51 protein-coding genes and 1 pseudogene are annotated in these 55,618 nt (G+C 66.5%); 25 read left to right on the forward strand and 27 right to left on the reverse strand.

The window, feature by feature from the left end:
- Positions 1-128 (forward strand): annotated as a pseudogene (locus HMPREF2914_RS32365) (TerC family protein); the annotation flags it as partial.
- A gap of 5 nt (positions 129-133) precedes the next feature.
- Here HMPREF2914_RS32365 and prfH read toward each other — a convergent pair.
- The 3 genes from prfH to HMPREF2914_RS12600 all read right to left on the reverse strand — a co-directional run bounded on the left by prfH (position 134) and on the right by HMPREF2914_RS12600 (position 3,053).
- Entirely contained in the window at positions 134-748 is a 615-nt protein-coding gene (gene prfH, locus HMPREF2914_RS12590) for a peptide chain release factor H (protein ID WP_023092794.1), read from the reverse strand.
- The gene (locus HMPREF2914_RS12595) at positions 745-1,884 is read right to left on the reverse strand and encodes an RNA ligase RtcB family protein (protein WP_023092795.1); all 1,140 of its coding nucleotides are present in this window, start codon (positions 1,882-1,884) and stop codon (positions 745-747) included. The genes prfH and HMPREF2914_RS12595 overlap by 4 nt, the downstream gene beginning before the upstream one ends.
- Before the next feature lie 368 nt (positions 1,885-2,252).
- A complete protein-coding gene (locus HMPREF2914_RS12600; RefSeq protein WP_073668206.1) occupies positions 2,253-3,053 on the reverse strand; it encodes a type 2 periplasmic-binding domain-containing protein in 801 nt (266 codons plus the stop codon).
- Between the two features lie 353 nt (positions 3,054-3,406).
- Between HMPREF2914_RS12600 and HMPREF2914_RS12605 the strand changes: the two genes are divergently transcribed.
- A complete protein-coding gene (locus tag HMPREF2914_RS12605; RefSeq protein WP_023092797.1) occupies positions 3,407-5,155 on the forward strand; it encodes a Na/Pi cotransporter family protein in 1,749 nt (582 codons plus the stop codon).
- 68 nt (positions 5,156-5,223) lie between these two features.
- A complete protein-coding gene (locus tag HMPREF2914_RS12610; protein ID WP_003161976.1) occupies positions 5,224-6,597 on the forward strand; it encodes a M16 family metallopeptidase in 1,374 nt (457 codons plus the stop codon).
- A 5-nt stretch (positions 6,598-6,602) separates the two neighbouring features.
- Here HMPREF2914_RS12610 and HMPREF2914_RS12615 read toward each other — a convergent pair whose 3' ends face one another.
- Complete coding sequence (locus HMPREF2914_RS12615; RefSeq protein WP_003096934.1) at positions 6,603-7,163, reverse strand: GNAT family N-acetyltransferase; 561 nt, start codon at positions 7,161-7,163, stop codon at positions 6,603-6,605.
- Between the two features lie 142 nt (positions 7,164-7,305).
- Positions 7,306-8,595, reverse strand: coding sequence for an MFS transporter (locus HMPREF2914_RS12620; RefSeq protein WP_003096941.1), 1,290 nt, complete (start codon positions 8,593-8,595; stop codon positions 7,306-7,308).
- Between the two features lie 374 nt (positions 8,596-8,969).
- Between HMPREF2914_RS12620 and HMPREF2914_RS12625 the strand changes: the two genes are divergently transcribed.
- On the forward strand, positions 8,970-10,010 hold the full coding sequence (locus HMPREF2914_RS12625) for a DUF5924 family protein (protein ID WP_023092798.1): 1,041 nt from the start codon (positions 8,970-8,972) through the stop codon (positions 10,008-10,010).
- An 18-nt stretch (positions 10,011-10,028) separates the two neighbouring features.
- Here HMPREF2914_RS12625 and HMPREF2914_RS12630 read toward each other — a convergent pair whose 3' ends face one another.
- The 4 genes from HMPREF2914_RS12630 to HMPREF2914_RS12650 form a co-directional block, all read right to left on the reverse strand.
- Positions 10,029-11,258: a nucleoside recognition domain-containing protein gene (locus tag HMPREF2914_RS12630; RefSeq protein ID WP_023092799.1), complete on the reverse strand. Its 1,230-nt coding sequence runs from the start codon at positions 11,256-11,258 to the stop codon at positions 10,029-10,031.
- A gap of 104 nt (positions 11,259-11,362) precedes the next feature.
- Entirely contained in the window at positions 11,363-12,697 is a 1,335-nt protein-coding gene (gene gltP, locus HMPREF2914_RS12635) for a glutamate/aspartate:proton symporter GltP (RefSeq protein WP_003096956.1), read from the reverse strand.
- 712 nt (positions 12,698-13,409) lie between these two features.
- Positions 13,410-13,877, reverse strand: coding sequence for an inhibitor of vertebrate lysozyme family protein (locus HMPREF2914_RS12645; RefSeq protein WP_023092800.1), 468 nt, complete (start codon positions 13,875-13,877; stop codon positions 13,410-13,412).
- 21 nt (positions 13,878-13,898) lie between these two features.
- Positions 13,899-14,060, reverse strand: a complete 162-nt coding sequence (locus HMPREF2914_RS12650; protein ID WP_003096961.1) for a DUF1328 domain-containing protein — start codon at positions 14,058-14,060, stop codon at positions 13,899-13,901.
- A gap of 468 nt (positions 14,061-14,528) precedes the next feature.
- Here HMPREF2914_RS12650 and algB point away from each other — a divergent pair, with 468 nt between their 5' ends.
- Together algB and HMPREF2914_RS12660 are read left to right on the forward strand one after the other, a co-directional pair.
- Positions 14,529-15,878 (forward strand): sigma-54-dependent response regulator transcription factor AlgB, encoded by a 1,350-nt coding sequence (gene algB, locus HMPREF2914_RS12655; RefSeq protein WP_003096964.1) that lies wholly within the window; start codon positions 14,529-14,531, stop codon positions 15,876-15,878.
- Positions 15,875-17,662 carry a KinB sensor domain-containing domain gene (locus HMPREF2914_RS12660; protein ID WP_003096967.1) on the forward strand — a complete coding sequence of 596 codons (1,788 nt, stop codon included), beginning with the start codon at positions 15,875-15,877 and terminating at the stop codon, positions 17,660-17,662. Before algB ends, HMPREF2914_RS12660 begins: the two co-directional genes overlap by 4 nt.
- 33 nt (positions 17,663-17,695) lie before the next feature.
- Here the strand turns inward: HMPREF2914_RS12660 and ampDh2 are convergent, their stop codons facing one another.
- The 7 genes from ampDh2 to HMPREF2914_RS12695 all read right to left on the reverse strand — a co-directional run bounded on the left by ampDh2 (position 17,696) and on the right by HMPREF2914_RS12695 (position 23,869).
- Complete coding sequence (gene ampDh2, locus HMPREF2914_RS12665; RefSeq protein WP_023092801.1) at positions 17,696-18,475, reverse strand: N-acetylmuramoyl-L-alanine amidase AmpDh2; 780 nt, start codon at positions 18,473-18,475, stop codon at positions 17,696-17,698.
- A 29-nt stretch (positions 18,476-18,504) separates the two neighbouring features.
- Positions 18,505-19,098 carry a MarC family protein gene (locus HMPREF2914_RS12670; protein ID WP_003102836.1) on the reverse strand — a complete coding sequence of 198 codons (594 nt, stop codon included), beginning with the start codon at positions 19,096-19,098 and terminating at the stop codon, positions 18,505-18,507.
- Positions 19,099-19,215: 117 nt separating this feature from the next.
- A complete protein-coding gene (gene dgcP, locus HMPREF2914_RS12675) occupies positions 19,216-21,231 on the reverse strand; it encodes a diguanylate cyclase DgcP (RefSeq protein WP_023092802.1) in 2,016 nt (671 codons plus the stop codon).
- The gene (locus HMPREF2914_RS12680) at positions 21,228-22,106 is read right to left on the reverse strand and encodes an endonuclease/exonuclease/phosphatase family protein (protein ID WP_003096975.1); all 879 of its coding nucleotides are present in this window, start codon (positions 22,104-22,106) and stop codon (positions 21,228-21,230) included. The genes dgcP and HMPREF2914_RS12680 overlap by 4 nt, the downstream gene beginning before the upstream one ends.
- 15 nt (positions 22,107-22,121) lie before the next feature.
- Positions 22,122-22,757 (reverse strand): thiol:disulfide interchange protein DsbA, encoded by a 636-nt coding sequence (dsbA, locus tag HMPREF2914_RS12685; RefSeq protein WP_003096976.1) that lies wholly within the window; start codon positions 22,755-22,757, stop codon positions 22,122-22,124.
- A gap of 167 nt (positions 22,758-22,924) precedes the next feature.
- Complete coding sequence (locus HMPREF2914_RS12690) at positions 22,925-23,530, reverse strand: c-type cytochrome (protein WP_003102831.1); 606 nt, start codon at positions 23,528-23,530, stop codon at positions 22,925-22,927.
- Positions 23,531-23,575: 45 nt separating this feature from the next.
- Entirely contained in the window at positions 23,576-23,869 is a 294-nt protein-coding gene (locus tag HMPREF2914_RS12695; RefSeq protein ID WP_003096979.1) for a c-type cytochrome, read from the reverse strand.
- A gap of 183 nt (positions 23,870-24,052) precedes the next feature.
- Here HMPREF2914_RS12695 and yihA point away from each other — a divergent pair, with 183 nt between their 5' ends.
- Positions 24,053-24,700 carry a ribosome biogenesis GTP-binding protein YihA/YsxC gene (gene yihA, locus HMPREF2914_RS12700; protein ID WP_003110563.1) on the forward strand — a complete coding sequence of 216 codons (648 nt, stop codon included), beginning with the start codon at positions 24,053-24,055 and terminating at the stop codon, positions 24,698-24,700.
- A 263-nt stretch (positions 24,701-24,963) separates the two neighbouring features.
- Here yihA and polA read toward each other — a convergent pair whose 3' ends face one another.
- The gene (polA, locus tag HMPREF2914_RS12705) at positions 24,964-27,705 is read right to left on the reverse strand and encodes a DNA polymerase I (protein WP_019485144.1); all 2,742 of its coding nucleotides are present in this window, start codon (positions 27,703-27,705) and stop codon (positions 24,964-24,966) included.
- Positions 27,706-27,782: 77 nt separating this feature from the next.
- Between polA and HMPREF2914_RS12710 the strand changes: the two genes are divergently transcribed.
- Together HMPREF2914_RS12710 and HMPREF2914_RS12715 are read left to right on the forward strand one after the other, a co-directional pair.
- Entirely contained in the window at positions 27,783-28,073 is a 291-nt protein-coding gene (locus HMPREF2914_RS12710) for a DUF2782 domain-containing protein (RefSeq protein WP_003096984.1), read from the forward strand.
- Between the two features lie 33 nt (positions 28,074-28,106).
- Positions 28,107-29,057 (forward strand): homoserine kinase, encoded by a 951-nt coding sequence (locus HMPREF2914_RS12715; RefSeq protein WP_003110565.1) that lies wholly within the window; start codon positions 28,107-28,109, stop codon positions 29,055-29,057.
- 251 nt (positions 29,058-29,308) lie between these two features.
- Here the strand turns inward: HMPREF2914_RS12715 and HMPREF2914_RS12720 are convergent, their stop codons facing one another.
- From HMPREF2914_RS12720 to HMPREF2914_RS12730, 3 genes are all read right to left on the reverse strand, one after another.
- On the reverse strand, positions 29,309-29,998 hold the full coding sequence (locus tag HMPREF2914_RS12720; RefSeq protein ID WP_003096987.1) for a TSCPD domain-containing protein: 690 nt from the start codon (positions 29,996-29,998) through the stop codon (positions 29,309-29,311).
- Positions 29,999-30,014: 16 nt separating this feature from the next.
- A complete protein-coding gene (locus tag HMPREF2914_RS12725; RefSeq protein WP_003136457.1) occupies positions 30,015-32,219 on the reverse strand; it encodes an adenosylcobalamin-dependent ribonucleoside-diphosphate reductase in 2,205 nt (734 codons plus the stop codon).
- 109 nt (positions 32,220-32,328) lie between these two features.
- Positions 32,329-33,252, reverse strand: a complete 924-nt coding sequence (locus tag HMPREF2914_RS12730; protein WP_003096990.1) for a zinc ABC transporter substrate-binding protein — start codon at positions 33,250-33,252, stop codon at positions 32,329-32,331.
- A gap of 69 nt (positions 33,253-33,321) precedes the next feature.
- Here HMPREF2914_RS12730 and zur point away from each other — a divergent pair, with 69 nt between their 5' ends.
- The 12 genes from zur to HMPREF2914_RS12790 all read left to right on the forward strand — a co-directional run bounded on the left by zur (position 33,322) and on the right by HMPREF2914_RS12790 (position 44,228).
- On the forward strand, positions 33,322-33,825 hold the full coding sequence (gene zur / locus HMPREF2914_RS12735; protein WP_003096992.1) for a zinc uptake transcriptional repressor Zur: 504 nt from the start codon (positions 33,322-33,324) through the stop codon (positions 33,823-33,825).
- A complete protein-coding gene (znuC, locus tag HMPREF2914_RS12740) occupies positions 33,825-34,634 on the forward strand; it encodes a zinc ABC transporter ATP-binding protein ZnuC (protein ID WP_003099732.1) in 810 nt (269 codons plus the stop codon). Before zur ends, znuC begins: the two co-directional genes overlap by 1 nt.
- The gene (gene znuB, locus HMPREF2914_RS12745) at positions 34,627-35,415 is read left to right on the forward strand and encodes a zinc ABC transporter permease subunit ZnuB (protein WP_003096998.1); all 789 of its coding nucleotides are present in this window, start codon (positions 34,627-34,629) and stop codon (positions 35,413-35,415) included. Before znuC ends, znuB begins: the two co-directional genes overlap by 8 nt.
- 41 nt (positions 35,416-35,456) lie before the next feature.
- The gene (locus HMPREF2914_RS12750; RefSeq protein WP_073668207.1) at positions 35,457-36,245 is read left to right on the forward strand and encodes a PA5502 family lipoprotein; all 789 of its coding nucleotides are present in this window, start codon (positions 35,457-35,459) and stop codon (positions 36,243-36,245) included.
- A 206-nt stretch (positions 36,246-36,451) separates the two neighbouring features.
- Complete coding sequence (locus HMPREF2914_RS12755) at positions 36,452-37,459, forward strand: methionine ABC transporter ATP-binding protein (RefSeq protein ID WP_003097002.1); 1,008 nt, start codon at positions 36,452-36,454, stop codon at positions 37,457-37,459.
- Positions 37,459-38,136, forward strand: coding sequence for a methionine ABC transporter permease (locus HMPREF2914_RS12760; RefSeq protein WP_003097004.1), 678 nt, complete (start codon positions 37,459-37,461; stop codon positions 38,134-38,136). Before HMPREF2914_RS12755 ends, HMPREF2914_RS12760 begins: the two co-directional genes overlap by 1 nt.
- Before the next feature lie 76 nt (positions 38,137-38,212).
- On the forward strand, positions 38,213-38,995 hold the full coding sequence (locus HMPREF2914_RS12765; RefSeq protein WP_023092804.1) for a MetQ/NlpA family ABC transporter substrate-binding protein: 783 nt from the start codon (positions 38,213-38,215) through the stop codon (positions 38,993-38,995).
- A gap of 202 nt (positions 38,996-39,197) precedes the next feature.
- On the forward strand, positions 39,198-40,055 hold the full coding sequence (gene qapR, locus HMPREF2914_RS12770; protein WP_003097009.1) for a transcriptional repressor QapR: 858 nt from the start codon (positions 39,198-39,200) through the stop codon (positions 40,053-40,055).
- Between the two features lie 4 nt (positions 40,056-40,059).
- A complete protein-coding gene (locus tag HMPREF2914_RS12775; RefSeq protein ID WP_003097010.1) occupies positions 40,060-40,713 on the forward strand; it encodes a cysteine hydrolase family protein in 654 nt (217 codons plus the stop codon).
- The gene (locus HMPREF2914_RS12780) at positions 40,710-42,041 is read left to right on the forward strand and encodes a glutamine synthetase family protein (protein ID WP_003097012.1); all 1,332 of its coding nucleotides are present in this window, start codon (positions 40,710-40,712) and stop codon (positions 42,039-42,041) included. The genes HMPREF2914_RS12775 and HMPREF2914_RS12780 overlap by 4 nt, the downstream gene beginning before the upstream one ends.
- A 67-nt stretch (positions 42,042-42,108) precedes the next feature.
- Positions 42,109-42,777, forward strand: coding sequence for an N-formylglutamate amidohydrolase (locus HMPREF2914_RS12785; RefSeq protein WP_003136463.1), 669 nt, complete (start codon positions 42,109-42,111; stop codon positions 42,775-42,777).
- 101 nt (positions 42,778-42,878) lie between these two features.
- Positions 42,879-44,228: an APC family permease gene (locus HMPREF2914_RS12790; RefSeq protein ID WP_023092805.1), complete on the forward strand. Its 1,350-nt coding sequence runs from the start codon at positions 42,879-42,881 to the stop codon at positions 44,226-44,228.
- Between the two features lie 18 nt (positions 44,229-44,246).
- Here the strand turns inward: HMPREF2914_RS12790 and HMPREF2914_RS12795 are convergent, their stop codons facing one another.
- Both HMPREF2914_RS12795 and HMPREF2914_RS12800 read right to left on the reverse strand, forming a co-directional pair.
- Positions 44,247-45,590, reverse strand: coding sequence for a sigma-54-dependent transcriptional regulator (locus tag HMPREF2914_RS12795; RefSeq protein WP_003136465.1), 1,344 nt, complete (start codon positions 45,588-45,590; stop codon positions 44,247-44,249).
- The gene (locus HMPREF2914_RS12800; RefSeq protein ID WP_003097020.1) at positions 45,587-47,353 is read right to left on the reverse strand and encodes a sensor histidine kinase; all 1,767 of its coding nucleotides are present in this window, start codon (positions 47,351-47,353) and stop codon (positions 45,587-45,589) included. Before HMPREF2914_RS12800 ends, HMPREF2914_RS12795 begins: the two co-directional genes overlap by 4 nt.
- An 81-nt stretch (positions 47,354-47,434) precedes the next feature.
- Here HMPREF2914_RS12800 and poxA point away from each other — a divergent pair, with 81 nt between their 5' ends.
- Positions 47,435-48,313 carry an alpha/beta hydrolase PoxA gene (gene poxA / locus HMPREF2914_RS12805; RefSeq protein ID WP_003097022.1) on the forward strand — a complete coding sequence of 293 codons (879 nt, stop codon included), beginning with the start codon at positions 47,435-47,437 and terminating at the stop codon, positions 48,311-48,313.
- A 71-nt stretch (positions 48,314-48,384) separates the two neighbouring features.
- Positions 48,385-49,173: an OXA-50 family oxacillin-hydrolyzing class D beta-lactamase OXA-913 gene (locus HMPREF2914_RS12810; protein ID WP_031691948.1), complete on the forward strand. Its 789-nt coding sequence runs from the start codon at positions 48,385-48,387 to the stop codon at positions 49,171-49,173.
- Positions 49,174-49,185: 12 nt separating this feature from the next.
- Here the strand turns inward: HMPREF2914_RS12810 and HMPREF2914_RS12815 are convergent, their stop codons facing one another.
- Positions 49,186-49,686, reverse strand: coding sequence for a DUF3301 domain-containing protein (locus tag HMPREF2914_RS12815; protein WP_003121391.1), 501 nt, complete (start codon positions 49,684-49,686; stop codon positions 49,186-49,188).
- A 32-nt stretch (positions 49,687-49,718) separates the two neighbouring features.
- Between HMPREF2914_RS12815 and pdxY the strand changes: the two genes are divergently transcribed.
- The gene (gene pdxY / locus HMPREF2914_RS12820; RefSeq protein WP_003142148.1) at positions 49,719-50,585 is read left to right on the forward strand and encodes a pyridoxal kinase PdxY; all 867 of its coding nucleotides are present in this window, start codon (positions 49,719-49,721) and stop codon (positions 50,583-50,585) included.
- Positions 50,586-50,622: 37 nt separating this feature from the next.
- On the opposite strand, the gene HMPREF2914_RS12825 is transcribed toward pdxY, so the two are convergent.
- From HMPREF2914_RS12825 to HMPREF2914_RS12835, 3 genes are all read right to left on the reverse strand, one after another.
- On the reverse strand, positions 50,623-51,207 hold the full coding sequence (locus HMPREF2914_RS12825; protein WP_003097034.1) for a YqaA family protein: 585 nt from the start codon (positions 51,205-51,207) through the stop codon (positions 50,623-50,625).
- Position 51,208: 1 nt separating this feature from the next.
- Positions 51,209-52,912, reverse strand: coding sequence for a YbaL family putative K(+) efflux transporter (gene ybaL, locus HMPREF2914_RS12830; RefSeq protein ID WP_003099695.1), 1,704 nt, complete (start codon positions 52,910-52,912; stop codon positions 51,209-51,211).
- 378 nt (positions 52,913-53,290) lie between these two features.
- On the reverse strand, positions 53,291-53,773 hold the full coding sequence (locus tag HMPREF2914_RS12835) for an acyl-CoA thioesterase (protein WP_003097040.1): 483 nt from the start codon (positions 53,771-53,773) through the stop codon (positions 53,291-53,293).
- A gap of 160 nt (positions 53,774-53,933) precedes the next feature.
- Here HMPREF2914_RS12835 and HMPREF2914_RS12840 point away from each other — a divergent pair, with 160 nt between their 5' ends.
- Positions 53,934-54,668: a tetratricopeptide repeat protein gene (locus HMPREF2914_RS12840; protein WP_023092806.1), complete on the forward strand. Its 735-nt coding sequence runs from the start codon at positions 53,934-53,936 to the stop codon at positions 54,666-54,668.
- A 47-nt stretch (positions 54,669-54,715) separates the two neighbouring features.
- Here the strand turns inward: HMPREF2914_RS12840 and HMPREF2914_RS12845 are convergent, their stop codons facing one another.
- Positions 54,716-55,474: an SDR family NAD(P)-dependent oxidoreductase gene (locus HMPREF2914_RS12845; RefSeq protein ID WP_003097046.1), complete on the reverse strand. Its 759-nt coding sequence runs from the start codon at positions 55,472-55,474 to the stop codon at positions 54,716-54,718.
- Between the last annotated feature and the right edge of the window lie 144 nt (positions 55,475-55,618).

Below are 55,618 nucleotides of genomic sequence, written 5' to 3' on the forward strand. Positions count from 1 at the left end.
GCTACGTCTACTTCGCCATGGCCTTCTCCCTGGCCGTGGAGGCGCTGAACATCCGCATGCGCGGCGCCGCCGCGCGCAAACGGGGCGAAGAGCCGGTGAAGCTGCGCAAGGAAGTGCTCGGCGACTGAGCCGCTCAGGCCGGCTCGAAACGCTCGCCGCGGAATACCCGGCGAGCCGCGCCGCGACTGATCCGGCCGTGGGCCTGGCGGCGCTCCGCGCGCAGCGCGTCGGCCGCGCTGCTCGCCTGATCCGCGAGGCGCCGGGCGATCAGCAGGATCGCCAGGCGTTTGTTGGCGTGCTGGCTACGCTGGCTCTGCACCCTGACGCTGATGCCGCTGGCCAGGTGGGTGGCGCGCACCGCCGAGTCGGTGGTGTTGACATGCTGGCCGCCGGGGCCGGAAGAGCGCAGGGTCTCGAAACGGATCTCGCCCTCCAGACTGGCCGGCGGCGCGGCGAAGCGCTCCGCGCCGATGAACCAGTTCTTGCGCGCATGCATTGCCCGGTAGGGGCTGGGGCAGATCCACTGGATACCGCCGCACCAGCGCTCGGCGAGCGCTTCGGCGGCAGTGCCGCGCAGCCCCAGGAGCAGCGAACGCCAGGTGCGCGGACGCTCGCCGGCCACCTCCTCGATTACCTCGACCTCGACGCCGGCTTGCGCCGCCTCGAGGCACAGCCGCTCGAACGCCTTCGCCACCGCCAGGCAGCATTCCGCCGGCCCCTGGGCCGCGGAGAGTTGCAGCAGGATCATCGGCAGCACTCCCCACGGGTCTTGTAGGTCAGCACCGGCTTCAGGCGGGCGACCAGGCGCAGCAGGCCGGCTTCGAGCAGCGCACCGACCACCGAGTCGATACCCTTGTAGGCTTCCGGCGCTTCCTCGTAGATCAGCTGGCGGTCGCCGCAGATCACCCGGCTACCAAGGCGCGTGCGGCCCAGCTGGTCGACGCTGAAGCGCGCCGCCAGGCGTTCCCGACACTCGCCGCGCTGCCATTTGCGACCGGCGCCGTGGGCCAGGGAGAACAGGCTCTGCGCGCTCGGCACAGGCTCCACCAGGTAGCTGTAGTCGCCGCGCGAGCCGGGGATCACCAGCACACCCTGGTCGGCCGGGGTGGCGCCCTTGCGGTGCAGCCAGCCGTCGACGCCATCGACCTGTGCCGGCGCCACCAGGTTGTGGTTGACGTCGAGCAGTTCCAGGCCGTCGCAGCGCAAGCGTTCGAGAATGCGCCGGGCGATGAGCTGGCGGTTACCCTCGGCGAAGCGCAACGCATTGGCGTGGCGCGCCAGGTAGGCGGAAGCTTCCAGGCTGCCGTCGAGCAGGCCGGCGTGGCCGTGCAGGCTGACATGCTCTTGCAGGATCGCCTGGCCGAGCCCGCGCGAGCCGCTGTGCACCAGCAGTTGCAGGCGATCGGCATCGAGGCCGAGGGCGTGCAGGGCAGCCTGGTCGAACACGGTCTCGACCTGCTGTAGTTCGGCGAAGTGATTGCCGCCACCGATCGTGCCGAGCGCGCGCCAGTGCTCGCGGGCCGGCAGCTCCAGGGCTTCGATGCAATCGTTCCAGGTCTCGTCCAGCGGCAGGTCGAGATTGCCCAGGCGCTTTTCCAGTTTGTCCGCCGACAGCTTGCCGGGGGCCAGGCCGGTTTCCCACAGGGCCATGCCACAGCCGATGTCGTTGCCGACCAGCGCCGGGTAGAAGCGGCCGACGGAGAAGAACGCCGCGCCGACCGGATAGCCGCGACCGGGATGCAGGTCCGGGAGACCGACGACGCGGCGCATGCCGTCCAGCTCGGCGGTGGTTTGCAGTTGCTGGATCGCCTTGCCTTCGATCCAGGTGCTGTCCGAGGCGATCAGTGCGACGCCCGCGGACAAAGGCTTGATGTAGTTGCCCATAATCCAATCCATGTGATTGAAACGGTAGATCCGGGGGGGCAGACCGAAGCCGAGCGGGCACTCGCGGAAGGGCGAAGGGCGTCTAACGGAGAAGTGAAAACCTGGGGAGCGGTGACCACGGCAGCCGATGACCTCTCGCCGGAAGCTTGCGCGGACGCAAGGGCGGGAATCGTTCAGCGGTGCAGGGGGTCGAGCGGTAGGTTTCGGTGGCCGTTAGGCCAGGCGCAGCCTGCAAAGGGTAGAGAACTGAATCATCGATGTAACCTCCTTTGCGGTGCGTGAGTGGGGGAAATGAAGGGCGAATCCTAGGCGTTTCATTCCCGCCGCGCAAGCCCCGGAAAGGCTCCGCGGTGGAAATGAGCGGCGCATCACTGCGCCGAAAGGGCCTGCACGGCGTCGGGCACCTCGCTGTTCCAGCGCTGGTAGAGCGCCCGCAGCTCGCCGGACGCCGCCATCTGCCGTACCCGCGCGTCATAGACCTCGCGCAGGAGCCGGCCGCTGGCGCTGTCGGCGAAGGTCATGAAGGACTCCTTGCCGGGCGGCAGTTGCGCGATCGGATAGGCATCGGCCGCCAGGTGCGCTTCGCTGCGCTGCTTTTTCAGTTCGTCCGGCTCGTCGAGGAAGAAATCCAGCTCGCCGTTCTGGACCTGCTCGGTGCAACGCTCGGGGCGTATGCACTCGACCAGGGTGAAGTCGCGCTGCTCCGCGGGGATCAGGTTGTAGCTATGGCGCCAGCCGACGCGCTTGCCGGTGAGGCTGGCGCGGCCGGAAAAGGGCGTCTTCGCCGCATGCATCACGCCGTGGTACTCGATGTCGATCGGCAACTGGGCGTACAGCTTGCCCTCAACGCCGGGGATCTCGCCCGGCACGCCATCGACCATGGAGCCCGCGGTCATCAGCTTGTTGGCGCGGTTCCAGGGCATGCTGATGAATTTCACGTCGAGCCCGTAGGGCGCATAGACCTGCTTCAGCAGGTCCCAGTACAGACCGCTGCCGTCGGCGTTGGTATAGCCTTCCCAGGCCGGCGCGGCGAAGGTCGCCTTGCGGATGTGCGCCTGCTCCAGGCTATCGCCCAGCGCATCGGCCCGAACCACCGGCGCTCCCCCTACCCCGAGCGCCAACACCGCTGCCGAGAGGCAGCCACTGATCCCCGCAAATCGCATCCGCACCACTCCTCTGTATCCCTCTAGACCGGGGCTTTTTAAAAGGTGCAAAGGATACCCTTCCTGTCGGCTAATTCCATGGCCTGTGGCGCAAACGCATGCATCGAACGGAAGGCGAAAAAATCCTCGCCGTTTCGCGGCGCGCACGCTTGAATGAAGGGTAGGCGCCCTGCCGCTCGGGCTGCCGGGACGAACTCCCGCGGGGGGCGCCTGTCCAAATATGACGTTCGTGTTACAACTCGCCTGAACGCTGCCTTTCCATCGTGGCCGTTGGCGCCGTTGTCCGGGCTCTGCGGCGCAACGCACGCGGAACCTGGCGCGAGGTTGGCCATTCGTCGTAGTGCCAGGGGGGCCACGCCATGCTGAAACTGCTCGACCTGCTCTCTGCCGTCGCCCTGCTGGTGTGGGGCACGCATATCGTCCGCACCGGAATTCTCCGGGTCTACGGCGCCGACCTGCGGCGCATCCTCAGTCGCAGCGTGGAAAAACGCCCGCTGGCGTTCGCCGCCGGCATCGGCGTCACCGCCCTGGTGCAAAGCAGCAACGCCACCGCCCTGCTGGCCACCTCCTTCGTCGCCCAGGGCCTGATGGCACTGGCGCCGGCACTGGCGATCATGCTCGGCGCCGATGTCGGCACCGCGCTGATGGCGCGGGTGCTGACCCTCGACCTGTCGTGGCTTTCGCCATTGCTGATCTTCTTCGGCGTGATTTTCTTCCTCAGCCGCAAACAGACCCGCCTCGGCCAGCTCGGCCGGGTATTCATCGGCCTCGGCCTGATCATCCTGGCGCTCCAGCTGATCGTCGCCGCCGCCGAGCCGATGACCCAGGCCAAGGGCGTCAAGGTACTGTTCTCCAGCCTGACCGGCGACATCATGCTCGACGCCCTGACCGGCGCGTTGTTCGCCATGATTTCCTATTCCAGCCTGGCCGCCGTGCTGCTTACCGCGACCCTCGCCGCGTCCAAGGTGATCTCGCTGAAGGTCGCGCTGTGCCTGGTGGTCGGCGCCAACCTCGGCAGCGGCATCCTGGCCATGCTCAGCGCCACCGCGCAAAACGCCGCCGGTCGCCGGGTGGCCCTCGGCAGCCTGTTGTTCAAGGTCGCCGGCTGCCTGCTGGTGCTGCCCCTGGTGGGACCGCTGGCGGACTGGCTGGATCACTGGCAGTTCAGCACCGCCGAACTGGTGATCGCCTTCCACGTGCTCTACAACGCCGCGCGCTGCCTCGCCTGCCTGCCGCTGACCAACGCCATGGCCAGCTTCTGCACCCGGGTGATGCCCGACCGTGCCCTTCCCGACGACGTCGCCCGGCCGCGCCATCTCGACCCCGCCGCCCTCGACACGCCGAGCCTGGCGCTGGCCAACGCGGTGCGCGAGACCCTGCGCATGGGCGACACCGTCGAGCAGATGCTGAACAATCTGATGCAGATCATCCGCGGCGGCGATCCGCTGCTCGGCAAGGACATCCGCAAGCTCGACGACGACGTCGACGCCCTCTACACCGCGATCAAGCTGTATCTGGCAAGGATGCCGCGCGAGGACCTGTCCGAACGCGACAGCCGGCGCTGGGCGGAGATCATCGAGCTGGCGATCAACCTGGAGCAGGCCGGCGACATCATCGAGCACATGCTCGCCGCCGTGCAGGACAAGAAGACCTCGCGCAGCCGCTCGTTCTCCGACACCGGCCTGGAAGAGATCGGCACCCTGTACCAGCAGTTGGTCTCCAACCTGCGCCTGGGTCTCTCGGTGTTCCTCAACGGCGACCTCGACAGCGCCAAGCGCCTGCGCCGGGCCAAGCAGCGCTTCCGCCTGCAGGAACGGCGCTACGCCCATGCCCATGTCGACCGCCTGCACCAGCAGGTGGTACAGAGCATCGAGACCAGCTCGCTGCACCTGGACCTGATCAGCGACATGAAGCGTCTCAACTCGCTGTTCTGCGCCATCGCCTACGCCGTGCTGGACAACCCTGACGCGCCGAGCAGCGCGGCCGACGAGGGCGTTCGCCAGGACGAGGACGACTGGGCCGACGAGGTCGACGACATGACCTCGGCGCCGCTGGCCGAGCCAGCGCTCGTCGAGGAGCGTGCGGAAACACGCCGTTCGCGACATTAGCCGTTCTGCGGGTAGGTTCGTCATGAAGCATCCGCTATTCTCGGTATTTTCAGTTCCAGGCTCGGCCCATGCGTTCGTTGTCCACCCTGCTGCTGTTCTGCCTGCTCTGCCCCTGGTCGTACGCCGACCAGCGCAGCGAGGTCGAAGCCTTCCAGCTGGAAAACGGCATGGGCGTGCTGCTCAAGCCCACCGAGCAGCGCCGGCACGTCTCGATCCGGCTGGTGGTGGGGGTCGGTTTCGCCGACTTCTCGTGCCGTGAAAAGCAGCTGCCGCACCTGCTCGAGCACCTGTTCTTCAGCGGCCTGGACGGCGGCGACGAGGCCGACCTAGAAGCCCGCATGCAGGCCCTCGGCGGGCAATGGAACGCCTATACCAGCGAAGGCGACACCACCTTCGTCATCGAGGCGCCTGCCGCCACCCAGCGGCAGGTCCTCGACCTGTTGCTGGACACCATCACCCGCACCGAACTGGACGAGCCGCGCATCGCCGCCGCCAAGCGGGTGATCGAGCGCGAAGGCGGTGGCCATTACTCGCACCTGCAGCGCTGGCTCGACCGCGAGAACCTGGGCCGTGGCGCCATGGACCAACTGGCGGTGGAACTGGGCCTGGCCTGCTCCCAGCGCGCGCCGCTGGCGCCGCTTGGCGCGGAGCAGCTGGAGCGGCTGCGCAGCGACTGGTACGTACCGGGCAACATGACCCTGATCCTGGTCGGTGACCTCGACCCGCGCCTGCCGGCCTATCTGACCCGGACCTTCGGCACCCTGGAAGACCACGAGCTCCCCGAGCGCCGCGAGCTGCCGGCGGCCAACGGGCATGCCGAGGCCAGGCGCACCCTGATCACCCGGCCATTCGGCGAGGGTGCGATGCTGCACTGGATCTATCCGGAGCCGGACGACGCCGACCCGGACGCCATGGTCCTGCTCCAGGCCTATATGAACGACGCGCTGTACGCCGACCTGCGTGTGCGTCGCGGACTCACCTACGGGCCATCGACCGATCGCCAGGTGTTCGCCAACCAGGGCTTCTTCAGCCTCGACGCGGATGTCGAGCGCAGCGACCTGCCCGCCACCGAGGCCGCCCTGCGCGAGTTGCTCGACGGCATCCGCCAGCATGGCCTGGACCCGGGACGTTTCAAGCGGGTGCAATTCGCCGAGCGCGCCAGGCTGGCCTGGAGCACTCAGGGCAACGCGGCGCTGGCGGACTATTACTGGGGCTCGCTGGCCGACTACGAGGACGGCCATTTCCCCAATGAGGAGCGCCGCCTGGCGAAGGTCAGCCTGCAACAGGCGAACGCGCTGGCGAAGCGGCTGTTCGACGGCGAAGGCTACCTGCGCATCGAAAAGCCGCTGTTCGACGACGACATGCTCTACCCGTTGCTGCTCGCCGCCGGTCTCCTGGCCAGCGGCCTGCTCTGGTTCGGCCTGCGCCGCCGGCGCGCCTGAGCGGGCTACAGGGCCAGGCGGTGGATGACCTGGGTCGAGTCGTCCGGGTCGCGCTGGCCGACGAAGCCCAGTGCGCAACACAGGTCGCGCATCGCCCGGTTGGCCGCCGAGTCCACCGAATACATCTGGCGGAAGCCGTTGCGCCGCGCCACGTCGATCAGATGGCGCATCAGCACGGCGTCGAGGCCCAGCCCCTGGTAGTCGTCGGCGATGGTTACCGCGCATTCGCACTGCCCTTCCTCGCAACAGGCGGCGTAGCGGCTGATACCGACCTCGCGCAGCTCACCGTCCTCGTGCACCAGGGCAACGAAGGCCATGCTCTGCTGGTAGTCGATGTCCATCAGTTGGTCGAGCAGCGCCGGGCTGGCTTCCTTGATCTCACCGAGGAAGCGGAAGTGGCGGGTCGCCGGGGACAGCCGGTTGATGAACTGGCGTTCGCGCTCCCGGTCCTCCTCGCGCAGGGGACGGATCAGCACGTGGCGGCCATCGTCGAGGGACTCGACCCAATGGTCGCCCTCCACCGCCGCGAACGCGGAAGACCGGCTGGCATTTTGTACATTGGACATGATGCGATCTCCAGGAAGGGAAGGAAGTCGGTACAACCACTTCCTTCCTGTCTACGCGGTTTGGCGCAGCTCCGGTTGATCGACATCAACGCCGCCGCCGCAGCCCCGGCGAGAGCCGACGCACGGCATGCGGCGAAACGCCTCAGGCGTTGGCCAGCTCGGCCTCGGCGATCTCCTTGCCGCGCCGGCGGAACAGCACCAGGGTGGCGAGCAGCCCCAGCAGCGCCGCGCCACTGAGCCAGATGCCCGGAGCCGCGCGGTTGTCCAGGGTGTGGATCAGCCAGGTGCAGACCGCCGGGGTGAAACCACCGAAGGTCGCCGTAGCCAGGCTGTAGGCGAGGGAGAAACCGGTGGTGCGCACGTCCGCCGGCATCACCTCGGTCAACGCCACCACCATCGCGCCGTTGTAGCTGCTGTAGAGGAACGACAGCCACAACTCGACGCCGAGCAGGCCGGCGAAACTCGGCTCGCGGACCAGCCAGGACAGCGCCGGGTAGGCGGTCAGCAGTGCCAGCGCGGAGGCACCCAGCAACAATGGCTTGCGCCCGATGCGGTCGGAGAACGCGCCCATCACCGGCAGCCAGATGAAGTTGGACAGGCCGATGCACATGGTCACCAGCAGGCTGTCGAGGTCCGACAGTTGCAACTCATTCTTGCCGAAGGTCGGCGTGTAGGCGGTGATCAGGTAGAACGATACGGTGGTCATCACCACCATCGCGGTACCGGCCAGCACTACGCCGAAGTTCTGCCCGATGGAGCGCAGCACCTGCGACAGCGACGGGCGGTGGGTGCGCGCCTCGAACTCCGGCGTTTCCTCCAGCGAGCGACGGATGACGAACAGCGCCGGAACGATCAGGCAGCCGATGAAGAACGGTACGCGCCAGCCCCATTCGCCCATGTCCTGCGGGCTCAGCCACTGGTTGAGGAGCACGCCGAGCAGGCCGGCGAAGACCACCGCGACCTGCTGGCTGGCCGACTGCCAACTGACGAAGAAGCCTTTGCGTCCTGGCGTGGCGATCTCCGACAGGTAGACCGAAACCCCTCCCAGCTCGACGCCGGCGGAAAAACCTTGCAGGAGCCGGCCGAACAGCACCAGCAACGGCGCCGCCACGCCCAGCGTGGCATAGCCGGGAACGAAGGCGATCAGCAGGGTGCCCATGGCCATCAGGCCGAGGGTGATGATCAGGCCCTGGCGGCGGCCGTGGCGATCGATGTAGGCGCCCAGGAACACCGCACCCAACGGCCGCATCAGGAAGCCGGCGCCAAAGGTGGCGAGGGACAGCATCAGGGAGGCGAACGGGTTGTCGCCGGGGAAGAAGGTCTTGGCGATGGCGGTGGCGTAGAAGCCATACACCATGAAGTCGTACATCTCGAGGAAGTTGCCACTGACCACACGGAAAATGGCGACGCCTTTGGATTTATTAGAGGCCATGGGACACACACTCAGGCAGACACGGGGAAGCGGTCCATGGCGGCGTCGATGGCCACGCAGGCGGGTACGTCATCCATCGACCGAGTTGTAACCATATGTGTAAAAACTCCTGTCGAACAATCTAAAATTGCCCGAAAGGTGCGAATTGAAGGGGTTTGAAAGGCTGCCGAAAGCTTCGCGACCATCGGTCGGGAAAGCGACGCCTTTTTCCCTGGTCGCCCTCCGCGAAAGGAGAGCGGAGCCTCTGTCGGGCGAAGGAAACATTCGCCGCGCGGTAGCTGTCCTTCGTTCATACCCAGGAAACCCGGCCGGGGTTATGCTGCGCGCCCCGGCCGGCTGGCCGAGCAGATCCGATCGAGAACCCGCTGTTCCCCATGCCCAACCAACAACGCCCCATCCTCAAGGTCCGCCTGGAGCAACTGATCGCCCTGGTCGGCGGCCTGATGGCCCGCTATCCACGCACCATCGCCCTGTTCGGCTTCTGTTCGGGCGTGTTCAGTTTCATCATGGTCGACCGGCAGAAGGGCTTCGCCCAGGTACTCGCAATCATCATGCTGGTCAGCTGGGTCTGGTTGATCCTCGAGAACCTCCTGCGGGAGACCTTCGCCCGCCGCTTCGGCTGGGAGATCCCGGCGCCGCTGCTGCGCTACGCGACCCAACTGATCCACCAGGAAAGCCTGTTCTTCGTCCTGCCGTTCTTTCTCATCACCACCACCTGGAACAGCGGTCAGGCGCTGTTCACAGGGACGCTGGCCGCCGCGGCGCTGATCTCCATCACCGATCCGCTCTACTATCGCTGGCTGTCCAGGCGTCGCTGGGTGTTCCTCGCCTACCACACCCTGACCCTGTTCGCGGTGTTGTTGACCTCGCTGCCGATCCTGCTGCACCTGACCACCCCGGAAAGCTACCGGTTGTCGCTGGGCATCGCCGTCGTGCTGTCCTTCCCCAGCCTGCTCGTGACCTTCCCGCTACAGCACTGGTGGCGCGGCTTCCTGCTTCTCGGCCTGACCCTGGCGGTGGGCCTGGCCGGATGGTTCGGCCGCACCTGGGTACCGCCGGCCACCCTGTGGCTGACCGAAGTGGCGGTGAGCAGCCAGTTCGACGACCAGAGCCGCACGCCCGGCGACAGCCTGGAGCAGGTCGGCGCCAGCCAGTTGCGCAGCCAGGGCCTGTTCGCCTATACCGCGATCAACGCGCCGCGCGGCCTCGACGAGCGCATCTATCACGTGTGGATGTTCAACGGGAAGGAGTTCGACCGCATCGCCCTGGATATCCACGGCGGCCGCAAGGAGGGCTACCGGGCCTGGACCCACAAGCAGAACTTCCCCGGCGACCCGGTCGGCCACTGGCAGGTGAAGGTACTCACCGAGGCCGGACAGATGATCGGCACCCTGCGCTTCGACGTCACCCAGTGACGTCGAAGCCTGGCGACCTCAGGCGAAGAACCAGTAGCACACGCCGATGGAGGCGATGACCCCGGCCAGGTCCGCGGTCAGCGCGCAGCCCACCGCGTGGCGCGCGCGCTGCAGGCCGACCGAGCCGAAATAGACGGCGAGCACGTAGAAGGTGGTCTCGGTGCTGCCCTGCACGGTGGCGGCGACCAGCGCCGGGAAACTGTCGACGCCGTGGGTCTGCATGGTCTCCAGCAGCATCGCCCGCGCCGCGCTGCCGGAGAACGGCTTGACCAGCGCGGTGGGCAACGCCTCGACGAAGCGGCTGTCCCAGCCCAGCCCCTCGACCGCCCAGCGTATCCCGCCGAGTACCACTTCCAGCGCCCCGGAGGCGCGCAGCACGCCAACCGCGCAAAGCATCGCGACCAGGTAGGGCAACAGGTTCCTGGCAACGTCGAAACCTTCCTTCGCCCCCTCCACGAAGCTCTCGTAGACCGGCACCTTCTTCAGCGCGCCGACGATCAGGAACAGCACGATCAGGCTGAACAGCGTCAGGTTGCCCAGCAGCGAGGACAGCTGCGCCAGCGCGGTGGCCGAGAGCGTGCCGAGCACCGCCATGAAGCCGGCCAGCAGCAACGCGCCGGGGATCAGGTAGGCCAGCACCACCGGGTCCCACAGGCGCAGGCGCTGCATCAGCGCCACCGACAGCAGGCCGGTCAGGGTCGAGGCGCTGGTGGCCAGGAGGATCGGCAGGAATACCAGGGTCGGATCGGCCGCGCCCTGCTGCGCGCGGTACATGAAGATGGTCACCGGCAGCAGGGTCAGGGACGAGGCGTTGAGCACCAGGAAGAGGATCTGCGCATTGCTCGCGGTGGTGCTGCTGGGATTGAGTTCCTGCAGCGCCTTCATCGCCTTCAGGCCGATCGGCGTGGCGGCGTTGTCCAGGCCCAGGCCATTGGCGGCGAAGTTCAGGGTGATCAGGCCGATCGCCGGATGCCCCGGCGGCACTTCCGGCATCAGCCGACGGAACAGCGGACCGAGCAGCACCGCCAGGCGCTCCACCAGACCGGCCTTCTCGGCGATGCGCAGGAAGCCGAGCCAGAGCGTCAGGGTGCCGAACAGCAGGACCATCACCTCGACCGCCAGCTTGGCCATGGCGAACAGGCTCTCCACCATCGCCGCGAACACCGTCGCATCGCCGCCGATCAACCAGCGCGCCAGCGCGCTCGCCGCCGCCACCAGGAAAAAACCCAACCACAAGCCGTTCAGCATTCAGAATCCCCCGCGTTGCGCGGATGATAGCGGCGCAGGCGGTGCCGGCGCCAGAAACGCCGAGGCCCCGGACGATGCCGGGGCCTCCTGGGCGGGAAGCCGCCTTATTCGAGGGTGGCCTGCTTGCCCTTGGCTTCGCCGACCGCCTGCCGCAGGTGCGGCAGCGAATCCCAGTAGCGCTGGCCCTTGGCCGCGTCGTACATGCCTTCCCACTTGGAGATGACCAGCACCGCGAGGGCATTGCCGATCACGTTGAGGGCGGTACGCGCCATGTCCATGATGCGGTCCACGCCGGCGATGAAGGCCAGGCCCTCGAGCGGGATGCCGACGCTGCCCAGGGTGGCGAGCAGCACCACGAAGGACACGCCCGGCACGCCGGCGATACCCTTGGAGGTCACCATCAGGGTCAGCACCAGCATGATCTGCTGGCCGATGGACAGGTCGATGCCGTAGAGCTGCGCGATGAAGATCGCCGCGATGCTCTGGTACAGGGTCGAACCATCGAGGTTGAAGGAGTAGCCGGTGGGCACCACGAAGCTGCTGATCGCCTTCGGCGCGCCGTAGGCTTCCATTTTCTCGATGATGCGCGGCAGCACGGTTTCCGAGCTGGCGGTGGAATAGGCGAGGACCAGGTCGTCCTTGAAGATGCGGATCAGGCGCATGATCGAGAAGCCGAACATCCGCGCGATCAGGCCCAGCACCACCAGGGCGAAGAAGACGATGGCCACGTAGACCAGGATCACCAGCTTGGCCAGCGGCAGCAGCGAGGCGAAGCCGAAGTTGGCGACGGTCACCGCGATCAGGGCGAAGACACCGATAGGGGCGTACTTCATGATCATGTGGGTGACCTTGAACATGGTCTCGGAAACGCCCTGGAACACCTTCACCAGCGGCTCGCGCAGGTCGTTGGGCAGGCTCGACAGGCCGAGGCCGAACATCACCGAGAAGAAGATGATCGGCAGCATCTCGCCACGGGCGATGGCGGCGAAGACGTTGGAGGGAATCAGGTTGAGGATGGTCGCGATGAACGCATGGTCATGCTGCACTTCCTGGGTGGTCTTCTGGTACTGGGAAATGTCCACGGTACCCAGGGTGCTCATGTCGATGCCGGTGCCGGGCTGGAACAGGTTGGCCAGCAGCAGGCCGACGACGATGGCGACGGTGGTGACGATCTCGAAGTAGATGATGGTCTTCAGGCCGATGCGGCCAAGCTTCTTCGCGTCGCCGACGCCGGCGATGCCGACCACCAGCGAGGAAATCACGATCGGCACCACGATCATCTTGATCAGACGGATGAAGATGTCGCCGGCCGGTTGCAGCACGTTGGCGATCCACCAGGCCTTTTCGGCGCTGAAATGGTTGAGCACTGCGCCGACGGCGATACCGAGTGCCAGACCGATCACGATCTGCCAGGCGAGGCTTAGCTTGGCTTTACCCATGTTTCGTCACCCTTAATTCTTGTGGAAGTCGGGAGTCGCTCCAACGGGAGAGTCGCTCCCGACAGGCGAAAGGGCGCAATGATTCATGCGCTCCCCTACCCCGTCTAATGCCGTAAGTGACGGCCCCATGCCGAATCGGCATGAGAAATCACTAATGAAACGTCCGTCCCACAGGAAATTGCCCTTGATTTTCGTACAAGAACAGGGAGCGGAAGGCACTCCGTGCAAGGCCCGGGAGCCTCGTGCCCATCCTGGGAAGTTGAAAGTCGCTCATCATCGCTGCGATGGATGGTCGCAGGACACGCAACGCCGTCCGGCACGCCATCGCCGGCTGTGGATAAGCGGCACTCTGTGGATAACCGCGCGGTAAAGCCCTTCTGGGAGGGCGCCTCGGAACGCGCGGGTGGTCGATTGTAAAACGACTCAGCCATCCATAAGCATTGATCGATATCAGGGAAGTTCGCGGAGTATCGGTGCGGAAGTCGACGCTCCGCCGGACGGCGGAGCGTCGTACCCCTTCTATATATAGAAGCGCGCCGGAAGGCAGCGAGACATCGGTGGCTCCCCTCCGGCGCGTTTTCGCCTGGCCCGACCCCGAAGGAGGTACTCCCTGTACCCCTGGCACCCGCCGGATCGACCTCACCCAGCGCATCCCGGTCCCCTGGCCATGCCCCGCTGCGGGCGGGGCGGTGTCACGCAAGCCCGTTCCGCCTCAGTACCAGTTCGGATCGGCCTTGAGTTGTTCGTCGAGGATCTTCTGTACCGCCGGCTCCGGCTTGCCCAGCCAGCGGAAGCTGGCGTGCTTGCTCGGCGACTTGTCCTGCGGCAGCCCTCCGGGCACCTGCACGTAGAGCCCGTAGGCATGACTCTTGTCCCAATCGAAGGCGACCAGCAGGCGCTGGCCCTTGCAATCGGACTTCTCGCAGAGACCGCCGACCAGATACTTGTCGCCCTGGTCGTCGACGGCATGCATCGGCGTAGCGGTTCCCGAGAGATTCATCACCCAGTCGGGCAAGCGGCTCTCGTCTTCCACCAGGTTCTGCCAGGCCTTGCGGTATCCGGCATCGGTGCTCTGCAATTCGTTCAAGCGGTATTCGCCGTCCCTGTCGGCCGCCACCGCCAGCGAACTGGCGGCGGCACCGAGCAGCAGTGCGTTCATCAGGTTACGCATGAGTCGCATCGCTTTCTCCTTGGCATCCGGCTAGCCGCGACGGCGTCCGAAGAAGAACGAGACCACGAAGAGCACCAGGAACAGCACGAAGAGGATCTTCGCGATTCCGGTGGCGGCACCTGCGATGCCACCAAACCCGAGGACGGCAGCGATGATGGCGATGATCAGAAAGGTGATAGCCCAACTAAGCATGATGTTTTCTCCTGTGTGCCTTCGGAACTGTCGGTACCGCCTCGGGGCCGGGCCCATCGGGGTAGCGAACCGGCCTGTGTCCATTTTTTCTTCAGGGAGACCGTGACTACCTCATTGCACGCCCCATGCCAGCCTTTCTAAAAAATAAAAAATACTTTTAATTCAATAAGTTATAAAACAACCCAGGTAGTCTGCGCAGTTCATCCTGCACGACGCGACAAATTATTCCGGGCGTTTTGCACGATCGGCGCGGTACGCTGTCACATGCAACAGGGAAGCGACCCGGCACCTGCTACCCGGAGCCATCCGTGGAGCCGCCACGGCTTCCCGAAAACCCAAGAACAGCAACATCGGCAGGTTGCACGCCGCCCGGATGGGCGGCGGGGCGCTCTGCAACTTGCATGGGCTTTCCGGGGACTAACCCAGAAGCCGAATGGCAGTGAATTCCCTAGAGGATAAAAAGCAACGATGGAAACCACTTCCGAAAAACAGGGGCGCATCCTGCTGGTCGATGACGAGTCGGCGATCCTGCGCACTTTCCGTTATTGCCTCGAAGACGAAGGCTACAGCGTGGCCACCGCCAGCAGCGCGCCGCAGGCGGAGGCCCTGTTGCAGCGCCAGGTATTCGACCTGTGCTTCCTCGACCTGCGCCTGGGCGAAGACAACGGGCTCGACGTTCTCGCCCAGATGCGCGTCCAGGCGCCATGGATGCGCGTGGTGATCGTCACCGCGCATTCGGCGGTGGATACCGCGGTCGACGCCATGCAGGCCGGCGCGGTGGATTACCTGGTCAAGCCCTGCAGCCCGGACCAACTGCGCCTGGCCGCCGCCAAGCAACTGGAGGTGCGCCAACTGACCGCGCGCCTGGAGGCCCTGGAGGACGAAGTGCGCCGCCAGGGCGACGGCCTGGAATCGCACAGCCCGGCCATGGCCGCGGTACTGGAGACCGCGCGCCAGGTCGCGGCGACCGACGCCAACATCCTCATCCTCGGCGAATCCGGCTCCGGCAAGGGCGAACTGGCACGCGCCATCCACACCTGGAGCAAACGCGCGAAGAAGCCCCAGGTCACCATCAACTGCCCGTCGCTGACCGCCGAACTGATGGAAAGCGAACTGTTCGGGCACAGTCGCGGCGCCTTCACCGGTGCCACCGAAAGCACCCTGGGCAGGGTCAGCCAGGCTGACGGCGGCACCCTGTTCCTCGACGAGATCGGCGACTTCCCGCTGACCTTGCAACCCAAGCTGCTGCGCTTCATCCAGGACAAGGAATACGAACGCGTCGGCGATCCGGTGACCCGCCGCGCCGATGTGCGCATCCTTGCCGCGACCAACCGCGACCTGGGCGCGATGGTCGCCCAGGGCCAGTTCCGCGAGGACCTGCTCTACCGCCTCAACGTGATCGTGCTCAACCTGCCTCCCCTGCGCGAACGCGCCGAGGATATCCTCGGCCTGGCCGAACGTTTCCTCGCCCGCTTCGTCAAGGACTACGGCCGCCCCGCCCGCGGCTTCAGCGAAGCCGCCCGCGAGGCCATGCGGCAATACCCCTGGCCGGGCAACGTACGCGAGCTACGCAACGTGATCGAGCGCGCCAGCATCATCTGCAACCAGGAACGGGTGGATGTCGACCACCTCGGTTTCAGCGCTGCGCAATCTGCCAGCAGCGCGCCGCGGATCGGCGAATCGCTGAGCCTGGAAGACCTGGAGAAAGCCCATATCACGGCGGTGATGGCCTCCAGCGCGACCCTCGACCAGGCCGCCAAGACCCTCGGTATCGATGCCTCGACCCTGTACCGGAAGCGCAAGCAGTACGGCCTATGAGCATGCCGCTGCCGATGAAGCTCCGGACCCGGTTGTTCCTCAGCATTTCCGCGCTGATCACCGTCTCGCTGTTCGGCCTGTTGCTCGGGTTGTTCAGCGTGATGCAGCTCGGCCGCGCTCAGGAGCAACGGATGTCGCACCACCACGCGACCATCGAGGTGAGCCAGCAGTTGCGCCAGCTGCTCGGCGACCAGTTGGTCATACTGCTCCGCGAAAAACCCGACGGGCAGGCCCTGGAGCGCTCGCAAAACGACTTCCGACGAGTCCTGGAACAGGGCCGGGCGAATACCGTCGACGGCGCCGAGCAGGCCGCCCTGGATGGCGTTCGCGACGCCTACCTGCAACTGCAGGCGCACACCCCGGCGCTGCTCAAGGCGCCCATGGCCGACAACGACGGCTTCAGCGAAGCCTTCAATACCCTGCGCCTACGCCTGCAGGACCTGCAGCAACTGGCGCTGGCCGGCATCAGCGACGCCGAGACCAGCGCCCGCCACCGAGCCTACCTGGTCGCCGGCCTGCTTGGCCTGGTGGGCGTCGCCATCCTGCTGATCGGTTTCGTCACCGCCCACAGCATCGCCCGGCGCTTCGGCGCACCGATCGAAACCCTGGCGCGGGCGGCGGACAGGATCGGCGAAGGCGATTTCGACGTGACCCTGCCGATGACCAACGTCGCCGAGGTCGGCCAGTTGACCCGGCGTTTCGGCCTGATGGCCGAGGCCCTGCGGCAGTACCGCAAGACCAGCGTCGAAGAGGTGCTTTCCGGCGAGCGGCGCCTGCAGGCGGTACTCGACAGCATCGACGACGGCCTGGTGATCTTCGACAACCAGGGGCGCATCGAACACGCCAACCCGGTCGCGATCCGCCAGCTATTCGTCTCCAACGACCCCCATGGCAAGCGGATCGACGAAATACTCAGCGATGTCGATGTCCAGGAAGCGGTGGAAAAGGCCCTGCTCGGCGAAGTCCAGGACGAGGCGATGCCCGACCTGGTGGTGGACGTCGCCGGCGAGTCGCGCCTGCTGGCCTGGTCGCTGTATCCGGTCACCCATCCCGGCGGGCATAGCGTCGGCGCGGTGCTGGTGGTCCGCGACGTGACCGAGCAGCGCGCCTTCGAACGGGTCCGCAGCGAATTCGTCCTGCGCGCCTCCCACGAACTGCGCACGCCGGTGACCGGCATGCAGATGGCCTTCAGCCTGCTCCGCGAACGCCTGGACTTCCCCGCGGAGTCGCGGGAAGCGGACCTGATCCAGACGGTGGACGAAGAGATGTCGCGGCTGGTCCTGCTGATCAACGACCTGTTGAACTTCTCGCGCTACCAGACCGGCATGCAGAAGCTCGAACTGGCGTCCTGCGACCTCGTCGACCTGCTCACCCAGGCGCAGCAGCGTTTCACTCCCAAGGGCGAGGCCCGCCGGGTCTCGCTGCAACTGGAGCTGGGCGATGAACTGCCGCGCCTGCAGCTCGATCGCCTGCAGATCGAGCGGGTGATCGACAACCTGCTGGAAAACGCCCTGCGCCATAGCAGCGAAGGCGGGCAGATCCACCTGCAGGCCCGGCGCCAGGGCGACCGGGTGCTGATCGCGGTGGAAGACAATGGCGAAGGCATTCCCTTCAGCCAGCAAGGACGGATCTTCGAGCCTTTCGTCCAGGTCGGACGCAAGAAGGGCGGCGCCGGCCTCGGCCTGGCGCTGTGCAAGGAAATCATCCAGCTGCATGGCGGGCGCATCGCGGTGCGCTCGCAACCGGGCCAGGGCGCGCGCTTCTACATGCTGCTGCCGGTGTGACCGGGGCCGCTCCCGGCAGGCTTTCCACAGGCCTCAGGAAGTCGGCACCGCCAGCAGCAGGGCGGCGGTTTCCAGGTCCGGCTCGCCATCGAAGCGGGCCGGACGGTATTTCATCTGGAAAGCGCCGATGACGTCGCGGGTGTCCTTCTCCAGCTCGCCGGTCTGCGGCACCAGGTAACCGTGCCGCGCCAACTGCTGCTGGAACCAGCGCACATCCGGCAGCTGGCCGTTCAGTTCGGCGAGCCGGCGCGCCAATTCGCCGGGCTTCGGCCAGGGCACCAGGCCGGCGTCGGCGAGGCGCTTCCAGGGGAACAGCGGACCCGGATCAACCTTGCGGCCCGGCGCGATATCGCTGTGTCCGATGATCCGGTCCGGGGTGATGCCGTGGCGCTTGGCGATGTCCTTCAGCAGGGGGATCAGCGCCTGGATCTGCGCTTCGCTGAACGGATACCAGACCCGCCCCTGGGGTGTATCGCGATAGCCCTGGTTGACGATCTCGATGCCGATTGAGGTGGCGTTCAGCCAGGTCCGGCCCTGCCATTCACTGTCCCCGGCGTGCCAGGCGCGGCGGTTCTCATCCACCAGGCGGTAGACGGTGGCCGGCTCGTCGTCGCCGATCAGGTAGTGCGCGCTGACGCCGCCGTGGGTGAGGATGCCCAGCGAATGCGGCAGATCGGTGGAGGTGTAGTGGAGGACGATGAACTGGACACGGCTGTCCTGGTTCGCCGAGGTGTAGTCGGTGTTCAGGCGCGGGCCGCTGGAGCAGCCGGCCAGCAGCGACAGGGTGAAAGCCAGTAGAACGAACGAACGCATGATGACTCCGAAAAAAATGGGCAGCGCGGTCAGGCGGCGATGTGCAACACGCTGCGCAGGTTGTCCAACAGCATATCGACGCTGAGCATGATCAGCAGCATGCCGGCCAGGCGCTCGATGGCGGTCAGCCCGCGCGGGCCGAGGAAACGCTGGAGGAACGCCGCCTGCAGCAGGATCAGCGCAGTAGCGGCCCAGGCCAGCACCACCGCCAGGTAAAGCTCCCACAGCGGACCGTCGAAGGTGGTGCGCAGGGTGATCAGCATCGCCAGCGCCGAGGGCCCGGCCACCGCCGGGGTGGCCAGGGGTACCAGCAGCGGCTCGCCGTCGGGCACTTCGCCGAGCAGCCCTTGGGGCGACGGGAAGATCAGGCGCATGGCGATCACGAACAGGATGATGCCACCCGCGATCCCGGTCGCCTCGCGGGACAGGCCGAGGCCGCTGAGGATGTGCTCGCCGAGGGTGAGGAAGAGCAGCAGCAGGCCCAGGGCGAAGGCCAGCTCGCGAAACGCCACGCGCAAGCGGCGCCCGGGGGCGACGCCTTTCAGCGCGGCGAGGAACACGGCGATGTTGCCGAAGGGATCGGTGACCAGAAAGATCAGGACGGCGACGCCGAACATATCCATGGGAGTTTCCAGAGCGGGACAGCCGGTCATTCTACCGGGCGGGACCATTCTAGCGAGCCGCGGCAACACCTGCAGGCGAGCCCGTCCCGAGTCGCCGGAATGTGCGCTGGTCGCCCTTCAGGCCACTTCCAGGCGGTCCCGGCCGGCGCGCTTGGCTCGATACAGCGCCTGGTCGGCGCGCTCGAAAACCACTTCGCCGGCCTCGTTGCCTTCGAACGCGGTGATGCCGGCGGAACAGGTGATGCTCAGGGGCTCGCCCTTGAAATGGAACGGACAGGCGGCGATCGCCGCGCGCAGCCGTTCGAGTAGTTGCCGGCCGGCTTCCAGGGACGTGGCCGGGAGCAGGACGACGAACTCCTCGCCGCCGAAACGGGCGATGAAATCGGCCTGGCGCAACCGTTTGCGCAATTCGCCGGCAATGATCTTCAGCACCTTGTCCCCGGCCAGGTGGCCGAAGTCGTCGTTGATCCGCTTGAAGTGGTCGATGTCCAGCACCGCCAGCAGCAGATCGCCGCCGTCCCGGTGCCGGCGCGCCACCTCCTGTTCCAGGCGCTCGCTGAGCGCCGCGCGGTTGGGCAGCCCGGTCAGCGGATCGGTCAGGGCTTTCTGTCGCTGGTCCTCCAGGTGGCTGTGGAACGCCTTGGCATCCTGTTCCATGCTGTTGACCCGTTCCATCAGCGCCTGCAGGCGGCCGGACACCTCCTGTTCGTGCTCGGCCTGTTCGCGCTGGTGTTCGTCCATGGAGGCGAGCAGGCCGTTCAGCCGGCTGTCCACCGCCAGCTTGAGGCTGTTCAGGTCGGTCGCCTGCTGCACGCTGGCCTGCAGGCCGCTGACCTGCTCACGCAGCGATTGGTCGAAGCCGCGCGCGTTGTCCAGCACGTCGGTATAGCCGGCGTGGGCGTCGCCCAGGTGGCCGAGGAAGCTTTCCAGGCGCTCGTTGAGTTGCCGCAGGTATTCCTCGAAGTCGCGCTGGCCACTGTCCGCCAGGGACAGCACCAGCACCGCCAGGTCGTCGAGTACCGGCACCAGCTCATACCAGTTCAGGCTGCCATCGATCCGCTCCCGCAGCGCCTCGGCCTGGGGCTGGTGGCTGCTCGGCAGGGACAGGCCGTCGAGCAGCCGCAGCAGGCTGGCCTCGATGTGCGGCGCCACCGCGCTGTAGCCGGGCTCCGGTATCGGCGGCGGCAGTTCGTAGGCCTCGTCTACCGCCTGCCCGTCGAGGTTATCCACAGGGGTGGCCGGAGCTTCGGGCGCGCTTTCAACGTCCGCCGGCATTGCGGGCGACGGCTCCGCACCCGCGTCTTCCAGCGTCTCGCTAAAACTCAGGCCGGCCGGTAGCGGCAGGCTGTCGAGCCAGATTTCCCGGGGCTCATCCAGCAGGATCTGGTTCGGCTCGCCACGCTCGGCGACCCCGACCCAACCCGCTGGCGCGCTTTCGATGGCGGCGACCGTGCGGGCGGGCAACGGCTGCGGCGGACCGCCTGGCGCCTCGTCGTGCTCGGCGACCGGCAGGGACGGCGCGGCCGCCGCCGGTTGGATCGGTGTATTGCTTGCCGCCACAACGGACGGCACCGATGCGCTCGGCTCCGCGGCGGTTTCCGACTCCTTGCCGCCGAACAGGCGTTGCAACAGGCTCGGGCGACCGTCTTCGGCGTCGCCGCCCTTGCGCTCGGCCAGCGCCTGGCGTTGCAGCCTGCTCAGCTCGCTGAGCAGGATCGGAATCTCGCGCGACTGCCGGGCGCGCTCCTCGATATCGCGGGCGAACTGCTTCAGCGGCTTGCGCAGTTCCCGCGGCAGGTTCAGGGCCAGCAACTGCTGGGCCAGTTCGCCGAGGGCATCGATGTTCTGCTGGGTGCGTTGCTGGCGGCGTTGTTCGGAGTCGAGCACGGCCTTTTCCAGGCGCGGAATCAGGCCCGACAGGCCGGCGTCCATGTCGTCGCGACGGAGGATCTCGCGCAGCTCCTTCATGCACTGGTCGACCGCCTTGTCGCTGCCTTCGGCCGCCAGACTGCTACGCACCAGGCCGCGACGCAGCAGGTCGATGCGGGCATCCCAGCGCCGTTGCAGGCGCTCCTGCTGCTCGATGTTCTCCAGGTACTTGTCTTTCCAGCGCTGGACGTCGTCGCGACTCATGGCGGACTCCCGGCATCCCCGCGCACGACCAAGGCCTTGTCGCGCAGGTTGTCCGGCAGGCGAATCTCCACCGATACCGGCAGATGGTCGGAGATCGGCTGGTCGAGCACGTCGACCCGCTCGAGAGCGAGATCGGAACTGAGCAGGATGTGGTCGAGATTGCGCTGCGGCCGCCAGCTGGGAAACGTCGCCTCGACCTGCGGCGCCATCAGGCCGAGGTCGCGCAGGGGCGAGTTTTCCAGAAGATCGACGGCATGGGTGTTCATGTCGCCCATCAGCACCTGATGGCGGTAGTCGCCGATCAGCTCGCGGATATAGGCGAGCTGGCGGGTGCGGGTGCGAGCGCCGAGAGCGAGATGCATCATCACTACCACCAGCGCGTCGGCGCCTTCGCCAAAGCGCACGAAGATCGCGCCGCGTCCCGGCGGACCGGGCAACGGATGATCTTCCAGCAGGGTCGGCCGCCAGCGGCTGAGCAGGCCGTTGCTGTGCTGGGCGATACGCCCGAGGTTGCGGTTGAGCTGCTGGTACCAGTAGGGGAACGCCCCCAACTGGGCCAGGTGCTCGACCTGATTGACGTAGCCGGAACGCAGGCTGCCGCCGTCGGCTTCCTGGAGGGCGACGAGATCGTAGTCGGCGAGCAGTTCGCCGATCCGCTTCAGGTTGGTCGCCCGCCCCGCGTGGGGCAGCAGGTGCTGCCAACCGCGGGTCAGGTAGTGGCGGTAGCGCTCGGTGCTGATACCGACCTGGATGTTGAAGCTGAGAAGGCGCAGGCGGCCGTCGTCGGGCAACTCCCGCGAATCGTCACAGGAGGGGTTCACTCGCGGGTCGCAGCTGCCTGCGACCCGAGGTTCACGCTGCCAGCGGCGCAACATGCCGAATCACCTTGCCTACTTCTTGGCCGCTGCGCGCTCTTTCTCGATCAGGTAGTCGGCCAGCTTGAGGGTTTCCTCCGGACCACCGGCCGAGCCGATGTCGAAGCGGTATTTGCCATTGACCACCATGGTCGGTACGCCGGTGACCTGGTAGGCCATCGCCAGCTTCTTGGCCTTTTCCATCTGGCCCTTGATGGCAAAGGAATTATAGGTGCTCAGGAATTTTTCCTTGTCCACGCCCTTGCCGGCGAGGAAATCGGCCATTTCTTCCGGAGTGGCGAGCTTCTTGTGCTCCTTGTGGATCGCCTCGAACACGGCGTTGTGGACGTCATGCTCGACGCCCATGCTTTCCAGGGTCAGGAACATCTGCCCATGGACGTTCCAGATACCGCCGAACAGGGCAGGCAGGCGCACGAAATGGACATCTGCCGGCAGCTTCTCGCTCCACGGCACGATGGTCGGCTCGAACGCGTAGCAATGCGGGCAGCCATACCAGAACAGTTCCACCACTTCGATCTTGCCCGGCTGGGACACCGGCACCGGGCTGCTCAGCTCGACGTATTCCTTGCCGGCGGTATAGTCGTCGGCCTGGGCGGCCATGCCGAACAGGCTGGCCATGGCCAGCATGGCGGTGAGAATCAGGTTACGCATCGTTCACTCCTAGGCGAGGTCAGTGCCGCTCTCCGGCCGGGTTCGGCCCGGTCAGTTCGACCGGGGGGAGCGGTCACGGGTTCCAGCATTGTAGCGATGGCGGACGCAAAAAAGGGCAGCCGAGGCCACCCTTTTTCATACATCTTTTTTGCCGTGCTACGCAGCGATCAGTGCAGACCCTGGATGTAGCTGGAAATCGCGGCGATGTCCTTGTTCGACAGCTTGGCGGCGATGGACTGCATGATCTTGGTGTCGCCGTCGTTGGTGCGGGTGCCTTCGCGGAAGTCGGTCAGCTGCTTGGCCACGTAGGTCGCGTGCTGGCCGCCCAGGTGCGGGAAACCGGCGGTTGCGATGCCGACGCCGCTCGGGGAATGGCAACCGGTGCAGGCCGGCATGCCTTCAGCGATCTTGCCGCCGCGGAACAGCGCTTCGCCCTGGGCCACCAGGTTCGGATCGGCCATGCCGACGCTCATCTTCTGGCTGGCGAAGTAGGCGGCGATGTCGGCCAGGTCCTGGTCGCTGAGGTTGGTCAGCAGGCCGGTCATTTCCAGCACGGTACGCTTGCCGTCCTTGATGTCATGCATCTGCTTGAGCAGGTAACGCTCGCCCTGGCCGGCCAGTTTCGGGAAGTTCGGCGCCGGGCTGTTGCCATCCGCACCGTGACAGGCGCCGCATACCGCGGCTTTCGCCTGGCCCGCGGCGGCATCGCCAGCGGCATGGGCAAGGCCGGTCAGACCCAGGGTCAACAGCAGACTCACGAGAAGTTTGTTCATCAGCTAATCCAATTACGGCTAAGGGTGAAAGATAGTGGGCTTCGGCTACTTCTTCACCATCCACTGGATGGTTGCCTGGTAGTCTTCGGCACTGCAGTCGGTGCACAGGCCGCGGGGCGGCATGGCGTTGAATCCGTTGGTCACATGCTGGACCAGGGTCGGCATGCCCTTGGCCAGCCGCGGCTCCCAGGCGGCATGGTCGCCCTTTTTCGGCGCCATCGGCAGCTGGCCGTCGTGACACGCGCCACAGGTCCGGTTGAACACTGCTTCCGGGTCCTGCGCCGCCTGCGCCGTAACGGCCACCGCAACGACTGTCGCTGCGAGCAGCAGTTTCTTCATGATCGTCCTCATCAGGGGGAACGCCCGCGTTCTACCGCGCGGAAAATGCTCTGTCCGTTCCCGCGCGCGCTCGACCCTGGGGGATAAAGCGCACACAAAATCCGCGGCATTATATACTTCCGATACCGAAACGGAAACGAAACAGCCCCCCGCGACACCGAGTCGCACCCCTGTGGATAACCCATGTCAGAGAAGAACCCCATCGTCGGCCTGTGCCAGAAGGCCAGCTTTCTCATCAGTGCCGCCCAGGTCGACCAGTGCCCCCCCGACGAGGGCCTGGAAGTCGCTTTCGCCGGGCGCTCCAATGCCGGCAAGTCGAGCGCGCTGAACACCCTCACCCACGCCAACCTGGCGCGCACCTCGAAAACCCCGGGACGTACCCAACTGCTCAATTTCTTCGCCCTGGACGACTCGCGGCGCCTGGTGGACCTGCCCGGCTACGGCTACGCGAAGGTGCCGATCCCCCTGAAGCAGCACTGGCAGCGCCACCTGGAAGCCTACCTGAGCAGCCGCGCAAGCCTGGCCGGGGTGTTCCTGATGATGGACATCCGCCATCCGCTCACCGACTTCGACCGACTGATGCTGGATTGGGCACAGGCCAGCCAGCTGCCGATCCATGTACTGATGACCAAGGCCGACAAGCTGGCCTTCGGCGCGGCCAAGAACGCCCTGCTCAAGGTACGCCGGGAAGTCCAGCAAGGCTGGGGCGACGTCGCCACCCTGCAACTGTTCTCCGCACCCAAGCGCCAGGGCGTCGACGAGGCGCAAATGGTCCTGGCGCAATGGCTGGGCCTGCTGGACGAGGACCAAGAGGCGTTCGAGGAAGCCTGAATTCCAGGCAAAAAAAACCCCGAGCTTCGTATGGGGAGGGGGAAGTTCGGGGTTCAAGTCCGGACCGCTAGGGCGGGGTCCAGGAATCTGCCAACACTAAACACTGCAAAGGAGCATCGAAGGGCTCAAGAAGCCATTCGTGTGTTCTGACTGTCGGCAAAACGGGAAAGTTCAGCGCACCGCGAAAAACTTTTCCACGGCACCCTCACCGGGCACTCCGGACCTGCTCGCAAGGCCCGCCACACGGGCCTCGCAACCGTTCATCAGTGGGCTTCGTCCCAGTTCGAACCGACACCCGCCTCGACCACCAGCGGTACGTCCAGGGTCGCCGCGCCGCTCATCAGCGGGCGGATTCCCTCGCACACCTGCTCGACCAGGTCCTCGCGCACTTCCAGCACCAGTTCGTCGTGCACCTGGAGGATCACCCGGGCATCGAGGCCGCTTTCCTGCAGCCAGTTATCCACAGCGACCATGGCGCGCTTCATGATGTCCGCCGCGGTGCCCTGCATCGGCGCGTTGATCGCGGTGCGCTCGGCGGCCTTGCGCATGGCACCGTTCTTCGAATGGATCTCCGGCAGGTACAGACGACGGCCGAACAGGGTTTCGACGAAGCCCTGCTCCGCGGCCTGGGCGCGGGTCCGTTCCATGTACGCCAGGACGCCGGGGTAGCGGGCGAAGTAACGGTCGATGTAGGCCTGGGCCTCCTTGCGCTCGACGCCGATCTGCTTGGCCAGGCCGAAGGCGCTCATGCCGTAGATCAATCCGAAGTTGATCGCCTTGGCGCTGCGTCGCTGGTCGCCACTGACGTCTTCCAGCGGCACGCCGAAGACTTCCGCCGCGGTGGCGCGGTGTACGTCCAGGTCGTGGCGGAAGGCATCCAGCAGGCCATCGTCCTTGGCCAGGTGGGCCATGATCCGCAGCTCGATCTGCGAGTAGTCCGCGGCCAATAGCTTGTAGCCCTGCGGCGCGACGAACGCCTGGCGGATGCGCCGGCCCTCCGCGGTGCGGATCGGGATGTTCTGCAGGTTCGGGTCGCTCGACGACAGCCGCCCGGTAGCCGCCACCGCCTGGTGGTATGAGGTATGGATGCGCCCGGTGCGCGGGTTGATCTGCTCGGGCAGGCGGTCGGTGTAGGTGCTCTTGAGCTTGCTCATGGAGCGGTACTGCATGATCACCTTGGGCAGCTCGAAGTCCTGCTCGGCCAGTTCGGCGAGCACCGCCTCGGCGGTGGACGGCTGGCCGGTCGCGGTCTTGCTCAGCACCGGCAGGCCGAGCTTGTCGTAGAGGATCGCGCCGAGCTGCTTGGGCGAGCCGAGGTTGAATTCCTGCCCCGCCAGGTCGTATGCCTGGCGCTCCAGGGCGACCATCTTCTCGCCCAGTTCGCGGCTCTGGATGCCCAGCAGGTTGGCGTCGACCAACGCGCCGTTGCGCTCGATCCGCGCCAGCACCGGTACCAGCGGCATCTCGATATCGGTCAGGACCCTGGCCAGGGACGGGATCGCCTCCAGCTTCTGCCACAGGGCCTGGTGCAGGCGCAGGGTCACGTCGGCGTCCTCCGCCGCATAGGGCCCGGCCTGTTCGATGGCGATCTGGTCGAAGGTCAGTTGCTTGGCGCCCTTGCCGGCGATGTCCTCGAAACGGATGGTGCTGTGGCCGAGGTACTTCAGGGCCAGGCTGTCCATGTCGTGGCGAGTGGCGGTGGAGTCCAGCACATAGGACTCGAGCATGGTGTCGTAGGCTACGCCCCGCAGCGCGATGGGGGTGCTGGCATTGGCCAGGACATTGATGTCGTACTTGGCATGCTGGCCGACCTTGAGCTTCTTCGGATCCTCCAGCAGCGGTTTCAATGCACGCAGCACCGCGTCACGGTCCAGTTGCTCGGGAACGCCCATATAGCTGTGGGCCAGCGGCACGTAGGCGGCCTCGCCCTCCTTCACGGCGAAGGACACCCCCACCACCTGCGCCTGCTGGGCGTCGATGCTGGTGGTCTCGGTATCGAAGGCGATCAGCTCGGCCTCCTCCAGCTTCTTCAGCCAGGCGTCGAACCCGGCCTGGTCGAGCACCACGTCGTAGTCGACCTCGGCCTGGATAGGCGTTTCCGCCTCGCCGTTCTCGCCGGCCTCCTTGGCCTCGCGCAGGAGGTCGTCCAGCCAGTTCTTGAACTCCAGCTCGCGGTACAGGGCGATCAGCGCTTCGCGCTGCGGCTCGCCGGGATACAGCTTGTCGATCTCCACGTCCAGTTCGACGTCGGTCTTGATGGTCGCCAACTGATAGGACAGGAACGCCTGCTCGCGATTTTCCTCGAGCTTCGCCGGCAAACCCTTGGCGCCGCGGATCGGTAGCTCGGGCACCTTGTCCAGGCTGGCGTAGAGCACCTCCAGGCCGCCACCGACACCGGTCAGCAGGCCCAGCGCGGTTTTCTCGCCGACACCCGGAACGCCGGGGATGTTGTCGACCTTGTCGCCCATCAGGGCGAGGAAATCGATGATCAGCTCAGGACCGACGCCGAATTTCTCTTTCACGCCATCCACGTCGAGGCGGCTACCGGTCATGGTGTTGACCAGCGTAATGTGCCCGTCGACCAGTTGCGCCATGTCCTTGTCGCCGGTGGAAATCACCACCGGGCGGCCGGCCGCGGCGCTGCTGCGCGCCAGGGTGCCGATCACGTCGTCGGCCTCGACCCCCTCCACGCACAGCAGCGGCAGGCCGAGGGCGCGGACGCTGGCATGCAGCGGCTCGACCTGGACCCGCAGGTCGTCGGGCATCGACGGCCGGTTGGCCTTGTACTCGGCGAACAGCTCGTCGCGGAAGGTCGGGCCCTTGGCGTCGAAGACCACCGCGAACGGGCTGTCCGGGTACTGCTTGCGCAGGCTCAGGAGCATGTTCAGCACGCCCTTCACCGCACCGGTGGGCTTGCCGGTCGAGGTGGTCAGCGGCGGCAGGGCATGGAAGGCGCGGTACAGGTACGAGGAACCGTCCACCAGGACGAGGGGCGCTTGGCTCATGAGGGGAATCAACCTTTTCCGGAGACCAGGGCGTGTAGAATGAACCCTGGACGATTCGATAAAGGAGCAAGGTTACCATGCGTACGCTGAACCGCTTGATGCTCGCCGGACTGCTGGCGTTCGCCCCGCTCGTCGCGATGGCGGCGGACGACGACGCGCCCTCCGGCGAGCCCGACGTAACCATCCGCCAGGAGGGCGACAAGACCATCCAGGAATACCGCGTGAATGGCTTCCTCTACGCCATCAAGGTGGTTCCCAAGCATGGCAAACCCTATTTCCTGGTCCGCGCCGACGGCAGCGATGGCAACTTCATTCGCTCCGACCAGCCGGACAAGCTGATTCCACAATGGGAGATCTTCAGCTGGTGATGTGCATTTCCAACCTGGCGAGGCCGCGCTGACATGTCGGTGTTCACCCCACTCGAACGCTCGACCCTGGAAGCCTTCCTCGCCCCCTACGACCTGGGCCGCCTGCGGGATTTCCGTGGCATCGCCGAAGGCTCCGAGAACAGCAACTTCTTCGTCAGCCTGGAACACGGCGAGTTCGTCCTGACCCTGGTCGAGCGCGGCCCGGTGCAGGACCTGCCGTTCTTCATCGAACTGCTCGACGTGCTCCACGAGGACGGCCTGCCGGTGCCCTACGCCCTGCGCACCCGCGACGGCGAGGCCCTGCGCCGTCTCGAAGGCAAGCCGGCGCTGCTGCAACCGCGCCTGGCCGGCCGCCACGAGCGGCAGCCGAACGCCCACCACTGCCAGGAAGTGGGCGATCTGCTCGGCCACCTTCACGCCGCCACCCGCGGGCGCATCCTCGAACGCCCCAGCGACCGTGGCCTGCCCTGGATGCTGGAACAAGGTGCCAACCTCGCCCCGCGACTACCGGAACAGGCCCGCGCCCTGCTCGCCCCGGCCCTGGCGGAGATCGCCGCGCTGGATGCCGAGCGCCCTGCGCTGCCGCGCGCCAACCTGCATGCCGACCTGTTCCGCGACAACGTGCTGTTCGACGGCCCGCACCTGGCCGGTCTGATCGACTTCTACAACGCCTGCTCCGGCTGGATGCTCTACGACCTGGCGATCACCCTGAACGACTGGTGCTCCAATGCCGACGGCAGCCTGGACCCGGCCCGCGCCCGCGCCCTGCTCGCCGCCTACGCCAACCGCCGGCCGTTCACCGCGCTGGAAGCCGAGCACTGGCCGAGCATGCTGCGGGTCGCCTGCGTGCGCTTCTGGCTGTCGCGACTGATCGCCGCCGAGGCGTTCGCCGGACAGGACGTGCTGATCCATGATCCGGCGGAGTTCGAGATGCGCCTGGCGCAACGGCAGAACGTGGAGATTCATTTGCCGTTTGCGTTGTAGGCAGGAACCACAGGAGCACGGCCGTCCTGCGGCCGTTCGCCCTTCAAAAACCATGCGGTTCGGCGTCTCGGAGTGAGGCCGAGCCGACATCCTGTCGAGGCCTCGTCGTTCGCATTGAAAAACGCATGCGGTTCGGCGTCTTGGGTAAGGCCGAGCTGACATCCTGTCGAGGCTTCGTCGTTCAGCCCACCCCCAGCCCGGCCATCCTGGCCGGTCGTTCGCATTGAAAAACGCATGCGTTTTTCAAGTGCTCACCCACATTTCGAGTGTCCGCAGTTGAGGCAGGTGGCGCAGCCGTCCATCTGTACCACCGCCATGCTGTTGCACTTGCCGCACAGTTGCGCGCCGGCGGGGAAGCCTTCGCCCGGCTCGACCTTGCTGGTGCCCTGGGCGGCCTCGTAGGCGGCGCGTTTTTCCGCGAGGAAAAGACGCTGTTCCTCGTCCAATTCAGGGCCACGCAACAGGCCGATGGCCGTCAGGTGGCGCTCCAGCACGCCGCCGATCTCGGCGACGATGGAAGGCATGTAGATGCCGCCTTTCTTCAGGTAGCCCCCGCGCGGGTCGAATACCGCCTTGAGTTCCTCGACAAGGAAGGTGCAGTCGCCGCCCTTGCGGAAAACCGCGGACATGATGCGGGTAAGTGCGACGATCCACTGGAAATGATCCATGTTCTTCGAGTTGATGAAGATCTCGAAGGGACGCCGCTGCTCGTGCGCCGTACCCGCGTTGAGGACCATGTCGTTGATGGTCACGTAGAGCGCGTGCTCGAACAGCGGCGACTTGATCTTGTAGGTGGCGCCGATCAGGGTATCCGGGCGCTCCAGGGTCTCGTCCATCTGCACCACCGACGCGGCTTCCGCGGCGGCGGCAAGGGCCTGCTCCTCGGCTTCGTTGACGACCTTGAAGCCCTTGATCTTCTGCGTGATCTTGACTGCTGACATATCGATTCCCCCGGCCTCAGTACTTGCCGTAATAGCCTTCTTTCAAGGCGTCGAAGAGGTTGGCGGCGGTATGGATCTCACCGTCGTACTCGACCTGCTCGTTGCCCTTGAACTCCACCACGCTGCCGTCCTCCAGTTCGAAGCGGTAGCGGGTCTTCTCCAGGTCGGACTCCTTGACCAGCACGCCCTGGAACGCCTCGGGATTGAAGCGGAAGGTGGTGCAGCCCTTGAGTCCCTGGTGCCAGGCGTAGCGGTAGATGTCCTTGAAGTCCTCGAACGGGTAGTCGGTGGGCACGTTGGCGGTCTTGGAGATCGACGAATCGACCCACTTCTGCGCCGCCGCCTGGATGTCCACGTGCTGCGCCGGGGTGACGCTGTCGGCGGTGATGAAGTAGTCCGGCAGGCGTCGCGCCGGGTCGTCGCTGTCCGGCAGGGCCTGGGCGTTGACCAGGGTCCGGTAGGCCAGCAGCTCGTAGCTGTAGACCTCGACCTTTTCCTTGGTCTTGCGGCCTTCGCGGATCAGGTTGCGCGAATAATGGTGGGCGAAGCTCGGCTCGATGCCGTTGGAGGCGTTGTTCGCCAGGCTCAGGCTGATGGTACCGGTCGGCGCGATGGAGCTGTGGTGGGTGAAGCGCGCACCGGTTTCAGCCAACGCCTCGATCAGTTCCGGAGCATGTTCGGCGACCCGCTGCATGTAGCGGGAATACTTGGCGTGAAGCACGCTGCCGCGGATGCGGTCGCCGGCCTTATAGCCATCGGCGGCCATTTCCGGACGCTTGCGAAGCATTTCCGCGGTGACTTCGTAGTCCTGCGCCAGGATCGGCGCCGGGCCCTTCTCCCTGGCCAGCTCCAGGGCCACTTCCCAGCCCACCAGGGCCATTTCCCGCGCCACTTCCTCGGTGAATACGCAGGCCTCGGGACTGCCGTAGCGCAGCTTGAGCAAGGTCAGGGTCGAGCCCAGGCCGAGGAAGCCCATGCCATGCCGGCGCTTGCCAAGGATTTCCTGGCGTTGCTGTTCCAGCGGCAGGCCGTTGATTTCCACCACGTTGTCGAGCATCCGGGTAAACACCCGCACCACTTCGCGGAAACGGTCCCAGTCGAAGCGCGCCTCGTCGCCAAATGGCTGCTCGACGAAGCAGGTGAGATTCACCGAGCCGAGCAGGCACGAGCCATACGGCGGCAGCGGTTGCTCGCCGCAGGGGTTGGTGGCGCGGATCGCCTCGCACCACCAGTTGTTGTTCAGTTCGTTGACCCGGTCGATGAGGATGAAGCCCGGCTCCGCATAGTCGTAGGTGGAGACCATGATCATGTCCCACAGGTGACGGGCGCGGACCTGGCCGTAGACCTTGCAGGCGACCAGCCCGTCGGCGCGCTGGACGTAGTCGTCCTGGATCGGCCATTCGCGCCAGACCACCGCGTTGGGGTCGTCGAGGTCGATCTCGTCGCGCTCCTTCACGTGCACCGGGAATACCAGCGGCCAGTCGGCGTCCTGTTCCACCGCCTGCATGAACTGGTCGGTGATCAGCAGGCTCAGGTTGAACTGGCGCAAGCGCCCGTCCTCGCGCTTGGCGCGGATGAATTCGCGGACGTCCGGGTGGCTGACATCGAAGGTGCCCATCTGCGCGCCGCGGCGGCCGCCGGCGGAGCTGACGGTGAAGCACATCTTGTCGTAGATGTCCATGAACGACAGCGGCCCGCTGGTGTAGGCACCGGCACCGGAAACGTAGGCGCCGCGCGGGCGCAGGGTGCTGAACTCATAGCCGATGCCGCAGCCGGCCTTGAGCGTCAGGCCGGCCTCGTGGACTTTCTCGAGGATGTGGTCCATGGAGTCCTGGATGGTCCCGGACACCGTGCAGTTGATGGTCGAGGTGGCCGGCTTGTGCCCCAGGGCGCCGGCATTGGAAATGATCCGGCCGGCCGGGATGGCGCCGTTGCGCAGGGCCCAGAGGAAGCGCCCGTACCAGTGTTCGCGGGAGGCCTTGTCCTCGACATCGGCAAGGGCGCGGGCGACGCGTTGCCAGGTACCGTCGACGCTGGCATCCACCGGCGTACCGTCCTTGCTCTTGAGCCGGTACTTCTTGTCCCAGATATCCTGCGACGCGTCCTGCAGGGCGATGGTCCCGCGTTCGGTGCGGGGACTGCGTGCGTCTGTCTTGGCCATCCGCTGATTAACCTCCCGATGGTTGTTGGGGCGTCCGAAGCCGGCCACCGTACGCAACATCTAGTTATCCGTACCTGACGGGAATCAATATCTTGTGTCAGGCAGCAACAGACAACCTTAGTCATCGGGACGCCGCGCGCAAGAGGGCGCGGCCATCAGTCACGGGTTTTCAGAGCTTTTCCAGACAGCCGGCAAATTCGCCTGCCAGGTTGTTCAGAAGATTCTCATAGCCGTTGGCGTCCACGCTCACGTTCACGCCCAGGTCGTCCAGTTCGGCCAGGCGCACCGGCAGGCCTTCGCTGAGGGTGTCGGCCAGCCGCGGTCGAAGCGGCGGCTCGCTGAAGATGCAGGCCGGACCGGCGGCCTTCAGCTGGGCGCGCATGGCGGCGACATGGCGTGCTCCCGGCTGGACCTCCGCGGATACCGCGAACACGCCGGTATGGCGCAACCCGTAGGCTTCCTCGAAATAGTCGAAGGCTTCGTGGAAGACGAAGAAAGGCTTGCCGGCAAGCTTGCCCAGGCGTTCGCGGAGTTTCCCGTCGAGCCCGCCGAGGCGCTCCTCGAAGGCCTTCAGGTTGGCCCGGTAGCGCCCGGCGTTGGCCGGGTCGACCTGGGCCAGGTCCTCGGCCATCCGCGCGGCGATGGTGCGGGCGTTGGCCGGCAACAGCCAGAGGTGGGCGTCGAGCATGCCGGGACGATGGTCATGGTCGTGCTCGTCGTGCCCGGCATGCTCCTCTTCCTCGAAATTGACGAACTTGCGCAGGTGCATGCCCGGCAGGTCCTGCACCGCGACGCTGGTGCCCTGGCGGCCGGCGAGCACCTTGGGCAGGAAGTTCTCCAGGTCCGGGCCGATCCAGTAGAACAATTGCACCTCGCGCAGCCGCCGTACGTCGGAAGGACGCAGGGCGTACTGGTGTGGCGAGGCGCCCGGCGGCAGCAGTACGTCCGGCTGGCCGACGCCGTCCTGGATGGCCGCGGCGACCAGTTGCAGCGGTTTGATGCTGGTCAGCACGCTGACCTCGGCGCGCGCCGGCGAAGCCAGCAGGAACAGGGCGAAGCAGGCGGACAGCAGGGCAAAGGGACGCAGGGTCACGGCGGCACTCACATGAAAGGTGGTTAGCGGGTAATATAATAACGTCTCTACCCTCGAGCGTCGCAGCCCATGTACAAGATTGCGCCCAAGACCCCGCTGGCCTGCCAGCCCCATGACCACAGCCAGTGCGTCAGCACCGCGCTGGCCGAGGCCGATGCGCTGTGCGCGCGCCAGGGCGTGCGCCTGACCGAACTACGGCGGCGCGTGCTGGAACTGGTCTGGCAGAGCCACAAGCCGCTGGGGGCCTACGATATCCTCGCGGTGCTCAGCGAAACCGACGGCCGCCGCGCCGCACCGCCGACCGTCTACCGCGCGCTGGACTTCCTCCAGGAGAACGGCCTGGTGCACCGCATCGCCTCGCTCAACGCATTCGTCGGCTGCAACAACCCGGAGCACAGCCACCAGGGCCAGTTCCTCATCTGCCGCACCTGCCACACCGCGATCGAGCTGGAACAGCCGGATATCAGCCGGGCCATCGTCGCCGGAGCGAACAGCGTCGGCTTCGCCGTTGAAAGCCAGACCGTCGAGGTGGTCGGCCTCTGCGGCACCTGCCGGGACCAGAAGGACGCCTGATGGACAACGCGCTGGTGCGGCTGACCCAGGTCGGCGTGTCCTTCAACGGCCAGGCGGTGCTGAGCGATGTCGACCTGGCCATCGAGCCCGGCCAGATCGTCACCCTGATCGGCCCCAACGGCGCCGGCAAGACCACCCTGGTACGCAGCGTGCTCGGCCTGCTCAAGCCGCACGTCGGCGAGGTCTGGCGACGGCCGCGGCTGACCATCGGCTACATGCCGCAGAAACTCCACGTCGACGCCACCCTGCCGCTCAGCGTACTGCGCTTCCTCCGCCTGGTACCCGGGGTCAGGCGCGAGCAGGCGCTGGCGGCGTTGCGCGAGGTCGGCGCGGCGCACGTGCTGGAGCGACCGCTGCAAAGCATTTCCGGCGGCGAACTGCAACGCGTGCTGCTGGCCCGCGCCCTGCTGCGCAAGCCCGAGCTGCTGGTGCTCGACGAGCCGGTGCAGGGCGTCGACGTCGCCGGCCAGGCCGAACTCTACCGCCTCATCGGCAAACTGCGCGACCGCTACGGCTGCGGTGTGCTGATGGTCTCCCACGACCTGCACCTGGTGATGAGTGCCACCGACCAGGTGGTCTGCCTGAACCGCCATGTCTGCTGCTCAGGGCACCCCGAGCAGGTCAGCGGCGACCCGGCCTTCGTCGAGCTGTTCGGCCAGGACGCTCGCAGCCTGGCGATCTACCACCACCACCACGATCACGCCCACGACCTCCACGGCGAGGTGGTCAAGGCCGGTCCCGGCGCCTTGCCTCCAGGCACCCGCTTCACTCCTGTCCACAAGCACGGCCCCGACTGCAACCATGGCTGACTTCCTGCTCAACGCCCTCCTCGCCGGCCTCGCCCTGGCCCTGGTGGCTGGCCCCCTGGGCTCCTTCGTGGTCTGGCGGCGGATGGCCTATTTCGGCGATACCCTGTCCCACGCCGCACTGCTCGGGGTAGCCCTGGGTTTCCTCCTCGATGTCAGCCCGACCCTGGCTGTGACCGTCGGCTGCGTGCTGCTCGCAGTGCTGCTGGTGACCCTGCAGCAGCGCCAGCCGCTGGCCGCCGACACCCTGCTGGGCATCCTCGCCCACAGCACCCTGTCGCTGGGCCTGGTCACCCTGAGCTTCATGAAGGAAGTGCGGGTCGACCTGATGGCTTACCTGTTCGGCGATCTGCTGGCGGTGAGCGCCAGCGACCTGCTGTGGATAATCGCCGGCAGCGCGCTGGTCCTGGCACTGATCTGCTTCCTCTGGCGGCCGCTGCTGGCGATCACCGTGCACGAGGAACTGGCGAAGGTGGAAGGCCTGCCGGTCGGAGCGATCCGCCTGGCGCTGATGTTGCTGATCGCCATCGTCATCGCCGTGGCGATGAAGATCGTCGGCGTACTGCTGATCACCTCGCTGCTGATCATTCCCGCCGCCGCCGCCCAGCGCCATGCCCGCAGTCCCGAGCAGATGGCGGTCGGTGCCAGCCTGCTGGGACTGGTCGCGGTGTGCGCCGGCCTGGCCCTGTCCTGGTTCAAGGATACCCCCGCCGGCCCCTCGATCGTGGTCAGCGCCGCCGGCCTGTTCCTGCTGAGTTTTGTCCTGCCCCGCCGCACGGTGTAGAATCTGGCGATTTTTTGACCAAACGAGAACCCGCAGGAATGATGTCGTCCTTCTTTCGCCTGCTGTCCGTCCTGGCGGCGGCGCTGCTGGTCAGCGCCTGCCAGGGCAATGCGTCGTCGCAACCGACGCCGGTGGTCGCGCCCCAGGCGCAGCCCGCCGATCCCTACGCCGAACTGCAGGAAACCCTGGCCGCCGGCAAGCTCGAACAGGCCGAGCAACAATGGCTGGCCCTGCGCAGCGCAGCCGCCAGCGACGAGCGCGTCGAAGCGTTCCGCCGCCAGTTGGCCGAGGCCTACATGCAGCGCGGGGAAACCGCGCTGCGTCAAGGAGACCTCAACACCGCCACCAGCGCCCTCGGCCATGCCCGCGGACTGATGCCCAAGGCACCGGCGCTGACCGCCGGGCTGGACGGTGCGATCAACCGCGCCAAGGTCGATCCCGCCCGCGCCGAGCAGGCCCGACGCATGCAGCAGGCGGCCCGGCAGCAGATGCAGCAGATCATCCAGACGCCGCCCGGCGGCGAGCTGAAGCCGCTACCCGGCGCTCCCCACCTGCTCGATCCGCAAGCGGCCAGCAGCGCCGTGCCCCTGCCGATGCTCGACGGCACCGGCCAGGGCGGCCTCGGTGCGGTGCTCGACGCGGTGGCCGCGGATGTCGTCGCCTACCGTTGCAGGGTGCATATCGAAGTGCGCCGGGACAGCGACTATCCGCTGGTTTCCGACCAGCTCCTGGCGCGGGTGAAGAAGCTCTCACCCGATTTCGACCTGCATCTCAGCCATGTCGTACAGGCCGACAAGCCGACCCGATTGATACTTACCCCCCGGAATTGAGGCCGGTCCAGCCCCGGCCGCAGCAGAAAGCGCTTGTCGGGAGCGAGCCAGACGCTTATTCCATTTCAATGTTTTTTCATCACCAATAAATATTAATAATGCATAAGAAAGCAAGGTAAAATGTTCGGTTTAGCTGACCGCCCATGCTTCCCGCCAAGCCCGTGCTCCAGCCGTAACAGCATCGCCGCACCCACAAGGTTCGCCCAGTGATCGAATTCCACGACGTCCACAAGACCTATCGAGTTGCCGGTCGGGAAATCCCCGCCTTGCAACCGACCCGCCTGAACATCCAGGCCGGGCAGATTTTCGGCCTGATCGGCCATTCCGGTGCCGGCAAGAGCACCCTGCTGCGCCTGATCAACCGCCTCGAGGAGCCCAGCGGCGGCCGCATCCTGGTCGAGGGCGAAGACGTCACCGCCCTCGACGCCGAAGGCCTGCGCCGTTTCCGCCAGCGCGTCGGGATGATCTTCCAGCACTTCAACCTGCTGTCCTCGAAGACCGTCGCCGACAACATCGCCATGCCCCTGCGCCTGGCCGGCGGCTTCAGCCGTGCCGAAGTCGATGCGCGGGTCTCCGAGCTGCTCGCACGGGTCGGCCTGTCCGACCACGCGCGCAAGTATCCGGCCCAGCTCTCCGGCGGACAGAAACAGCGCGTCGGCATCGCTCGCGCCCTGGCCTGCCGGCCGAGCATCCTGCTCTGCGACGAGGCCACCAGCGCCCTCGATCCGCAGACCACCGCCTCGGTCCTGCAACTGCTGGCGGAAATCAATCGCGAGCTGAAGCTGACCATCGTCCTCATCACCCACGAGATGGACGTGATCCGTCGTGTCTGCGACCAGGTCGCGGTCATGGACGGCGGCGCCATCGTCGAGCAGGGCGATGTCGCCGATGTCTTCCTCCATCCGCAGCACCCGACCACCCGCCGCTTCGTGTTCGAGGCCGAACGGGTCGACGAAGACGAGCGTCACGACGATTTCGCCCACGTGCCGGGTCTCATCCTGCGCCTGACCTTCCGCGGCGAAGCCACCTATGCGCCACTGCTGGGCACCGTGGCGCGGCAGACCGGGGTCGACTACAGCATCCTTTCCGGACGCATCGACCGCATCAAGGACACGCCCTACGGCCAGCTGACCCTGGCCCTGGTCGGCGGTGACCTGGAAGCCGCCATGAGCCAGTTGAACGCCGCTGACGTACATGTGGAGGTACTGCGCTGATGGACTTCTTCGAAACCATGAGCTTCGCCAACATCGACTGGTACGAAATCTGGCTGGCCAGCGTCGACACCTTCTGGATGCTCGGCGGTTCGCTGCTGTTCACGGTGGTCCTCGGCCTGCCCCTCGGCGTCCTGCTGTTCCTTACCGGGCCACGGCAGATGTTCGAGCAGAAGGCGGTCTACACCCTGCTCTCGCTAGTGGTGAACATCCTCCGTTCGTTGCCGTTCATCATCCTGCTGATCGTGATGATCCCGCTGACCGTACTGATCACCGGTACCTCGCTGGGCGTGGCCGGGGCCATCCCGCCGCTGGTGGTGGGCGCCACGCCGTTCTTCGCGCGCCTGGTGGAAACCGCGCTGCGCGAGGTCGACAAGGGCATCATTGAGGCAACCCAGGCGATGGGCGCCAGCACCCGGCAGATCATCTGGAACGCCCTGCTGCCGGAAGCCCGGCCGGGCATCATCGCCGCCATCACCGTCACCGCCATCACCCTGGTCTCGTACACCGCGATGGCCGGAGTGGTCGGCGCCGGCGGGCTGGGCGACCTGGCGATCCGCTTCGGCTATCAGCGCTTCCAGACCGACGTGATGGTGGTCACCGTGGTGATGCTGCTGATCCTCGTCCAGATTCTGCAAACCGTGGGCGACAAGCTGGTGGTGCACTTCTCGCGCAAGTAAGCTTGCCGGCCAAGCCCAAAACCCTGAGCGCCGCGGTTATCCACAGCCGCCAGGAACACCTCGAAAGGAGTTGAAGATGAAAAAACTGCTTGCTGCTTTCTCCGCTGTCGCGGCGCTCGGCCTCACCGCCGCCCAGGCCGCCGAGACCCTCACCGTCGCGGCCACCCCGGTGCCGCACGCGGAGATCCTCAATGTGGTCAAGCCGCTGCTGGCCAAGGAAGGCGTGGACCTGAAGGTCAAGGAGTTCACCGACTACGTGCAGCCGAACGTGCAGGTCTCGGAGAAGCGCCTGGACGCCAACTTCTTCCAGCACCAGCCGTACCTCGATGAGTTCAACAAGGCCAAGGGCACCGACCTGGTCGCCGTGACCGGCGTACACATCGAGCCGCTGGGCGCCTACTCGAGCAAGTACAAGAAGCTCGACGAACTGCCTTCCGGCGCTACCGTGGTGATCCCCAACGACGCCACCAACGGCGGCCGCGCCCTGCTCCTGCTGGACAAGGCTGGGGTGATCAAGCTCAAGGACAACAAGAGCATCACCGCCACGCCGAAGGACATCATCGACAATCCGAAGAACATCAAGATCCGCGAACTGGAAGCCGCGACCCTGCCGCGCGTGCTGACCCAGGTCGACATGGCGCTGATCAATACCAACTACGCCCTGGAAGCCAAGCTGAACCCGACCAAGGATGCGCTGGCCATCGAAGGCAGCGACTCGCCCTACGTGAACATCCTCGTCGCGCGGCCGGACAACAAGGACAGCGACGCCATGCAGAAGCTGGCCAAGGCCCTGCACAGCGCCGAGGTCAAGCAGTTCATCCAGGAGAAATACAAAGGCGCGGTGGTGCCGGCGTTCTGAGCCACGCTGCGTAACCGCCCCTGGAAAAAGCCCGGTCTTCGACCGGGCTTTTTCGTTTCCGGCCCGGCCGCACGTCTGCCTGCCGTGCCACGACAGCGGTCATTCGGTCGTTTTCGGGGAATGTAGTGAAAAAAACATTCCGTCACATATTGAACAATTTGAAAAATTCACTACACAATCGACCCACCTTCGAGGATGCCCCATGCAAGAACTAAAACAACGCCTGGCCTCCCCGCCCGCCGAACTGACTCCCGCGGAGCGCAAGGTGGTGCGTGCCCTGCTCGATGACTACCCGCGCCTCGGCCTCGGCCCGATGACGCGCCTGGCCCGGCACGCCGGAGTCAGCGACCCGACGATCATGCGCCTGGTGAAAAAGCTCGGCTTCGCCGGCTACGGCGACTTCCAGGAAGCGCTGCTGGCCGACGTCGACGACCGCCTGCGCTCGCCGCGCACCCTGCTCGCCGAACGCCGCGAGCGGATGGGCCGCGACGACACCTGGGCGCGCTACCTCGACCAGGCTGGCCAGAGCCTGCAACAGACCCTCGGCCTGACCCGCCCCGATGACATCCAGCGCCTCGCCGACTGGCTGCTCGACAGCCGCCTGCGCGTACACTGCCACGGCGGACGCTTCAGCCGTTTCCTCGCCGGCTACCTGGTCACCCATCTGCGCCTGCTGCGCCCGCAATGCCGATTGCTCGACGACGGCGCCCTGCTCCCCGACCAGCTCTACGACCTCGGCCGCCAGGACCTGCTGGTCCTGTTCGACTATCGCCGCTACCAGAGCCAGGCCCAGCACGTGGCCCAGGCCGCCAAGGCACGCGGCACACGGCTGGTGCTGTTCACCGACATCTACGCCTCGCCGCTGCGCGAACACGCCGACCTGATCGTCAGTTCGCCGGTGGAATCCGCCTCGCCCTTCGACTCGCTGGTGCCGGCCATGGCCCAGGTCGAGGCACTGGTAGCGACCCTGGTGGCGCGCATGGGCGCGCCGCTCGACGAACGCCTGGAGGGCATCGACCAGCTCCGCAACGCGTTCAGCAGTCATCTTCTGGAGGAATGACCCGATGTTCAGCCTGCCCCACCACTCGCCGCGCGACCTGCCGTTCGGCCGCCGGCAGACCGCCATCCTGTTCGTCGACATGCAGCGCGCCTGGGTCGAGCCGGGGCGCGACCCGCACGTCGATCCGCAGGCGGCCGGCTACTTCTACGAGCGCGTGCAGAACCAGGTGATCCCCAACCAGCAGCGCCTGCTCGGGGCCATGCGCGCAGTGGACGAGAACGTCCTGCACACCGTCATCGAGAGCCTCACCGCCGATGGCCGCGACCGCTCGCTGGATCACAAGCTGTCGGAGATGCACCTGCCCAAGGGCAGCCCGGACGCCAGGGTGATCGACGCCCTGGAGCCGACCGCCAACGAGATCGTGCTGCCGAAGACCTCTTCCGGCGTTTTCAACTCCACCGCCATCGACTACGTACTGCGCAACCTCGGCACCCGCCACCTGATCGTCTGCGGGGTGGTCACCGACCAGTGCGTGGACATGGCCGTGCGCGATGCCGCCGACCGCGGCTACCTGGTCACCCTGGTCGAGGATGCCTGTGCCACCCATACCCCGGAACGCCACCAGGCCTGCCTGGAAGCGATCAAGGGCTACTGCTGGATCAGCGACACCGAGACCGTCCTGCAACGCATCGCCGCCCTCGGCCGGAGCAACCTGTGAACCGCCTGCAGCCGGTACGCCTGGTCAGCTTCGTCACCACCGACCTGGCCGGCATCACCCGCGGGCGCTCGCTGCCCCTGGCGACCCTGGAAGAGCAACTGGCCAGCGGTTGCGGCTGGGTACCAGCGAACAGTTCGCTGACCCCGCAGGACCTGATCGACGAGAGCAGCCCCTGGGGCAGCCACGGCGACCTGCGCCTGCTGCCCGACCCGAACAGCCGGGTGCGCGTCGAGCAGGGTCCCGACGCCGCTGCGCCGGCGCTCGACTACCTGCACGGCAACCTGGTGGAAACCGACGGCACGCCGTGGCCGGCCTGCCCGCGCGGCCTGCTGCTGGCCGAGGTGGAGCGCTATCGCGACAGCGGCCTGCAGGTCATCGCGGCGTTCGAACACGAATTCAGCCTGCTCGGCCTGCCCGGCGAGCGTCCGGCCGCGGCGTTTTCGCTGCAGGCCCAGCGTGCCGCCGGGCAGTTCCCCGGCTGGCTGGTCAGCGCCCTGGCCCAGGCCGGCACCGAGCCGGAGATGTTCCTCCCCGAATACGGCCAGCGCCAGTACGAGGTCACCTGCCGCCCGGCGCAGGGCGTGGCCGCCGCCGACCGCGCGGTGAACGTCCGCGAGGTCACTCGCGAAGTGGCGCGGCAGATGGGCCTGCGTACCTGCTTCGCACCGCTGCCGGCACCCGGCGCGGTGACCAACGGGGTGCACCTGCACCTGAGCCTGCAACATGCCGACGGCAGCCCGCTGCTGTACGAGCCCGGTCGACCCAACGATCTCTCCGAACTCGGCGAGCACTGGGCCGCCGGCGTGCTCGCGCACCTGCCGGCGCTGTGCGCGCTGACCGCGCCTACCGCCGCCTCCTACCTGCGCCTGAAACCCCACCACTGGAGCGCCGCCTACGCCTGCCTGGGACTGCGCAACCGCGAAGCGGCGCTGCGCATCTGTCCGGTGGTGAGCGTCGGCGGCAAGCCGCTGGGCAAGCAGTACAACCTGGAATTCCGGCCGATGGACGCCACCGCCTGTCCGCACCTGGCGATGGCCGCGGTGCTGATCGCCGGCCGCCTGGGCATCGAACGACGCCTGCCGCTGCGCGCCCTGGCCGATGTCGATCCGCACGGCCTCAGCGACGAAGAGCGCCAGGCCCGCGGCATCCAGGCCCTGCCGGCGACCCTCGGCGATGCGCTCGACTGCCTGCAGCGCGACGAGACGCTCTGCGCCGAGCTGCCAAAGCCGCTGCTGGACACTTACCTCGCCATGAAGCGCCACGAACTGGCACTGACGGCGGGCCTTTCCGACGACGACCTGTGCCGCCACTATGCCGAGCTTTACTGACAACCCCGAACTCGGCATCTACCAGCTGCCACCCTACCGCCTGCTCAACCCCGAAGGGCGCAGCCCGGTGGTCCTGGTCTGCGAGCACGCCAGCCGGCACATCCCGCTGGAGTTGCAGCGCCTCGGCCTGGACCAGGCCGCGGCGGAAGAACACATCGCCTGGGATATCGGCGCCCTGGCGCTGGCCGAAGAGCTTTCCCGGCGGCTCGACGCGCCATTGCTGGCGGCCGGCTACTCGCGCCTGCTGATCGACCTGAACCGACCGCTGGAGGCACCCGACAGCATTCCGCCGCACAGCGAGATCTACCCGGTTCCCGGCAACCGCGAGCTGTCCGAGACGGTGCGCCGCTATCGCCAGGATTGCCTGTTCCATCCGTTCCACCAGCGCCTGACGCAACTGCTCGACGAGCGCCAGGCCGCCGGCGTGCCGACCCGCGTGGTCGGCGTGCACAGTTTTACCCCGGTGTACCACGGCAGACCCCGCCCGCTGGTTGCCGGGGTGCTTTATCGCAACGCCGGCGCCTACGCCGGGCGCATCCTCGACGGTTTGCGCCGGCACGGCCTGGAAGTCGCCGGCAACCAGCCCTATGCGATCGACCCGGCGGAAGACACTACCGTTCCGGTGCATGGCGACGCACGCGGTCTGGAAGCGGTGCTGCTGGAGATCCGCAACGATGGATTGCGCACGCCGGATGCGGTGAGCGCCTGGGCCGAGCGTCTGTATCCCTGGCTCTGATGCGATGACCGGCGCCGCCGGTCGCCAATAACGAGAAAGAGGCCCGCTTCGCGTGCGGCGCCGATAACGACAATACGCTGCCTTTTCCCGAGGAGCCCGTCATGGTCATCGAACAGTTCGGATACCGGCAACAGCTGCGCCGCAGCCTGTCCCTGAGCGACCTGATCATCTACGGGATGATCTTCATGATCCCCATCGCCCCGTTCGGGGTCTACGGCTGGGTCCATGCCGACGCCCACGGCATGGTGCCGATGGCCTACCTGGTGGGCATGCTGGCGATGCTCTTCACCGCCCTCAGCTACGGAGCCATGGCCAAGGCCTTTCCGATTGCCGGCTCGGTGTATTCCTATGCGCAGCGCGGCATCCACCCCCATGTCGGCTTCATCGCCGGCTGGGTGCTGCTGCTCGACTACCTGCTGATCCCGCCGCTGCTCTACGTGTTCAGCGCACTGGCGCTGAACCACTTGTTCCCGGCGATCCCCAAGCTGGCCTGGATGCTGCTGTTCCTGGTCTCGGCGACCCTGGTCAACCTGCGCGGCATCACCTTCGCCGCCCGCGCCAACCTGTTGTTCCTGATCGGAGAGCTGGTGGTCCTGGCGATCTTCCTGGTGGTCGGCTACCAGGCGCTGGAAGGCGGCCTGGGCAACGGCCGGCTGACCCTCGAACCGCTGTATCGCCCGGAGGCCTTCGATCTCGGCCTGGTGATGAAGGCCGCCTCGATCGCCGTACTGTCGTTCCTCGGCTTCGACGCCATCTCCACCCTCGCCGAGGAGGTCAAGGGCGATCCCGCGCGACAGATCGGCCGCGCCGCGCTGATCGCGCTGTTCATCATGGGCGGCATCTTCATCGCGCAGACTTGGCTGGCCACCGACCTCGCCGCCGGGATGAACTTCAAGTCGGCGGACACCGCCTTCTACGAGATCGCCGAAGCGGCCGGTGGCCAGTGGCTGTCGATGCTGACCGCGGTAGCCACCGCGCTGGCCTGGGGTGTCACCGTGTCGATCACCTCGCAGGCAGCGGTCTCGCGCCTGCTCTACTCGATGGCCCGCGACGGCAGGCTGCCGCGCGCGCTGGCCAGGGTCCATCCGCGCTACCAGACGCCGCACGTCAGCCTGTACCTGGTGGCGTTGCTGTCGCTGGGAATCGGCTGGGCCTTCCTCGACGCACCGGACGTGCTCACCTCACTGGTGAACTTCGGTGCCCTCACCGGCTTCTGCCTGCTGCACCTGAGCGTGATCAACCACTACTACCGCCGCCAGCGCTCCGGCCAGTGGTTGCGGCATCTACTGTTCCCGCTGGTGGGCCTGGCGATCATCGCCTACGTGCTGTACAGCATGAGCCTCGACGCACAGTTGCTCGGACTGGCCTGGATCGCGGTGGGGCTGGTCTACCTGGCGTTGCTGCAACGCGGCGGGCGCCAGGCGCCAACGGAGTTGGCCAAGGATCTCTGACGCCTCGCGAGGGCTGCTTCAGGCCGGCTCTTCACCGACGAAATCGCTGCGGCTGAGGCCATGCCGCAGCATCTTTTCGTTGAGTGTCCGACGCGGCAGTTGCAGCAACTCCATCACCGCCTTGATGTCCCCGCGGCACTGGCCGAGCGCCTGGCGCAGGCACTCCGCCTCGAAGGCTTCCATGCGTTCCGCCAGCCCCGAGGTGAGGCCGCCGCCTTCCTCCGCGTCCCCGCGCTCCAGGCCGAGGACATGACGCTCGGCGGCGTTGGCCAGCTCGCGTACATTGCCCGGCCAGTCGTGGGCCATCAGCCGCGCCAGTTCCGCCGGCGCGGCGGGCTGCGGCTCGCGGCCGAGGCGCTGGCTGGCAACGCTGGCGAAATGTTCGAAGAGCAGCGGGATGTCCTCGCGACGCTCGCGGATCGGCGGCAGGCGCAGCTCAGCGACGTTCAGGCGATACACCAGGTCCTCGCGGAAGCGTCCGGCACGTGCTTCGGCCAGCAGGTCGGGCTTGGTCGCGGCAATCACCCGCAGGTCGACGTGGATGCTCTGGTTCGAGCCGAGCCGCTCCAGTTGCTGCTCCTGCAGGACGCGCAGCAGCTTGACCTGCTGCGCCAACGGCATGCTTTCGATCTCGTCGAGGAACAAGGTACCGCCATGGGCATGCTCGAGCTTGCCGATGCGCTTGCCCTGCGCGCCGGTGAAGGCACCGCTCTCATGACCGAACAGCTCGCTCTCGAACAGTTGCTCGGGAATCGCCGCGCAGTTCAGCGCCACGAACGGCTTGTCGGCGCGCGGCCCGAAGTCGTGCAGGCAGCGGGCAACCAGTTCCTTGCCGCTGCCGGTCTCGCCACGGATCAGGACGTTCACCGGGGTCTGCGCCAGGGCCAGAACCTGCCGGCGCAACGCTTCCATCGGCTTGGACACGCCGAGCAGACGCGCATCGACCTGGTCCTTGAGACTGGCCTGCTCCTTCAGGCGCCGGTTCTCCAGCACCAGGCGGCGCTTTTCCAGCGCGCGCCGCAAACTGCCGAGCAGGCGCTCGGGCGTGAAGGGTTTCTCGATGAAGTCGTAGGCACCCTGGCGCATGGCCTCCACCGCCATCGGCACGTCGCCGTGCCCGGTGACCATGATCACCGGCAGGTCGCGATCGACCGCCTGCAGGTTGGCGAGCAGTTGCAGGCCGTCCATGCCAGGCATGCGCACATCGCTGATGACCACCCCGGCGAAGGACTTGTCCAATGCTCCCAGGCACTCCTCGGCGCGCAGGCACAGGCGCACCTCGAAGCCGGACAGCTCCAGCCATTGCTGCACCGCTTCGCGGATCGTCGCTTCGTCGTCGACGAAGATCACCTGGTCGCTCATGTCGTTACGCTCGTGTCATCGGGGGCCGCCGGCAGGATCAGGCTGAACACCGCTCCCGCCTCGGCATTGGCGACCTGCAGGCGGCCGCCGAGTTCGTGGACGATCCCATAGGATACCGCCAGGCCGAGGCCGAGTCCCTCTCCCACCGGCTTGGTGGTGAAGAACGGATCGAAGACGCTGCCCAGGTGCTCGGCGGGAATCCCGCCGCCGTTGTCGGCGACGCTCAGCACCCAGTCGCCGCCAAGCCGTTGCAGGGCCAGGCGGATCCACGGCCGCTCCTGGCCGGCAACGGCATCCAGGGCGTTGCGCAGCAGGTTGACCAGCACCTGTTCCAGGCGGATCGCGTCGCCCATCACCCAGGCCGGCCAGAGCAGCGCCTGCTCGATCTCCACCCGTTCGGCGCGGATTCGCGGTAGCAACAACTGCTGCGCCTGTTCGACCACGTGGCCCAACTCGATACGCTCGCGCAGGCCGCCGGCGCTCTTGCGCGCGAAGGTCTTCAGGTGGCCGGTGAGCGCGGCCATGCGTTCGAGCATCTGGTCGATGCGCGGCAACGCCTGGCGCGCCTCGTCGTGGCGTCCGGCGTCGAGCAGCAGGCGCAGGCTGGCCAGTTGCATGCGCTGGGCGGTGAGCGGCTGGTTGATCTCATGGGCCAGGGCCGCCGACATCTGCCCCAGGGCGGCCAACTTGGCCGCCTGCACCAGGCCGTCCTGCGCGGTACGCAGGTCGGCGGTGCGCTGCTCGACCAGGCGCTCCAGCTCCTCCCGGCTACGTTGCCGCAGGCGGGCGATACGCCAGCGCTGGTGCAGGAACAAGCCGAGGAAGACCAGCGCCAGCCAGGTGCCGGCGGCGGCCAGGCGCGCGGTGGCGACGTCGTCCTGGATGCTCGCGGTGTCGCGCAGCAAGTGCAGGGTCCAGCCGTCGTTGGGCAGGTCCAGCGATTGCCAGAGGTAGTCCTTCTCGCCGTCGGCGCTTTCCACCCGCGCCAGACGGCTGTCTTCGCCGTAGCTGCGCAAGGTCTGGTGGCGCAGGGGTGTCAGGGGCTGGCGATCGTATTGCCGGGTCTCCGCCAGTTCGAAGCGGTCCACGGTATCCAGCGGTTCCAGTTCGCGGTAGCGCCAACCGGCGTGGTTGGCGAGGAACACGATACCCTTGGCGTCGCTGGCCAGGACCAGGTCGGGGGTCTGGTTCCACTGCCGTTCCAGATCGGGAAACTCCAGCTTGACCACGATTGCGCCCAGGAAGCTGCCGTCCTCGGCGCGCACCGCGTGGGACAGGAAATAACCGGGAATCCCGCTGATCACCCCGACCGCATAGAAACGTCCGGAGCCTTGGGCGATGGTCTGGCGGAAATAGGGACGGAAACCGTAGTTGTGGCCCACGTAGCTGGTCGGCAGGTTCCAGTTGCTCGCCGCCACGGCCAGCCCGGTACGGTCGAGCAGCTCCAGGGTGGAGGAGCGGGCGGCCAGGTTGATGCTTTCCAGCTTGAGGTTGAGGCGCTGCTGCAACTCGCCGTCGATCGGCCCGGCCAGCGCCGCGCGCAGATCCGGATCCAGCGCCAGTACCGCCGGCAGGCTGCGGAAGCGTTCGATCAGGGTCTGCAGCGAGCCGGCGTAGAGGTCCAGCTGCTTGCGCACCTGTTCGCCCTCGGCGCGTAGCGCCTGCTGCCGCGCCTGGCGTCCCGCCCAGTCCATGGACAGCAGCAGGCCGCCGAGCAGCGGCAACAACAGCAGGAACAGGCGCAGCGGACGGGACAAGGACATCGGCGGATCGAAACGGCGGCGGGAAGCGGCGACGATAGCACGGCGCCCGGTTACACTGCGCGCCGTACGAGGAGTCTGCCCATGTCGCTATCCCCCTGGTCCCATTCCTGCTCCGCCGGTTTCACCCTGCGCGGCTGGCGCAGCGAACCGAGCGGCAAGCCGTTGCTGCATTTCCTCCATGGCAACGGCTTCTGCGGCCGCACCTACGAACCGATGCTGCGTCTGTTGGCGGAGGATTTCGACCTCTGGCTGTGCGACATCCAGGGCCACGGCGAAAGCGACCATGGCGGCCGCTTCCACGGCTGGAACCGCAACGCCGAGATGGCGGTGGAGGCCTTCGAGGCCGGGCGCGGTCCCTATGGCGATGTCCAGCGACTGGCCTGCGGGCACAGCTTCGGCGGCGTCCTCAGCAGCCTCGTCCTGGCCCGCCATCCCACCCTGTTCGCCCGCGCCGTGCTGCTCGACCCGGTACTGTTCACCCCGGCGATGATCGGCGTGATGGCACTTTCCGAGACCCTCGGCCTGCAATTGCGCGGCAGCCTGGCGAAGAAGGCGCGCCTGCGCCGCAGCCAGTGGCCCGATCGCGCAGCCGCCTACGCCGGCTTGCGCGGCCGCGGTATCTTCAAGGGCTGGACCGACGAGGCGCTGTGGGCCTACGTGGAATATGCGCTGAAGGAGAGCGACGGCGGAGTCGAGCTGAAGTGCCGGCCAAGCCGCGAAGCGGAGATCTTCAGCTCCTTCCCCAGGCGGCTGTGGCCGTCGCTGGGCAAGATCACCACGCCGACCCGCGTGCTCTACGGTGACCGCACCTACCCTTTCGTCGCCAAGTCGGTGGCGCGCTGGTGCTCGCTCAACCCCCAGGTCAGCGCCCACGCGGTGGTCGGCGGCCACTGCTTCATGCAGGAAGACCCGGCCGCTGCCGCCGAACGCGTACGCGACTTTCTCCTGCCCAATCCATGAACGCTCCTTCCGTAGGGAATCCGGCGCTCATCCATCGGTCCCAGGGAGGATGACCCCCACAGGACCGAGCCATGCGCCCTCTCCTCTTCAGCGCCCTTCTCCTGCTCTCCGGGCATGCCCAGGCCAGCGAATGGAACGACAGCCGGGCCGTGGACAAGCTATTCGGAGCGGCCGGTGTGAAAGGCACCTTCGTCCTTTACGATGTGCAGCGGCAGCGCTATGTCGGCCATGACCGGGAGCGCGCGGAAACCCGCTTCGTTCCCGCTTCCACCTACAAGGTGGCGAACAGCCTTATCGGCTTATCCACAGGGGCGGTTAGATCCGCCGACGAGGTTCTTCCCTATGGCGGCAAACCCCAGCGCTTCAACGCCTGGGAGCACGACATGAGCCTGCGCGACGCGATCAAGGCATCGAACGTACCGGTCTACCAGGAACTGGCGCGGCGCATCGGCCTGGAGCGGATGCGCGCCAATGTCTCGCGCCTGGGTTACGGCAACGCGGAAATCGGCCAGGTTGTGGATAACTTCTGGTTGGTGGGACCGCTGAAGATCAGCGCGATGGAGCAGACCCGCTTTCTGCTCCGACTGGCGCAGGGAGAATTGCCATTCCCCGCCCCGGTGCAGTCCACCGTGCGCGCCATGACCCTGCTGGAAAGCGGCCCGGGCTGGGAGCTGCACGGCAAGACCGGCTGGTGCTTCGACTGCACGCCGGAACTCGGCTGGTGGGTGGGCTGGGTGAAGCGCAACGAGCGGCTCTACGGCTTCGCCCTGAACATCGACATGCCCGGCGGCGAGGCCGACATCGGCAAGCGCGTCGAACTGGGCAAGGCCAGTCTCAAGGCTCTCGGGATACTGCCCTGACGCTCTGCCGCCTCAGTCGCCGACCTTTTTCTGCCGGGACTGCCGCCACTCGTCGAGGCGAATCACCTCGGCGCTATGCACCGGCGGGTTGTCGACCTCGGCGGCCGCCTCGAAGCGATGCGGGGCCAATTCGATGGCGCCGAGGTGATAGCCATACATGACGATGCGCCCGGCGTAGCGTTCCTCGCCGCTGACGGTGAATTCGAAACCGAACTCGCGGCTCAGCCGCCACTGCCCGCGGTGGTCACGGGCCAGGCGCAGGCGCCGGCGCGCGACATTCTCGTCGAGCAGTTCCACGCCCTGCTTGGCGCAATGCTGTTTGGCCAGCAGTAACGCCCGCTCGCGCACGCCATGGGCGCGCCACCACCAGGCTGCGGCGGCGCCCAACAGGAGCATGACGAAAAGGTTACCCAGGGTCACGAGCGGAATCCGGTGTAGGGGGACGGCCAGCTTACCCGTTCTCCCGGCAGGCAGCGAGTGGGGGGTGTTTTCGCCATGTGAATTAGCCCCCATACTGCGCCGACTCAGCTGTAGGAAGTCGTCTCATGCCACGTACGCCCCACCTGCTCGCCATCCAGTCCCATGTGGTCTTCGGCCACGCCGGCAATGCCGCGGCGGTGTTCCCGATGCAGCGCATCGGAATCAACGTCTGGCCGTTGAACACGGTGCAATTCTCCAACCACACCCAGTACGGTCAATGGACCGGGCAGGTGCTGCCGCCGGAGCAGATTCCGGCTCTGGTGGACGGTATTGCCGGCATCGGCGAACTGGGCAACTGCGACGCAGTGCTGTCCGGATATCTCGGCAGCGCCGCCCAGGGCCGCGCCATTCTCGACGTGGTGGCACGGATCAAACAGGCCAACCCTCGGGCGTTGTACCTCTGCGACCCGGTCATGGGCCACCCGGAAAAAGGCTGCATCGTGGCCCCGGAAGTCAGCGACTTCCTGCTGGAAGAAGCCGCCGCGGTCGCCGACTACCTGTGCCCCAACCAGTTGGAGCTGGACAGCTTCTGCGACCGCCAGCCGAACTCCCTCGCCGACTGCGTGGAAATGGCACGGAGCCTGCTGGCACGCGGTCCCAGGGCAATCCTGGTAAAGCACCTGAACTATCCGGGCAAGGCCGGCGACACCTTCGAGATGCTGCTGGTGGCCGCCGATCAGGCCTGGCACCTGCAACGCCCGCTGCTGGCCTTCCCGCGGCAACCGGTCGGAGTCGGCGACCTGGCCTCGGGGCTGTTCCTCTCTCGCCTGCTGCTCGGCGACGACTTGCGTAACGCCTTCGAATTCGCCGGCGCCGCGGTCCATGAAGTGCTGCTGGAAACCCAGGCCTGCGGCAGCTACGAGCTGGAGCTGGTGCGGGCGCAGGATCGGATCGCACACCCAAGGGTTCGTTTCGACGCAGTGCGCCTTTAGTCTCCATCCCAGTGGGTGAAAATCATCCACAGGCAGCTCAAAGAACGTATTTCCCCAGCATCAACCCACCGACCACCATCACCGCCATCAGCACGAAAGCCATGCCCAGGCGCCGCTCGATCAGGGTCTTCAGGCGAGGGCCGGCCCAGAACAGCAAAGCGCAGGTAGCGGCGAAGCGCAGACTGCGGGCGACAAGGCTGAGGCCGACGAACAGCCAGAGGTCGAGCTGGGTCACTCCGCTGGTAATGGTGATCACCTTGTACGGCAGCGGCGTGAAGCCGCCGCCCAGCAGCACCATCAGCCAGCCCAGTTCGTTGTAGCGTTCGGCGACCTGTTCGAAGTTCTCCAGCAAGCCGTAGAACGCCAGGATCGGCATGGCCACGCTCTCGAACAGCAGCAAGCCGATGAAATAGCCGGCGATGCCGCCCAGCACCGAGCTGATCGCGCAGATCGTCGCGTAGCGCCAGGCCTTGGCCCGGTTGGCCAGGACCATCGGCACCAGCAAGGCGTCCGGCGGAATCGGGAAGAACGAGCTTTCGGCGAAGGTCACCCCGCCCAGGGCCAGCTCCGCGCGGGGATGGCCGGCCAGGCGCAGGGTCCAGTCGTAGAGACGGCGCAACATGTCAGGCCGACTGCGGCAGCGGTGCGTCGGCGCCGCGCTCGTCACGGTCGAGTCCCAGGCGATGGACCATGCCGCAGGCGATCTCGCGCTCGCCCATGATCACCAGGTTGGCGCCGTTCTGCTCCAGGTAGTCCACCTCGGCGTCGAAATGCGCCCGGGCGACGATGTCCAGCGGCGGGTTCACCGCGCGGGCGTGGCTGGCGATCTGCCCGGCCTCGAAGCCGTTGGGAATGGCGATCAGCAACCAGCGCGCCTCGGCGATGTTGGCCAGTTCCAGCACGCCGGGACTGGCGGCGTTGCCGAGGACCACGCTGTAGCCCTGTTCGCGCAGTTCGTCGGCCTTGTCACGCTTGTCCACCACCACCACGAAGGGCGTCCCGGCGGCGCGCAGGCGAGCGCTGACCAACCCGCCAACCCGGCCATGACCGATCAGCACCGCATGCTCGCGCTCCAGGATCGGCGGCGGCAGGTCCTGCGCCGGCATCTCGCGAACCCCGCCAGCGGCCTCCGCCAGGCGCTGCTCCTTGCGTTGCTGCAGGCGATCGATGGCGATGAACAGCAGCGGATTGACCAGGATCGACAGGATCGCCCCGGCCAGCACCAGGTCGCGGCTCTGCTCCGGCACCAGTTCGAGGCCAATGCCCAGGCCGATGAGAATGAAGGAAAACTCGCCGATCTGCGCCAGGCTGGCGGCGATCACCAGTGCGGTGCTGTTCGGATGGCCGAAGGCGCGGACGATCAGGTAGGCGGCCACCGACTTGCCGAAGACGATGACCAGGAAGGTGGCCAGGACCGTCAGCGGCTCCTGCAACAGGATCATCGGATTGAACAGCATCCCCACCGAGACGAAGAACAGCACCGCGAAAGCGTCGCGCAGCGGCAACGAGTTCTCCGCCGCCTCGTGGCTGAGTTCGGACTCGTTGAGGATCATCCCGGCGAAGAAGGCGCCTAGCGCGAAGGACACCCCGAACAGCACCGCCGAGCCATAGGCGATGCCCAGGGCGATGGCCAGCACGGCCAGGGTGAAGAGTTCCCGCGAACCGCTGGCGGCGATCCTCTCCAGCACCCAGGGCACCACCCGGCGACCGCCGAAGATCATCAGGGCGACGAAGGCGGCGACCTTGCCCAGGGTAATCAGCAGCGGCCAGAGCAGACCGGCGTCGCCGCCGTCGGTCTTGCCGCCGAGGGTGCCGGCGAGCGCCGGCAGGAGTACCAGGGTCAGGACCATCGCCAGGTCCTCGACGATCAGCCAGCCGATGGCGATCCTGCCACGCTTGGTGTCCAGCAACTGGCGCTGCTCCAGGGCGCGCAACAGCACCACGGTACTGGCCACCGACAGGCTCAGGCCGAATACCAGGCCGCCGCCGAAGCTCCAGCCGAGCAGCTTGGCCAGGCCGATGCCAAGCAGCGTGGCGACGCCGATCTGCACCAGCGCCCCGGGAATGGCGATGGCCTTCACCGAGAGCAGGTCCTTGAGCGAGAAGTGCAGGCCGACGCCGAACATCAGCAGGATCACGCCGAGTTCGGCGATTTCCTGCGACAGCGCCTGGTCGGCGACATAACCGGGAGTGAACGGCCCGGCCAGAACACCTGCGAGCAAGTAGCCGACCAGCGGCGAAATGCGCAGGCGATTGGCCAGGGCCCCGAAGAGGAAGGCGAGGACGAACCCCGCGGCGAGTGTAGTGAGTAACGGCGTATGGTGCATCAGGACTCCCGGCAACACGGGGAACGCGTCCTCCGCGGCCTGGCCGGCGGACGACGACGTTCGAAATGGATCACGGACCCGCGCCCGTGACGGCAAGGCGGAAAGGCTTTCCGCCAACGGAGCCGGGCAGAGCGACCGGCCCATGGCATTCGAGCGACCCGACGGCGGCTATGGTTCCTGGCGAAACCCGGCGCGATACCGACAGGTTAACCCGTTGACGTTGCTGGAGTTTTAACAGGCACGCCGGTTTCTTATCAAGAAATGTCAGGAATGGACGCCAGCAGAGGCAAACCTCTGCGTTTTCTTATGAAAAGCTGCGAAAATTCGCGAAACGGCAGCAGGTCCGAAGCGGGCTCGACCGGACACCGGCAGCCTTCCTCATCCGTCTTCGCGAATCGCCTGGTAGCGGGCCTCCAGCTCCGCGCGCAGCTGGCGGCGTTGCTGGGCCTGGGCGAAGCGGCGCTTCTGCTCGGCGGTTTCCAGCTCCAGCGGGCGGACGGCCACCGGCTTGCGCTCGTCATCCAGGGCGACCATGGTGAAGAAACAGCTGTTGGTATGACGCACGGACTGCTCGCGGATGTTTTCGGTGATGACCTTGACGCCGATCTCCATGGAAGTCCGCCCGGTGTAGTTGACCGAAGCGAGGAAGGTCACCAGTTCGCCGACATGCACCGGCTCGCGGAAGATCACCTGATCCACCGACAGGGTCACCACGTAGCGACCGGCATAGCGACTGGCGCATGCATAGGCGACTTCGTCGAGATACTTCAGGAGGGTACCGCCATGGACATTGCCGGAGAAATTGGCCATGTCCGGGGTCATCAGCACGGTCATCGACAGTTGGTTGTTTCCGGGTTGCATAGCGCTTTTTCTCTCATCAGGACGGGCGGGGGACACCATAGACGCAAACGAAGACGGCAGCGGCCACAAATTTTCAATCGTCATGATCGAAATCGCGCCGGGTCGTGCAGACATCCGCGGGCTTTTCTAGACTGGCCCTTTTCCACCGGGAATCGCGCCAATGCCTGCCGCCATTCGCATCCTTCTCCTGGCCCTGGCCGTGCTTGCCGGCATCGGTGCCGCTGCCATCCAGGCCGAGGATACGCCCTGCGCCACCGCCGCGGAATGCAACACGCGCGGCACCCAGGCTTATCGGCAGGGGAGTTATCCACAGGCGCTGGACGCCTTCGCCTGGCAATTGCGCCTGGCCGAACGCCAGGAACAGGGCGGAGCCGACTCGGAACAGGCGCTGAACAATCTCGCGCTGACCAGCCTCAAGGCCGGGCAACCGGGACGCGCCCGCGCCTGGATGAACCGGGCGCTGGATCGCGGCTACAGCGGCAAGGCCACGCGCCACAACCTGGAACAGGTTGCCCTGAAAGTCGACTACCCGTCCCTCCAGGGCCTCGCCGGGCACTACCTGCGCTACGCCGGGCAGGCCGAATGGGAAAGCCTGCAGATCGAACCGGTGAAGGGCGGCTACCGGGCGAGCTTCGCCCTGATGCGCATCGGCAATCCGGAGAAACTGATGGAATATGGGCCCGCGGCGGTCGGCGAGTTGTCCGGTCGGCTGGGGGCCCTCTACCGGCTGCGCAGCGAAGGCCTGGGCGCCGGCTGCAGCCTGCTGGTATGGCAGGAAGGCATCGACCTGCGAGTGGTGGAGAGCCTTGGCGGGGACTGCCAGGGTTACGGCGGCATGGGCATCGCCGCCGCCGGTAACTGGGTGAAGATATCCAGTCAGGCCAGGGACGACTGAAACTTTTCCACAGGCCGCTCCAGCGGAGCGACCCGTGGAAAATCCACTCAGCGGCCAGCGGACAGGCCGAAGTCCACCGCCAGGTCGGCGCCCGTGATCGCTTCGGCCTGAGGGCCGCAGAGATACCAGACCAGCTCGGCGACTTCTTCCGGGCGGATGAAGCGTGCCGCCTTGCCCTGTGGATAATCCTTCAGCAGCGCGCGCTTGTAGCCATCCGGATTGCCCATCCCATAGCGTTCGGCCTGGTAGTCGAGCATCGGCGTGGCGATATCCGCCGGCGACACGGCGTTGACCCGCACGCCCTGCTCGGCCAGTTCCAGCGCCAGGGTCTTGCTCAGCATGGTAAGCGCCGCCTTGCTCGCGCAATACGCCGCCGAACCCCGGTAGGCCTGGCGTCCGGAGTCGCTGGAGATGTTGACGATGCTGCCCTGGTTTTCCTTCAGGTAGGGAATCGCGGCCTGGCACATGTAGAAGGAGGCCTTGAGGTTGACTCCCAGGACGAGGTCGAAATCCTCCTCGGTGAAGTTTTCCACAGGCCCCTCGCGCCAGACGCCCGCGGCATTCACCAGGGCGTCGAGACGTCCGGTACGGGCGAGAATCTTCGACATCAGGGTATGGCAGTTATCCGCGCTGCGCAGGTCGGCGACCCCGCTGGCGTCCAACGGCACCTGCGCGTTCAGCGCGTGCAGGCCCTCCTTATCCACATCCGTGGCGGCGATGCGCCAATGACTCTGGGCGAAACGCTTGGCGATTGCCCGGCCCAAGCCGCCGGCTGCACCAGTGATAAGAACGACGGGCGTGCTCATCTGCTTTTCCTTACTCCTGTGCCGCGTGGAAAACACCGACGGCCAATCGGCCGCCCGCTTCAATGACTGACCGGCAACGCCGGCAGCCGTTCATTCAGGCCTGGTTGAGATACCAGCGCCAGTCCTGCTCGCCGACCTCGCCCA

It is taken from the genome of Pseudomonas sp. HMSC067G02 (genome assembly GCF_001813485.1).
GTDB classification, from domain to species: domain Bacteria; phylum Pseudomonadota; class Gammaproteobacteria; order Pseudomonadales; family Pseudomonadaceae; genus Pseudomonas; species Pseudomonas aeruginosa.

Excerpts from the sequence above, each read along its gene's own strand:
- prfH (WP_023092794.1), bottom strand. The coding sequence starts at position 748 with ATGATCCTGCTGCAACTCTCCGCGGCCCAGGGGCCGGCGGAATGCTGC.
- HMPREF2914_RS12595 (WP_023092795.1), bottom strand. The coding sequence starts at position 1,884 with ATGGGCAACTACATCAAGCCTTTGTCCGCGGGCGTCGCACTGATCGCC.
- HMPREF2914_RS12605 (WP_023092797.1), top strand. The coding sequence starts at position 3,407 with ATGCTGAAACTGCTCGACCTGCTCTCTGCCGTCGCCCTGCTGGTGTGG.
- HMPREF2914_RS12610 (WP_003161976.1), top strand. The coding sequence starts at position 5,224 with ATGCGTTCGTTGTCCACCCTGCTGCTGTTCTGCCTGCTCTGCCCCTGG.
- HMPREF2914_RS12615 (WP_003096934.1), bottom strand. The coding sequence starts at position 7,163 with ATGTCCAATGTACAAAATGCCAGCCGGTCTTCCGCGTTCGCGGCGGTG.
- HMPREF2914_RS12620 (WP_003096941.1), bottom strand. The coding sequence starts at position 8,595 with ATGGCCTCTAATAAATCCAAAGGCGTCGCCATTTTCCGTGTGGTCAGT.
- HMPREF2914_RS12625 (WP_023092798.1), top strand. The coding sequence starts at position 8,970 with ATGCCCAACCAACAACGCCCCATCCTCAAGGTCCGCCTGGAGCAACTG.
- HMPREF2914_RS12630 (WP_023092799.1), bottom strand. The coding sequence starts at position 11,258 with ATGCTGAACGGCTTGTGGTTGGGTTTTTTCCTGGTGGCGGCGGCGAGC.
- gltP (WP_003096956.1), bottom strand. The coding sequence starts at position 12,697 with ATGGGTAAAGCCAAGCTAAGCCTCGCCTGGCAGATCGTGATCGGTCTG.
- HMPREF2914_RS12645 (WP_023092800.1), bottom strand. The coding sequence starts at position 13,877 with ATGCGACTCATGCGTAACCTGATGAACGCACTGCTGCTCGGTGCCGCC.
- HMPREF2914_RS12650 (WP_003096961.1), bottom strand. The coding sequence starts at position 14,060 with ATGCTTAGTTGGGCTATCACCTTTCTGATCATCGCCATCATCGCTGCC.
- algB (WP_003096964.1), top strand. The coding sequence starts at position 14,529 with ATGGAAACCACTTCCGAAAAACAGGGGCGCATCCTGCTGGTCGATGAC.
- HMPREF2914_RS12660 (WP_003096967.1), top strand. The coding sequence starts at position 15,875 with ATGAGCATGCCGCTGCCGATGAAGCTCCGGACCCGGTTGTTCCTCAGC.
- ampDh2 (WP_023092801.1), bottom strand. The coding sequence starts at position 18,475 with ATGCGTTCGTTCGTTCTACTGGCTTTCACCCTGTCGCTGCTGGCCGGC.
- HMPREF2914_RS12670 (WP_003102836.1), bottom strand. The coding sequence starts at position 19,098 with ATGGATATGTTCGGCGTCGCCGTCCTGATCTTTCTGGTCACCGATCCC.
- dgcP (WP_023092802.1), bottom strand. The coding sequence starts at position 21,231 with ATGAGTCGCGACGACGTCCAGCGCTGGAAAGACAAGTACCTGGAGAAC.
- HMPREF2914_RS12680 (WP_003096975.1), bottom strand. The coding sequence starts at position 22,106 with ATGTTGCGCCGCTGGCAGCGTGAACCTCGGGTCGCAGGCAGCTGCGAC.
- dsbA (WP_003096976.1), bottom strand. The coding sequence starts at position 22,757 with ATGCGTAACCTGATTCTCACCGCCATGCTGGCCATGGCCAGCCTGTTC.
- HMPREF2914_RS12690 (WP_003102831.1), bottom strand. The coding sequence starts at position 23,530 with ATGAACAAACTTCTCGTGAGTCTGCTGTTGACCCTGGGTCTGACCGGC.
- HMPREF2914_RS12695 (WP_003096979.1), bottom strand. The coding sequence starts at position 23,869 with ATGAAGAAACTGCTGCTCGCAGCGACAGTCGTTGCGGTGGCCGTTACG.
- yihA (WP_003110563.1), top strand. The coding sequence starts at position 24,053 with ATGTCAGAGAAGAACCCCATCGTCGGCCTGTGCCAGAAGGCCAGCTTT.
- polA (WP_019485144.1), bottom strand. The coding sequence starts at position 27,705 with ATGAGCCAAGCGCCCCTCGTCCTGGTGGACGGTTCCTCGTACCTGTAC.
- HMPREF2914_RS12710 (WP_003096984.1), top strand. The coding sequence starts at position 27,783 with ATGCGTACGCTGAACCGCTTGATGCTCGCCGGACTGCTGGCGTTCGCC.
- HMPREF2914_RS12715 (WP_003110565.1), top strand. The coding sequence starts at position 28,107 with ATGTCGGTGTTCACCCCACTCGAACGCTCGACCCTGGAAGCCTTCCTC.
- HMPREF2914_RS12720 (WP_003096987.1), bottom strand. The coding sequence starts at position 29,998 with ATGTCAGCAGTCAAGATCACGCAGAAGATCAAGGGCTTCAAGGTCGTC.
- HMPREF2914_RS12725 (WP_003136457.1), bottom strand. The coding sequence starts at position 32,219 with ATGTTGCGTACGGTGGCCGGCTTCGGACGCCCCAACAACCATCGGGAG.
- zur (WP_003096992.1), top strand. The coding sequence starts at position 33,322 with ATGTACAAGATTGCGCCCAAGACCCCGCTGGCCTGCCAGCCCCATGAC.
- znuC (WP_003099732.1), top strand. The coding sequence starts at position 33,825 with ATGGACAACGCGCTGGTGCGGCTGACCCAGGTCGGCGTGTCCTTCAAC.
- znuB (WP_003096998.1), top strand. The coding sequence starts at position 34,627 with ATGGCTGACTTCCTGCTCAACGCCCTCCTCGCCGGCCTCGCCCTGGCC.
- HMPREF2914_RS12750 (WP_073668207.1), top strand. The coding sequence starts at position 35,457 with ATGTCGTCCTTCTTTCGCCTGCTGTCCGTCCTGGCGGCGGCGCTGCTG.
- HMPREF2914_RS12760 (WP_003097004.1), top strand. The coding sequence starts at position 37,459 with ATGGACTTCTTCGAAACCATGAGCTTCGCCAACATCGACTGGTACGAA.
- HMPREF2914_RS12765 (WP_023092804.1), top strand. The coding sequence starts at position 38,213 with ATGAAAAAACTGCTTGCTGCTTTCTCCGCTGTCGCGGCGCTCGGCCTC.
- qapR (WP_003097009.1), top strand. The coding sequence starts at position 39,198 with ATGCAAGAACTAAAACAACGCCTGGCCTCCCCGCCCGCCGAACTGACT.
- HMPREF2914_RS12775 (WP_003097010.1), top strand. The coding sequence starts at position 40,060 with ATGTTCAGCCTGCCCCACCACTCGCCGCGCGACCTGCCGTTCGGCCGC.
- HMPREF2914_RS12790 (WP_023092805.1), top strand. The coding sequence starts at position 42,879 with ATGGTCATCGAACAGTTCGGATACCGGCAACAGCTGCGCCGCAGCCTG.
- HMPREF2914_RS12795 (WP_003136465.1), bottom strand. The coding sequence starts at position 45,590 with ATGAGCGACCAGGTGATCTTCGTCGACGACGAAGCGACGATCCGCGAA.
- HMPREF2914_RS12800 (WP_003097020.1), bottom strand. The coding sequence starts at position 47,353 with ATGTCCTTGTCCCGTCCGCTGCGCCTGTTCCTGCTGTTGTTGCCGCTG.
- poxA (WP_003097022.1), top strand. The coding sequence starts at position 47,435 with ATGTCGCTATCCCCCTGGTCCCATTCCTGCTCCGCCGGTTTCACCCTG.
- HMPREF2914_RS12810 (WP_031691948.1), top strand. The coding sequence starts at position 48,385 with ATGCGCCCTCTCCTCTTCAGCGCCCTTCTCCTGCTCTCCGGGCATGCC.
- HMPREF2914_RS12815 (WP_003121391.1), bottom strand. The coding sequence starts at position 49,686 with ATGGGGGCTAATTCACATGGCGAAAACACCCCCCACTCGCTGCCTGCC.
- pdxY (WP_003142148.1), top strand. The coding sequence starts at position 49,719 with ATGCCACGTACGCCCCACCTGCTCGCCATCCAGTCCCATGTGGTCTTC.
- HMPREF2914_RS12825 (WP_003097034.1), bottom strand. The coding sequence starts at position 51,207 with ATGTTGCGCCGTCTCTACGACTGGACCCTGCGCCTGGCCGGCCATCCC.
- ybaL (WP_003099695.1), bottom strand. The coding sequence starts at position 52,912 with ATGCACCATACGCCGTTACTCACTACACTCGCCGCGGGGTTCGTCCTC.
- HMPREF2914_RS12835 (WP_003097040.1), bottom strand. The coding sequence starts at position 53,773 with ATGCAACCCGGAAACAACCAACTGTCGATGACCGTGCTGATGACCCCG.
- HMPREF2914_RS12840 (WP_023092806.1), top strand. The coding sequence starts at position 53,934 with ATGCCTGCCGCCATTCGCATCCTTCTCCTGGCCCTGGCCGTGCTTGCC.
- HMPREF2914_RS12845 (WP_003097046.1), bottom strand. The coding sequence starts at position 55,474 with ATGAGCACGCCCGTCGTTCTTATCACTGGTGCAGCCGGCGGCTTGGGC.